The sequence below is a fragment of the Aliikangiella aequoris genome, assembly GCF_053709105.1.
The window spans coordinates 1,698,358-1,756,028 of the sequence record NZ_CM132298.1 but is presented as its reverse complement, the minus strand read 5'-3'; the positions used below and the strand labels follow the sequence as shown (position 1 = coordinate 1,756,028).

Annotated in this window: 45 protein-coding genes, 2 tRNA genes and 1 other RNA gene (2 of these 48 only partly in view); 17 read left to right on the top strand and 31 right to left on the bottom strand. The window is 39.2% G+C overall.

Annotated elements, in window-relative coordinates; genetic code table 11:
* On the top strand, nucleotides 1–898 hold the 3' portion of the coding sequence (locus ACUR5C_RS07655) for a diguanylate cyclase (RefSeq protein WP_454467764.1). Its footprint begins 803 nt before the window's first position; the window shows 898 of its 1,701 coding nt (coding positions 804–1,701); the start codon falls outside the window, past its left edge; the stop codon is at nucleotides 896–898.
* Between the two features lie 90 nt (nucleotides 899–988).
* Here ACUR5C_RS07655 and ACUR5C_RS07650 read toward each other — a convergent pair whose 3' ends face one another.
* Nucleotides 989–3,034: an oxidoreductase gene (locus ACUR5C_RS07650; protein WP_454467763.1), complete on the bottom strand. Its 2,046-nt coding sequence runs from the start codon at nucleotides 3,032–3,034 to the stop codon at nucleotides 989–991.
* A 266-nt stretch (nucleotides 3,035–3,300) separates the two neighbouring features.
* Between ACUR5C_RS07650 and sppA the strand changes: the two genes are divergently transcribed.
* Together sppA and ansA are read left to right on the top strand one after the other, a co-directional pair.
* A complete protein-coding gene (gene sppA, locus ACUR5C_RS07645; protein ID WP_454467762.1) occupies nucleotides 3,301–5,148 on the top strand; it encodes a signal peptide peptidase SppA in 1,848 nt (615 codons plus the stop codon).
* A gap of 114 nt (nucleotides 5,149–5,262) precedes the next feature.
* Nucleotides 5,263–6,297 (top strand): asparaginase, encoded by a 1,035-nt coding sequence (gene ansA, locus ACUR5C_RS07640; RefSeq protein WP_454467761.1) that lies wholly within the window; start codon nucleotides 5,263–5,265, stop codon nucleotides 6,295–6,297.
* Between the two features lie 91 nt (nucleotides 6,298–6,388).
* Here the strand turns inward: ansA and recR are convergent, their stop codons facing one another.
* From recR to ACUR5C_RS07615, 5 genes are all read right to left on the bottom strand, one after another.
* Nucleotides 6,389–7,000 carry a recombination mediator RecR gene (gene recR / locus ACUR5C_RS07635; protein WP_454467760.1) on the bottom strand — a complete coding sequence of 204 codons (612 nt, stop codon included), beginning with the start codon at nucleotides 6,998–7,000 and terminating at the stop codon, nucleotides 6,389–6,391.
* A 28-nt stretch (nucleotides 7,001–7,028) separates the two neighbouring features.
* A complete protein-coding gene (locus tag ACUR5C_RS07630) occupies nucleotides 7,029–7,349 on the bottom strand; it encodes a YbaB/EbfC family nucleoid-associated protein (RefSeq protein WP_454467759.1) in 321 nt (106 codons plus the stop codon).
* A 14-nt stretch (nucleotides 7,350–7,363) separates the two neighbouring features.
* Complete coding sequence (gene dnaX, locus ACUR5C_RS07625; RefSeq protein WP_454467758.1) at nucleotides 7,364–9,562, bottom strand: DNA polymerase III subunit gamma/tau; 2,199 nt, start codon at nucleotides 9,560–9,562, stop codon at nucleotides 7,364–7,366.
* A 258-nt stretch (nucleotides 9,563–9,820) separates the two neighbouring features.
* Nucleotides 9,821–9,917, bottom strand: an RNA gene (gene ffs / locus ACUR5C_RS07620) — signal recognition particle sRNA small type.
* A gap of 117 nt (nucleotides 9,918–10,034) precedes the next feature.
* Nucleotides 10,035–10,124 (bottom strand) — tRNA-Ser (locus ACUR5C_RS07615).
* Nucleotides 10,125–10,325: 201 nt separating this feature from the next.
* On the opposite strand from ACUR5C_RS07615, the gene ACUR5C_RS07610 reads away from it, so the two are divergent.
* Nucleotides 10,326–11,459: a PilT/PilU family type 4a pilus ATPase gene (locus ACUR5C_RS07610; RefSeq protein WP_454467757.1), complete on the top strand. Its 1,134-nt coding sequence runs from the start codon at nucleotides 10,326–10,328 to the stop codon at nucleotides 11,457–11,459.
* A 70-nt stretch (nucleotides 11,460–11,529) separates the two neighbouring features.
* Here ACUR5C_RS07610 and nadA read toward each other — a convergent pair whose 3' ends face one another.
* Nucleotides 11,530–12,546, bottom strand: a complete 1,017-nt coding sequence (gene nadA, locus ACUR5C_RS07605; protein WP_454467756.1) for a quinolinate synthase NadA — start codon at nucleotides 12,544–12,546, stop codon at nucleotides 11,530–11,532.
* A 198-nt stretch (nucleotides 12,547–12,744) separates the two neighbouring features.
* The gene (rmf, locus tag ACUR5C_RS07600) at nucleotides 12,745–12,918 is read right to left on the bottom strand and encodes a ribosome modulation factor (protein WP_454467755.1); all 174 of its coding nucleotides are present in this window, start codon (nucleotides 12,916–12,918) and stop codon (nucleotides 12,745–12,747) included.
* A gap of 590 nt (nucleotides 12,919–13,508) precedes the next feature.
* Here rmf and ACUR5C_RS07595 point away from each other — a divergent pair.
* The 3 genes from ACUR5C_RS07595 (at nucleotide 13,509) to lpxL (ending at nucleotide 17,416) form a co-directional block, all read left to right on the top strand.
* Nucleotides 13,509–15,065 carry a SulP family inorganic anion transporter gene (locus ACUR5C_RS07595; protein ID WP_454467754.1) on the top strand — a complete coding sequence of 519 codons (1,557 nt, stop codon included), beginning with the start codon at nucleotides 13,509–13,511 and terminating at the stop codon, nucleotides 15,063–15,065.
* 205 nt (nucleotides 15,066–15,270) lie between these two features.
* Nucleotides 15,271–16,494, top strand: coding sequence for a serine hydrolase domain-containing protein (locus ACUR5C_RS07590; protein ID WP_454467753.1), 1,224 nt, complete (start codon nucleotides 15,271–15,273; stop codon nucleotides 16,492–16,494).
* A gap of 7 nt (nucleotides 16,495–16,501) precedes the next feature.
* Nucleotides 16,502–17,416 (top strand): LpxL/LpxP family Kdo(2)-lipid IV(A) lauroyl/palmitoleoyl acyltransferase, encoded by a 915-nt coding sequence (gene lpxL, locus ACUR5C_RS07585; RefSeq protein WP_454467752.1) that lies wholly within the window; start codon nucleotides 16,502–16,504, stop codon nucleotides 17,414–17,416.
* Nucleotides 17,417–17,460: 44 nt separating this feature from the next.
* On the opposite strand, the gene ACUR5C_RS07580 is transcribed toward lpxL, so the two are convergent.
* From ACUR5C_RS07580 to gltX, 5 genes are all read right to left on the bottom strand, one after another.
* The gene (locus ACUR5C_RS07580; protein WP_454467751.1) at nucleotides 17,461–17,811 is read right to left on the bottom strand and encodes an MmcQ/YjbR family DNA-binding protein; all 351 of its coding nucleotides are present in this window, start codon (nucleotides 17,809–17,811) and stop codon (nucleotides 17,461–17,463) included.
* A 2-nt stretch (nucleotides 17,812–17,813) separates the two neighbouring features.
* Nucleotides 17,814–18,941, bottom strand: a complete 1,128-nt coding sequence (locus tag ACUR5C_RS07575; RefSeq protein WP_454467750.1) for a hypothetical protein — start codon at nucleotides 18,939–18,941, stop codon at nucleotides 17,814–17,816.
* Nucleotides 18,942–19,043: 102 nt separating this feature from the next.
* Nucleotides 19,044–20,063, bottom strand: a complete 1,020-nt coding sequence (astE, locus tag ACUR5C_RS07570; RefSeq protein WP_454467749.1) for a succinylglutamate desuccinylase — start codon at nucleotides 20,061–20,063, stop codon at nucleotides 19,044–19,046.
* A 211-nt stretch (nucleotides 20,064–20,274) separates the two neighbouring features.
* Nucleotides 20,275–21,102 carry a M23 family metallopeptidase gene (locus ACUR5C_RS07565; RefSeq protein ID WP_454467748.1) on the bottom strand — a complete coding sequence of 276 codons (828 nt, stop codon included), beginning with the start codon at nucleotides 21,100–21,102 and terminating at the stop codon, nucleotides 20,275–20,277.
* A 40-nt stretch (nucleotides 21,103–21,142) separates the two neighbouring features.
* Nucleotides 21,143–22,561: a glutamate--tRNA ligase gene (gene gltX / locus ACUR5C_RS07560; protein ID WP_454467747.1), complete on the bottom strand. Its 1,419-nt coding sequence runs from the start codon at nucleotides 22,559–22,561 to the stop codon at nucleotides 21,143–21,145.
* Between the two features lie 131 nt (nucleotides 22,562–22,692).
* On the opposite strand from gltX, the gene ACUR5C_RS07555 reads away from it, so the two are divergent.
* The 6 genes from ACUR5C_RS07555 to ACUR5C_RS07530 all read left to right on the top strand — a co-directional run bounded on the left by ACUR5C_RS07555 (nucleotide 22,693) and on the right by ACUR5C_RS07530 (nucleotide 29,043).
* Nucleotides 22,693–22,768, top strand: a tRNA-Val gene (locus ACUR5C_RS07555).
* Nucleotides 22,769–23,179: 411 nt separating this feature from the next.
* Nucleotides 23,180–24,565 (top strand): FAD-binding oxidoreductase, encoded by a 1,386-nt coding sequence (locus ACUR5C_RS07550; RefSeq protein WP_454467746.1) that lies wholly within the window; start codon nucleotides 23,180–23,182, stop codon nucleotides 24,563–24,565.
* Nucleotides 24,562–25,329, top strand: coding sequence for a hypothetical protein (locus ACUR5C_RS07545; RefSeq protein WP_454467745.1), 768 nt, complete (start codon nucleotides 24,562–24,564; stop codon nucleotides 25,327–25,329). Before ACUR5C_RS07550 ends, ACUR5C_RS07545 begins: the two co-directional genes overlap by 4 nt.
* Nucleotides 25,330–25,498: 169 nt before the next feature.
* On the top strand, nucleotides 25,499–26,869 hold the full coding sequence (locus tag ACUR5C_RS07540) for an ATP-binding protein (RefSeq protein ID WP_454467744.1): 1,371 nt from the start codon (nucleotides 25,499–25,501) through the stop codon (nucleotides 26,867–26,869).
* A 1-nt stretch (nucleotide 26,870) separates the two neighbouring features.
* Nucleotides 26,871–28,232, top strand: coding sequence for a sigma-54-dependent transcriptional regulator (locus ACUR5C_RS07535; protein ID WP_454467743.1), 1,362 nt, complete (start codon nucleotides 26,871–26,873; stop codon nucleotides 28,230–28,232).
* Nucleotides 28,233–28,398: 166 nt separating this feature from the next.
* Nucleotides 28,399–29,043, top strand: a complete 645-nt coding sequence (locus ACUR5C_RS07530; RefSeq protein ID WP_454467742.1) for a hypothetical protein — start codon at nucleotides 28,399–28,401, stop codon at nucleotides 29,041–29,043.
* A 110-nt stretch (nucleotides 29,044–29,153) separates the two neighbouring features.
* Here the strand turns inward: ACUR5C_RS07530 and ggt are convergent, their stop codons facing one another.
* The 8 genes from ggt to acnB all read right to left on the bottom strand — a co-directional run bounded on the left by ggt (nucleotide 29,154) and on the right by acnB (nucleotide 41,798).
* Complete coding sequence (gene ggt, locus ACUR5C_RS07525; RefSeq protein WP_454467741.1) at nucleotides 29,154–30,932, bottom strand: gamma-glutamyltransferase; 1,779 nt, start codon at nucleotides 30,930–30,932, stop codon at nucleotides 29,154–29,156.
* Between the two features lie 48 nt (nucleotides 30,933–30,980).
* Nucleotides 30,981–34,223: a ligand-binding sensor domain-containing protein gene (locus ACUR5C_RS07520; protein ID WP_454467740.1), complete on the bottom strand. Its 3,243-nt coding sequence runs from the start codon at nucleotides 34,221–34,223 to the stop codon at nucleotides 30,981–30,983.
* Between the two features lie 24 nt (nucleotides 34,224–34,247).
* Nucleotides 34,248–34,829, bottom strand: coding sequence for a 1-acyl-sn-glycerol-3-phosphate acyltransferase (locus ACUR5C_RS07515; protein ID WP_454467739.1), 582 nt, complete (start codon nucleotides 34,827–34,829; stop codon nucleotides 34,248–34,250).
* Nucleotides 34,830–36,380 carry an amidophosphoribosyltransferase gene (gene purF / locus ACUR5C_RS07510; RefSeq protein ID WP_454467738.1) on the bottom strand — a complete coding sequence of 517 codons (1,551 nt, stop codon included), beginning with the start codon at nucleotides 36,378–36,380 and terminating at the stop codon, nucleotides 34,830–34,832. It abuts the gene before it with no gap.
* A gap of 25 nt (nucleotides 36,381–36,405) precedes the next feature.
* A complete protein-coding gene (locus ACUR5C_RS07505) occupies nucleotides 36,406–36,918 on the bottom strand; it encodes a CvpA family protein (RefSeq protein ID WP_454467737.1) in 513 nt (170 codons plus the stop codon).
* Between the two features lie 106 nt (nucleotides 36,919–37,024).
* Nucleotides 37,025–37,720, bottom strand: a complete 696-nt coding sequence (locus tag ACUR5C_RS07500; RefSeq protein ID WP_454467736.1) for an SPOR domain-containing protein — start codon at nucleotides 37,718–37,720, stop codon at nucleotides 37,025–37,027.
* Nucleotides 37,710–39,029, bottom strand: coding sequence for a bifunctional folylpolyglutamate synthase/dihydrofolate synthase (locus ACUR5C_RS07495; protein ID WP_454467735.1), 1,320 nt, complete (start codon nucleotides 39,027–39,029; stop codon nucleotides 37,710–37,712). The genes ACUR5C_RS07500 and ACUR5C_RS07495 overlap by 11 nt, the downstream gene beginning before the upstream one ends.
* A gap of 183 nt (nucleotides 39,030–39,212) precedes the next feature.
* The gene (acnB, locus tag ACUR5C_RS07490; protein WP_454467734.1) at nucleotides 39,213–41,798 is read right to left on the bottom strand and encodes a bifunctional aconitate hydratase 2/2-methylisocitrate dehydratase; all 2,586 of its coding nucleotides are present in this window, start codon (nucleotides 41,796–41,798) and stop codon (nucleotides 39,213–39,215) included.
* 305 nt (nucleotides 41,799–42,103) lie between these two features.
* Between acnB and ACUR5C_RS07485 the strand changes: the two genes are divergently transcribed.
* Nucleotides 42,104–43,702 (top strand): diguanylate cyclase, encoded by a 1,599-nt coding sequence (locus ACUR5C_RS07485; protein WP_454467733.1) that lies wholly within the window; start codon nucleotides 42,104–42,106, stop codon nucleotides 43,700–43,702.
* A gap of 39 nt (nucleotides 43,703–43,741) precedes the next feature.
* Here ACUR5C_RS07485 and ACUR5C_RS07480 read toward each other — a convergent pair whose 3' ends face one another.
* From ACUR5C_RS07480 to ACUR5C_RS07460, 5 genes are read right to left on the bottom strand one after another with little or no spacing between them, the layout of a single operon-like run.
* Nucleotides 43,742–45,457 carry a diguanylate cyclase domain-containing protein gene (locus ACUR5C_RS07480; protein WP_454467732.1) on the bottom strand — a complete coding sequence of 572 codons (1,716 nt, stop codon included), beginning with the start codon at nucleotides 45,455–45,457 and terminating at the stop codon, nucleotides 43,742–43,744.
* A gap of 18 nt (nucleotides 45,458–45,475) precedes the next feature.
* Entirely contained in the window at nucleotides 45,476–46,024 is a 549-nt protein-coding gene (locus tag ACUR5C_RS07475) for a chemotaxis protein CheB (RefSeq protein ID WP_454467731.1), read from the bottom strand.
* 55 nt (nucleotides 46,025–46,079) lie between these two features.
* Entirely contained in the window at nucleotides 46,080–46,907 is an 828-nt protein-coding gene (locus tag ACUR5C_RS07470; protein WP_454467730.1) for a CheR family methyltransferase, read from the bottom strand.
* A gap of 2 nt (nucleotides 46,908–46,909) precedes the next feature.
* Nucleotides 46,910–50,419 carry a hybrid sensor histidine kinase/response regulator gene (locus ACUR5C_RS07465; RefSeq protein ID WP_454467729.1) on the bottom strand — a complete coding sequence of 1,170 codons (3,510 nt, stop codon included), beginning with the start codon at nucleotides 50,417–50,419 and terminating at the stop codon, nucleotides 46,910–46,912.
* The gene (locus ACUR5C_RS07460) at nucleotides 50,412–51,446 is read right to left on the bottom strand and encodes a hypothetical protein (RefSeq protein ID WP_454467728.1); all 1,035 of its coding nucleotides are present in this window, start codon (nucleotides 51,444–51,446) and stop codon (nucleotides 50,412–50,414) included. The genes ACUR5C_RS07465 and ACUR5C_RS07460 overlap by 8 nt, the downstream gene beginning before the upstream one ends.
* Nucleotides 51,447–51,609: 163 nt before the next feature.
* Here ACUR5C_RS07460 and ACUR5C_RS07455 point away from each other — a divergent pair, with 163 nt between their 5' ends.
* Nucleotides 51,610–52,095, top strand: a complete 486-nt coding sequence (locus tag ACUR5C_RS07455) for a BLUF domain-containing protein (protein WP_454467727.1) — start codon at nucleotides 51,610–51,612, stop codon at nucleotides 52,093–52,095.
* A 140-nt stretch (nucleotides 52,096–52,235) separates the two neighbouring features.
* Here ACUR5C_RS07455 and bfr (ACUR5C_RS07450) read toward each other — a convergent pair whose 3' ends face one another.
* Nucleotides 52,236–52,703, bottom strand: coding sequence for a bacterioferritin (bfr, locus tag ACUR5C_RS07450; RefSeq protein WP_454467726.1), 468 nt, complete (start codon nucleotides 52,701–52,703; stop codon nucleotides 52,236–52,238).
* A gap of 59 nt (nucleotides 52,704–52,762) precedes the next feature.
* Nucleotides 52,763–53,227 carry a bacterioferritin gene (gene bfr / locus ACUR5C_RS07445; RefSeq protein WP_454467725.1) on the bottom strand — a complete coding sequence of 155 codons (465 nt, stop codon included), beginning with the start codon at nucleotides 53,225–53,227 and terminating at the stop codon, nucleotides 52,763–52,765.
* A 157-nt stretch (nucleotides 53,228–53,384) separates the two neighbouring features.
* On the opposite strand from bfr (ACUR5C_RS07445), the gene ACUR5C_RS07440 reads away from it, so the two are divergent.
* Together ACUR5C_RS07440 and ACUR5C_RS07435 are read left to right on the top strand one after the other, a co-directional pair.
* Entirely contained in the window at nucleotides 53,385–53,600 is a 216-nt protein-coding gene (locus ACUR5C_RS07440; RefSeq protein ID WP_454467724.1) for a (2Fe-2S)-binding protein, read from the top strand.
* A gap of 197 nt (nucleotides 53,601–53,797) precedes the next feature.
* Nucleotides 53,798–54,124, top strand: a complete 327-nt coding sequence (locus tag ACUR5C_RS07435; RefSeq protein WP_454467723.1) for an ArsR/SmtB family transcription factor — start codon at nucleotides 53,798–53,800, stop codon at nucleotides 54,122–54,124.
* Nucleotides 54,125–54,145: 21 nt separating this feature from the next.
* On the opposite strand, the gene ACUR5C_RS07430 is transcribed toward ACUR5C_RS07435, so the two are convergent.
* The 3 genes in view from ACUR5C_RS07430 to ACUR5C_RS07420 are tightly spaced (at most 24 nt apart) and all read right to left on the bottom strand, a layout consistent with a single transcriptional unit that may run on beyond the window.
* A complete protein-coding gene (locus tag ACUR5C_RS07430) occupies nucleotides 54,146–55,447 on the bottom strand; it encodes a hypothetical protein (protein WP_454467722.1) in 1,302 nt (433 codons plus the stop codon).
* Nucleotides 55,448–55,471: 24 nt separating this feature from the next.
* Nucleotides 55,472–56,299, bottom strand: coding sequence for an outer membrane lipoprotein-sorting protein (locus ACUR5C_RS07425; RefSeq protein WP_454467721.1), 828 nt, complete (start codon nucleotides 56,297–56,299; stop codon nucleotides 55,472–55,474).
* Nucleotides 56,300–57,671 carry the 3' portion of an efflux RND transporter permease subunit gene (locus ACUR5C_RS07420; protein ID WP_454467720.1) on the bottom strand. It continues 1,181 nt past the right edge of the window, so only the last 1,372 of its 2,553 coding nucleotides appear in the window; its start codon lies beyond the right edge, outside the window; the stop codon is at nucleotides 56,300–56,302.

Here is a 57,671-nt window from a genome sequence, read left to right as displayed (position 1 = left end):
CGAATTTTTGCAGGTCAAACGTTACTTACCATCACTTCATGCTGTTAAACACTGGCTTTACCTATGCTTGCTAGGATTAGCTTTGTTAATATTTCTGCCTGGTAGTCGCTCATTCGCGATTATGGCACAGTTAACCATACTGACAAGTATGGCCTTTTGGATGTTACTCATTGGTTATTTCGCAAATAAAAATGGTAACCCATTAGCCAAATTTTTTATCCCTGCGGTTTTAATGGGTGCTAGCGGAGCCTTAGTGTCAAGTCTGGCTACATGGGGTCTTATCCCCTACTCTCAATGGGCATTTAGGGGAATTGAAATTGGTATGCTACTAGAAATGCTACTGCTTTCTATTTCGTTAGGGTTTAATTTTAGATTGATTCAAGAAGCTAAAAATAACGCAGAAAACAATGCCCGGCTTGATCCATTAACCAACTTATTTAATCGACGTGCACTGACAGAATTAGTGCAACCTATCTGGAGCTTAGGCGCTCGCAACCAAAGCACTGTCTCGATAATGCTAATCGACTTAGATTGGTTTAAACAAGTTAACGATAAGTTTGGACATGCTATTGGCGATCAAGTGCTAAAACAAGTGGCAAATGCACTTAGAAATCGATTGCGTCATTCTGATACGATTCTTAGATGGGGTGGTGAAGAGTTTCTTATTTTCTTGCCAGACACTGAAGCTGCCGAAGCTAAGTCTCTAGCTGAAACGCTGCGCAGCTATTTTAATGACACCACCATAAATGATATCACTCAGATAACCATTAGCGTTGGTGTCGCAACGGGTGATGCAAGCAAGCAAAATTTGGACGAGCTAATAAGCCTGGCTGACAAAAGCTTATATAAAGCCAAGCAAAATGGACGTAACCAAGTAGTATTAATCGACGCTGAGTAAATATTAGTTAAACAACATAAATTACATACTACAAGGTAATCGACAACCCGTTCAGTTTGATAGTCTAGTTTTCGGTAAGGCGCAATCGTTTCATATTTCAGCTGCCAGCTCTGCGCCCTGGCGAATAGCCCTTTTTGCATCGAGTTCTGCGGCAACATCAGCGCCACCAATTAAATGACTTTTTAATCCTAGCTCAATAGCCTTATCGTAAAGTTCTCTTAATGGGTTTTGCCCCGCGCAAACCACAATATGATCGACTTCTAACAGTTGGCTTTGTCCATCAAATTTTATATGCAGCCCTTTCTCACTAATCTTCTCGTACTCTACACCGGTTAGGGTCTTCACTTTTTTGTTTCTTAAACTACCGCGGTGAATCCAGCCAGTCGTTTTACCTAAACCAGCCCCCGCTTTGGTCGTTTTACGTTGTAATAAAAACACTTTTCGTGGAGACGCTTCTATTTCGGCTTTATTTAATAAACCACCGGGATTGTTATAATCAAGATCAACCTTCCATTCATTAGCCCAAGCTTTAGGACGCAATGTTAAAGATTCACCTTCGTGAGTTAAGTATTCGGCCACATCAAACCCAATCCCACCGGCTCCAATAATTGCAACACGCTCACCTACAGGCTTTTTATGTTTTAACACATCGAGATAAGATAAAACTTTTTCACTTTGAGCCCCTTCTAAGTTCAGTTTTCTAGGGAGTACGCCGGTGGCAATCACAACTTCATCGAAACCTTGCGCTAATAACTCGGCAGCTTCAACATTGGTGTTTAACTGTAAATTAACCCCGGTATCTTTAATCATTTCGTTGAAGTAGCGAATAGTTTCATAAAACTCTTCTTTACCAGGTATTTGATTAGCAACGTTAAGCTGTCCACCAATCTTGTCTGCTTTATCAAACAAAGTAACTTGATGACCTCGTTCTGCAGCGGTAGTAGAAAAAGAAAGTCCTGCGGGCCCCGCACCCACTACCGCGATTTTTTTAGGGGTTGCAGTTGGTTTAAAGTTTAACTCTGTTTCGTAACAGGCTCTTGGGTTAACTAAACAGGTCACCCGCTTATGCTCAAAAATATGATCTAAACAAGCTTGGTTACAAGCAATACAAGTATTAATTTTTTCTGACTGGCCAAGTTTTGCTTTCTGCATAAAATCAGGATCAGCTAAAAACGGTCTCGCCATAGAAACTAAGTCGGCTTTACCCTGAGCAATCACTTCATTTGCAACTTCTGGCGTATTAATTCGGTTCGTAGTAATGAGTGGTATATTAATATGCGGCTTTATTTTTTCTGTTACCCAAGCAAAGTTTGCTCTTGGTACACTGGTAGATATTGTAGGCACGCGCGCTTCGTGCCAACCAATCCCGGTATTAATCACTGAAGCACCCGCTTTTTCAACGGCTTTACCTAGTTCAACTACTTCTTCCCAACTGCTTCCGTCTTCAACTAAATCAAGCATAGAAAGTCGATAAATAATAATAAAGTTTTTACCGGTTGCTTCCCGAACTTGACGCACAATTTCTAGAGGTAAGCGTATTCTGTTTTCAAAGCTTCCACCCCAGCGGTCGGTTCTTTTATTGGTTTTGGTAACGATAAACTGGTTAATTAAATAACCTTCCGAACCCATAATTTCGACACCATCATAACCGGCTTGCTGTGCTTTAACTGCACAATTAACAAAGTCTTTAATCGTTTTTTGAATACCACGCTCACTCAGCTGTTTCGGCTTAAAGGGCGTTATTGGTGCTTTTATAGCTGAAGGTGCAACGGCAAACGGATGATAGGCATAACGCCCCGTGTGCAAAATTTGCATGGCAATTTTACCGCCAACAGAGTGCACAGCTTGAGTGATTTTCTTATGTTTTCCAACTTGCCAAAAAAAACTCAGTTGACTGCCTAATGGCGAAACCCGACCAGCTAAATTAGGTGCTATACCGCCGGTAACGATTAACCCAACACCACCTTGAGCGCGCTCTTTATAGTATTGGGCCAGCTTGTCAAAACCACCACGCATTTCTTCTAAGCCAGTGTGCATTGATCCCATAATGGCTCGATTAGGCAACACATGATCATGTATTTTTATGGATTCGAATAAAGCTGGAAATGGTTGGTTATTATTTTGCTCAGCGCTCATGCAAGTTATCCTAAAGTCAGGAGAATTAGATTAAGGTTGCTAGTTATAACAGATTAGACCAGTTGATGGAATCCCTAAATCATAACTTATGAAATGAATATTAACACTTTAATTTAAGCTTAAAATCTAATTAATTCAATAAGATAGTTAAACAAATTAAAATAGATTATCAAAATTGGTGATTTGCACTACCACTTTATTTAAATGCTCGTTTAGAATATTAGCTAAGTACTTAAAATTATTGAAATTACTAAAAAAGGATGATTATGATAAAGCTGTTTAAAAACCTTTGGTATGGCCTAGACCTGACAAGAAAAATCATTTTGAACTTGGTGTTCTTTATCCTATTGTTCATGTTTATTTCGGCAATGCTCAGTTCAGGAGATAAACCTAGTGTAGACGACGGAGTTGCTTTAATCCTGCAACCTCGTGGACAAATTGTTGAACAACTAACATTTGTTGACCCTGTAGAAGAAGCCATGCAACAAGCCACAGGTAATAGTCCACCTCCTGAAACTTTATTATACGACCTAATTGAAGCCATCGATAACGCAAAAGATGACAACCGCATTACCGCATTAATCATTTCTACCAAGTACCTACAAAGCGCTGGCGTGACCAAACTTCAGGACTTAGCTGCGGCCATTAAAGACTTTAAAACAAGCGGCAAGCCTGTGATTGCTTTTGATGATAACTTTTCTCAAAATCAATATTACTTAGCAAGCCTAGCAGATAAAGTCTATATGAACCCTCAAGGCGGAGTTTTTCTTACCGGGTTTGCTCGAGTAGGAACCTATTTTAAAGGCTTGCTCGACAACTTAGAAGTGAGTATGCACGTCTTTAAAGTTGGCACGTTTAAATCTGCGGTTGAACCATTCATTCGCAACGACATGTCAGAAGCAGCAAAAGAAGCCAATGTTGCATGGATGGGTGACCTATGGGACTTCTATATAGACGATATCGCTCAAGCTCGAGCAATTACTAAGCAAGATATCAGCGAATACATTGAAAGCTACAGAGAGCTACTAGCTGAGTATCAAGGCGATGCGGCTAAAATTGCGTTAGATAAAGGCTTAGTTGACGAGTTAACGACTCGAATTGAATTTCGCAAAAAAATGATCGAACTTGTTGGTGAAAACGACAAGAACACTTTTAAACATATTTCTCATCAAAAATATTTAAAATCAATACGCGCTCCTTTCCCTTATGTAAACCCACGAACCGAAAAAGTTGCCGTAGTAACTGCGAAAGGTAATATTTTAGATGGTGAACAAAAAGAAGGTGAAATTGGCGGTGATACAGTTTCTCGCATTATTCGCAAAGCGCGTAACGATGATAAAGTAAAAGCAATTGTACTAAGAGTCGATTCTGGCGGTGGTAGCGCTTTTGCTTCTGAAATAATACGCGAAGAGCTTGTCAAAGCGCAGCAAGACGGGATTAAAGTTGTTGTATCAATGGGTGATGTAGCCGCTTCTGGCGGTTACTGGATATCTGCAACGGCTGATGAAATTTGGGCGATGCCAACAACGATTACCGGCTCTATCGGAATCTTTGGAATGCTACCAACATTTGAAAAACCATTAAATAAAGTGGGCATTTTTCGCGACGGTGTTGGCACTACTAAGTACGCTAATGCACTCGACGTAGGCCAACCACTCAATGAAGACATTGCCGCAATGATTCAAACCTCTATCGAATCAGGTTACGATAAATTTTTAAAGCTAGTAGCTAAAGGTCGTAATATGACAGTTGAAGAAGTTGATAAAATTGCCCAAGGACGAGTATGGTCGGGTAAAAAGGCTCATGAACTAGGACTTGTTGATCAACTCGGTTCATTAAATGATGCGATTAAGTCAGCAGCTAAGTTGGCAGGCCTAAGTGAATATGATACTTGGCATGTAAAGCGTGATCTCAGTGAGAAAGAACAATTAATGAAACAGCTCTTTGGTAACGCCTTATTTGAAACTGAGCTACAACAAAAAGTCGCTGCGCCAACTAAACCGAGTGTTAAACAACAAGTTTTATCTCAGTTTAACCAGAGCTTAAAAGAGCTAGAAATGTGGAATGACCCTAAGCACATGTACTTAAATTGCTTTTGTAGTGTATCTAATTAAATTAATTAGAATTTAATTGGTTAAAGCGGTGACAAGTTCACCGCTTTTTTTTGTCTTCAAAAGCCTGATCGATTATCCTAGGCTTTCTTTCAATTCGCATAGCGTCTTAATTAAATGAACACGACCAAAAAGCCAAGAGTTTATATTGCCTATACCGGCGGCACTATCGGAATGAAGCCCAGTGATAAAGGCTTTATTCCTGAGTCAGGCTTTTTCAGCCAGCAAATATACTCGCTACCCGAAATGAAATCTCCCGATATGCCGGAAATTGAAATTAATGAGTATGAAAACCTCATTGACTCATCCAATATCACACCAGAAGATTGGTACCGTATTTCGCAAGATATTGAATCTCGGTTTGACGAGTTTGACGGTTTTGTAGTTTTACATGGCACAGACACTATGGCTTACACGGCATCGGCACTCTCGTTTATGCTAGAAGACCTATCTAAGCCAGTGATTGTTACCGGTTCTCAAATCCCCTACTCGCAAATTAGAACCGATGCGCGAGATAACTTGATTACTTCACTTTTATTAGCAGGCAATTACCATATTCCAGAGGTAGGTTTGTATTTTCATAACCGGCTTTATCGAGGTAATCGTGCAAGAAAATTAGACGCCAGTGGTTTTCATGCGTTTGAATCGCCTAACTTTCCAGCGATTGCAGAAGTAGGAACTAAAATTCATGTCAACCGTGAGTTGCTTTTAAAAGAGCCAGCGAAACGTTTAAAAATACAAAAAATTACTCCACCTAAAGTAATAATATTATCTTTATTTCCTGGCTTTGCTTCTGAGCTACTCGAAAAAGTACTTTCTTCTGATATTCAAGGCTTAGTATTAATGACTTACGGTATGGGTAATGCTCCGTGTAACGACGCTAAGCTAGTTAAGCTACTTTCTCAAGCCTCACAACAAGGTGTTGTGATAGTTAATTGTACTCAATGTTATAAAGGGAGCGTTGATATGAGTGGCTATGCAACCGGGCAAGGACTATTAGAAGCCGGCGTGATCAGTGGCTTTGATATGACGCCAGAAGCCACTTTAACTAAGCTAAGTTATTTATTAAGCTGTGATTTAAGCGTGGCAGATATTAAACAGAAAATGCAGTCAAATTTGCGCGGCGAATTAACCCGAACAACAAATGACTAAGGCTTTTATCAAGTTTTCAAATAATAGCTTTTAGACTATGTTTCTAGAAAATGGTTTTTAGAAAACCGTTTATAGAAAACTATTTTTGGGTTTAACGATCAATATAGCTTCTGTTGGCTAATGAAAGCGCCAATGTTGAAGAGTCTAAAAACTCAAGTTCGCCGCCCAAAGGTACGCCTTGCGCTAACTTACTGACAACAATGTTACGTTCTGGGATTTTTTTCACCAACCCAGAAATATAATGCGCTGTTGTTTCTCCTTCAATTGTTGCAGAAGTGGCTATAATCACTTCTTTGCAATCGCTAGATTCAATTAAACGCGCTAGTTGAGTTAAGCCAATTTCTTCCGGGCCTATTCCATCTAACGGAGATAAATGCCCCATTAAAACAAAGTATTTTCCTTTATAGCTTGCTGTTGACTCAATCGCGAGAATGTCTGTGGGCGACTCAACAACGCACAATACTTGCTCATCCCTTTGCTCATTACTACAAATAGAACATAGGTTTTGTTCGGTATAATCACGGCACTGTTGACAATTACCAATAGACTGCATGGCATTACGCAATACGTCAGCTAACTCTATGGCTTCACTGCGCTGTTTTTCTAATAAATAATAAGCCATTCGCTGAGCTGACTTTTTACCAACACCTGGCAAACATTGCAGCCCATTAATTAGCTGCGACAACAAATTTTTTTGAGACATTATTTTGGTATTCCTAATAAAATGCCACTTAGAATGGCATTTTAAATCCGGGCGGCAATGGCATACCCTCAGTGACGCCTGCCATTTTGTCTTTCGACTCTGTTTCTACTCGCCTTACAGCGTCATTAACAGCTGCGGCTATTAAGTCTTCTAAAATTTCTTTATCTTCTTGCATTAAGTCGTCTGCAATTTGGACACTGCGCACGTCATGCCGACCGGTCATAACAACTTTAACTAACCCTGCACCTGCCTGCCCTTCTACTTCAAGATTAGCCACTTCGGCTTGAGCTTTTTGCATTTTTTCTTGCATTTCTTGGGCTTGTTTCATTAAGCCGCCTAAACCTTTCATAAATAACCTCTTAATTAATTAGGTAGTTTGATAGAGTCTCGGGGTAAGGTAGCCCCTAGTTTTTCAATTAAATACTGTACTTGAGGATTGGCAAGTAGCTTTTCACGCGCTTCATCTACAGCGACTTCATGTAGTCGCGCAGCTCTTTCTCTTGGAGTTTCATCGGTTTCTTCTACCGCAATGAGTTCGATTGCCAGCGAGGGCAAATTAAAATAATCACGCAGTTGCGCAATTATACTTTCTTGGGCACTACTAATGAGTAAACTGCCAATATGATCTAAGTAGGTCACCGTTAGTTTATTTTCAATGAACTCGGCATTGGCGTTGCGTAATACTTGTAATCCATGTCCTTCTAGCTCAAGAGAGTCGACTACTTGATGCCAATTCGTATTGTTAACTTGGTTAAGCGCTACTCTTTCTTGCTGCTCGTTAGTGGGTAAACTTTGCTCGGCTTGTCGCTCAGAAGCTTGGGCTTGATCAAAATGAGTGGGCTCAGTTTTTGGTTGATTAGAATCTTCTTCGATATCAGGCTCAGACTGCATCTTTTGAATATTTTGGCGAATCTGCTCCACCGGAGACACACTAACAGAGGCCGTTTTTTGAGCCGCTGCGATAGTGTTTTGTACTGCCTGACTTTCTTGCACTGCCTGACTTTCTTGCAAATCTTGGTTTGAATTTGTCACTGAAGGTTTTTGAGTAACTGGCAACTCAGCAATGTTAGCCGACTGTCCATTATCGGCCTTTTCAATTTCTCCATTTTCAGCGGGCTTATTCTCACCACTGCTCTCATTAGTTTGTTGCTGAGTTGCTTGAATAGTATCTGCTGAACTAGACGCTAGCGGAGTATTTGTTGGCGGCAAATTAGCTGCCTTTTGGTCTAAATTTGTAGTAATTGCACTAGGCTGTGATACCGCTACATCACTTTTTAGTTTCACTTCGGGCAAAGCACTTGGTGAACTGTCCGCACTCATTTTAGAGGTAGCGCTAGATTGACTGCTCTGATCTAGACTCGATGCTGCAGCTGCCGCTTGCGCAACCTCAGCAGAGCTTGCAGTATTTTGTTGCTGGCTTAATTCAGATGCTTTTTTTTTTATTGAGTCAACCGCTGGATTAGAAGTCGCTTCACTAGCTGATGCTTGAGTTATTTTTTTAGGTTTAAATGCGAGCAGTCTTAACATCGCCATTTCAAAGCCTTGGCGTGGGTGAGCCGCAAACGCCAAATCTCTGCGAGCTGTCAAAGTTAGCTGATAATAAAGTTGTATATCTGCAACACTAACTGACTCAGCTAATTGTTTTATGCGCTCATCGTCGGAAAATTGAGTGGCCTGACAAACCGCTACTTGATGTAACAAATCTAACCAGTCGGCTAAGAGATCATCGTAATCTGGCGAAAAGCTCGCAATGGTATCTATGGCGTCAATTAACTGTTGTGCGTTTCCTTGTTGCAAAGCGGTTAACAATTGAAAGCTGTACTCTTTGTCTATGCTGCCTAACATATCTAATACGGTTTGCTGATCAAGGGTATCACCACAATAAGCAATGGCTTGATCAAGTAAACTTAAGGCATCACGCATGCTTCCATCAGCCCCTTTGGCAATAGGATCTAAAGCACTTGGTTCAAATTGAATTTGCTCTGCATTTAAAATCATACTCAAATGATTAATGATTTCAGGCGGCTCCATGCGTTTTAAATGAAACTGTAAACAGCGCGACAATACCGTAACCGGTAACTTTTGCGGATCAGTAGTAGCCAATAAAAAAATCACATGGGGTGGAGGTTCTTCAAGAGTTTTAAGCAAAGCATTAAAACTATGCCCACTTAACATATGAACTTCGTCAATGAGATAAACTTTGTAGCGGCCGCGTGTGGGCCTGTATTGCACGTTATCTAAAAGCTCTCTAGTATCTTCTACTTTGGTTTTAGATGCCGCGTCAATTTCTAACAAGTCGACAAAATTACCTTGAGCAATTTCTACGCAACTAGAGCATTCGCCACAAGGCTGCGCGGTTATACCTTTATCGCAATTTAAACTTTTTGATAAAATGCGCGCAATAGTCGTTTTACCAACACCCCGGGTACCAGTAAATAAATAAGCATGATGGAGTCTTTGGTTTTCAAGTGCGTTCGATAAGGCTTGAGCCGTTTGTTGTTGACCAACTAACTCATTAAAATTGCTGGGTCGCCATTTTCGTGCTAAAACTTGATAACTCATACAGCTCTGCAGTTTATGATTAAATAGACCAGCCATTATATGCGAACTCGATTATCGTTCACAGAAATATTTTATTATCCATACCTTCGCGCCAAATACAGCACTCAACTCGGCTTGAATTGACTATTATTTGTTCAGCAGCCAAACCTAGGTTTTGCTAAACGAGATTAAGAGTGAGAATAGATTTTCGCTTAAAGCGACGGATAAACAATTAGGGATAGATTCTATGAGTTGCTCAGTGAGAGAGCTTGGAGGCGATCCTACCAGCCACATCTCGGCACATGAGTTAATTGCTACCGTTGCTCCCTTCCGGGCCTGGCGGAGTTCACAATCTATCATTGCGAGAGGACCAATAGGACCACCATTATGGGGCGCTATTGTAACTATCTGAAAATAAATTTCCAGTTATTTAAAGCAAATGATCAAATTCATCCTTAAATTCGATTTTTTCGCTAAAACCTATACTAAGTTTTGGCGGAGAGAGAGGGATTCGAACCCTCGATAGGTATTAGCCTATACACGCTTTCCAGGCGTGCTCCTTCAGCCACTCGGACACCTCTCCTGCTGCTTTGGCTTTAAATGACTTAACCAAGTTAAGACGCAAAGCACAAGTGGCGCGTAGATTAAACAATATCCTTTTAAATGGCAATGCTTTATAAAAGATATTTTTCAGTCTATTATAAGATTGGTTTTAAAATAAACTCGGCTTATTTAGTATTACTACCATCTCTTGGTTATATGTTAACCAATATAGGATTATCTAATGGATATTAAGTTATTACTTCGCTTAATGGCAGAAAAAAACGCCTCAGACTTATTTTTTAGTACAGGTGCACCACCCCACATGAAAATTGAAGGCGTTTCTACTCCCATGGGGCAAGGCTCTTTACCGCCAGGCGCAATCAAAGACATAGCCTATGCGCTAATGGACGAAAAACAAATTGAAGAGTTTGAAGAAGAATGGGAGCAAAACTTCGCGATCTCGGTTGACGATATTGGCCGTTTCCGGGTAAATGTATTTTTGCAACGAGGCGAAGTTGGCATGGTTATGCGTCATATTAAGTCTGACATTCCCAACTTTGAAGAGCTAAAGCTGCCTAAAGCTGTTGGAGACTTAGTCATGGAGCGTTCGGGGCTAGTTTTAGTTTGCGGCCCAACAGGTAGTGGTAAATCGACTTCATTAGCGGCCATGATTGATTATCGAAACCGCAGAGATACAAGCCATATTTTAACCATTGAAGATCCCATTGAGTTTTTACACCCGCATAAAATGTCAATTATTGATCAACGCGAAATTGGCGTTGATACCAAAAGCTTTCACAACGGCCTTAAAAACGCCATGCGAGAAGCGCCAGATGTCATATTGATAGGTGAAATACGCGATGAAGAGTCAATGCAATACGCCTTAAGCTACGCGCAAACAGGTCATTTATGCTTAGCCACTATTCATGGTAACAATGCTAAACAAGTACTCGAACGCATTAGAAACTTAATTCCATCTGAACAACGAACCTCTGTAATGAAAGAACTGTCTAGCGTACTAAAGGGAATTGTGTCGCAGCGATTGGTCATGAGCCAACAAGGAAAACGCGTCGCAGCACTCGAGATTTTACTCCAAGCACCAGATATAGCAGAAATTATTCAAAAAGGTAACTTAGAAGAGCTTAAAAAGGCCATTGAAAAGCACCATATGGATGGCATGGTCTCTTTTGATCAATCATTATTTAAACTCTACCAACAAGGAATTATTTCTCGTGAAGGCGCACTCCGCTTCGCTGAGTCTAGAACCGATCTTAACTTACAAATGCGACTAGCAGAAAGTGGCGGCAAAACAGCCAATATGGAACCTAGTGATAAAAAGAAAAGTTCGGGACCTAACTTTTCAACGAAACTTTAAGCTTTACTTAAAAAGTAGTAACAAAAGAGCAGCGTCACAGCGCTGCTTTTTTGATTGTGCAGGAAAAACCTTATTTCTTAAAATTAACCATTCTGGTCAATGGTTTTAACGCCCTTTCTATCAACGCTTCTGACACAAATATTTCATTGTCCTTGTTTTCAAACACTTCGGCTAAATTCGTTAACTCGTTCATTTTCATCCAAGGGCATTGGGCGCAACTTTTACAAGTGGCGCCCTCTCCTGCTGTTGGTGCAATAATTAACTCTTTGTCTGGCGCGGCCTTTTGCATCTTATGAAAAATGCCTTTATCAGTGGCCACTATTAGCTGCTGCTGAGGCAATGTTTTTGCGGCTTGGATAATTTGAGAAGTAGAGCCAACAAAGTCTGCTAGCTCAATAACAGAGTCTGGTGATTCAGGATGAACCAACACAGCTGCTTCCGGATACAGCTTCATGGTTTTTTCGAGTGCTTGAGTTTTAAACTCATCGTGAACAATACAGTGACCTTGCCACAACAGCATATCGGCACCGGTTGTTTTTTGTATATATGCACCCAAATGTCGATCGGGTCCCCAAAGTATTTTCTCGCCCTTAGCGTCTAAATGTTTAATCACGTCAACTGCGATACTACTCGTAATAACCCAATCGGCCAGTGCTTTTACTTCTGCTGAGGTATTAGCATAAACGACAACAGTGCGATCAGGGTGTTGATCGATAAAAGCTTTGAACTGATCAGCCGGACAGCCTATATCAAGTGAACAAGTTGCTTCTAGAGTCGGCATAATAACCCGTTTATTGGGGCTTAACATTTTCGAAGTTTCACCCATAAACTTGACACCGGCCACCACTAAGGTGGAAGCAGAATGATTTGCTCCAAACTTAGCCATTTCTAGCGAGTCTCCAACAAAGCCCCCACTCTCTTCTGCCAGCTGCTGTATGGCTGGATCGGTATAGTAATGAGCAATTAAAACCGCGTCATTTTGTTTAAAACGCTCGATACACAGCTCGTTATAGTAAGCCGTTTCTTGCTCACTGAGTACTTTGGGCGGTTTGGGGAACGGAAACTCTATGACTGGTGTTGCTAACATAAATAAACTTCAGAAAATCAAATGTTGGAGCATTATATCTTTCTATTGCGGCGATTTCTAAAGATTTATCAATTTGGGCAGTTGTTCCTATAAAAAAGCCCTCATTACGAGGGCTTGTGGGAGATCTTGCTTTAAATGTCCATGGAGATTGAAGTTAAACTTAAATTTAAAAACCTATATATAGACATTAGTGAAATATTATGTGAAATAGCCTCTGCTCATTTCCGCTCTCGCTTCGCGCCAGCCACCGAGCCATTGTTCTTTGAAATCTGCCCCTTTAAATGGACACTCTTCGCTCGATTTACCACTAACACCTGCAGTAAAGCCTTTATGGTGAGCTCTTTCGAATCTATCTCTCTTCTGTCTTTTCATATATGCGGTTACCTCATATTTTGAGTTATTAAAACTGCTGTAGGGATTCGCTAGAACGCAATTAAACCCATTTTGATTGAGTAAACCTTAAACAACGCCATAGGAAAGCCCTATGGACTGAACATTTTGACTAATCTATGTAAACCTGACTAATCTATACAAATATTCGGTAAAGTTGCTAAAGCTTGTTTAATTACGCTCTCAATAGACAATAGAAGTTTCAACAAAGTTCCGCAAATAAAATTTCGCTATTAAAACCAAGGTATCCATTGCAATTTATAGTTAAAGTTAATGTTATTTCTACATTACTTCTGTATATCATTGGTTTTTATCATATTTTACATATTAAAAATAATCCAAGTATGGTGCTCAATGTTATCGTCTGTGCTAAATAAATACCGCAATTCAGGCAAGCTTTGCGCTTTTTCGCTCCTTAGCAACAGTCACTCAGTCAACTCTTAGCAATGTAACCAGCAATATTGCGAACACCACTCTGGTTATCGACTATACTCAAACACATTTACATTTGACAGAAAGGTTGCTTAGTGTAGTATTCGCGACCTTGTTGCAAGTCTCGGAAATACTCAATTGTGTTTAATTTAATATCTAATTCTCGTTACAGCATTAAAAATGACGTTCTATCTGGACTGACTGTAGCCCTTGCGCTAGTACCAGAAGCAGTAGCCTTTGCCTTTGTTGCCAATGTTGACCCTATGGTCGGTCTATATGCAGCCTTTATGGTCGGCTTAATAACTGCGGTATTTGGCGGTAGGCCGGGGATGATTTCTGGAGCAACTGGCGCAATGGCGGTTGTCATGGTTGATTTAGTCGCTAGAAATGGCGTTGAGTACCTTTTCGCCGCGGTAGTCCTCACCGGAATTATTCAAATATTGGCTGGCGTTTTTAAGCTAGGCATGTTCATTCGAATGGTTCCCTACCCGGTTATGCTCGGGTTTGTTAACGGTTTGGCAATCGTGATATTTTTAGCGCAGTTAGGTCAATTTGAAGTGCGCACTGAAGAAGGCCTTAAAGTCTGGATGAGCGGTGCAACCCTTTACTGGATGATTGGAATGGTCGCGCTCACCATGGCTATCATTCACTACCTCCCCAAAATAACCAAAGCAATTCCTTCGTCACTGGCTGCCATTCTAATCGTTACCGGTATTGTTATTTTCCTAGATGCACCTATTCCAAATGTTATTGAGTATGTAAAAGGCGAATCCGGTGATCCTAACGCAACTTTAGCTGCTGGACTGCCACAGTTTTCTATACCCAAAGTTCCTTTAACTTGGGAAACCTTTTATATTATTTTACCCTACTCGCTCATATTAGCAGCAATTGGCCTTATTGAGTCTCTGCTGACCTTATCACTGATAGATGAAATGACAGAAACTCGCGGTAAGAGTAATAAAGAGTGTATTGGTCAGGGTTCTGCAAATTTAGCTTGCGGCTTTTTTGGTGCAATGGGTGGCTGCGCCATGATTGGTCAAAGTATGATTAATATAAATGCTGGTGGCCGAGGACGCCTCTCCGGAATTACCGCAGCCATTGCCTTGTTATTATTTATTTTGGTGGGTTCCAACTGGATAGAGCAAATTCCATTGGCTGCATTAGTTGGGGTTATGTTTATGGTGGTGCTAGGCACATTTGAATGGGCTAGCATTAATATGATCAACAAGGTACCTAAGTCTGACGCTATTGTGATTATATTGGTTTCCGGCGTAACCGTTGTTTATGACTTAGCCATCGCAGTGATAGTTGGGGTAATCGTGTCTGCACTAGTATTTGCTTGGCAACAGGCTAAACGTATTTCGGCTAAAACTCATATTGATGAAAATGGTTCTAAAATTTATGAATTACACGGTCCTCTATTTTTTGGATCTATTCAAAATTTCCACGATATTTTTACTCCAAGAGAAGATCCTGCAGACGTTATCGTCGATTTTCTTGATGCGCGTGCCTACGATCATTCGGCAATAGAAGCGATAGATTCATTAGCTGAGCGCTATCAAAGAAACAACAAAACACTGCATTATCGTCACTTAAGCCCAGAGTGCATTATTTTACTTAAAAAAGCCGGTAATTTAGTCGAGGTTAATCTAATTGAAGATCCTGACTATCACGTGGTTGATAGTTCTATCGCCTAAGTCACCTAGCAAGCCATATAAAGCTCAATTAGCTGAAAATTTACTCTCCTAATTGAGCTTAATCCCCTCATAGCATTGAATTAATCAGCGAAAATATTGATAAACAAAAGTCAGCCGTGACACCCAGCAATCTCGTCCTTATAATAGAGCCTTCGTTGGTGCTTGAATCACTGCCTTAGCTGAATGCGTGTTAATTGAGTAGCTTATGCAAAAAATAATAAAAACAGTTCTAGTCCTAATTGTAGGAATAAGTGCCTTACTGCTGTTCTTCTTTCAACGAGAAGTGACTCGCCTCTATCATGTTATTTTTCTTTTTGAACCCAATAATATTGTTTACAACTTTCAAAATATGGCGGAAATTTTACCTCATCGAACAGTTACCAACGGCCCCGCTAACTTTCAGTTTAAAACTAATTTAAAACCATTACCTAGCTCGGTTGATATATCACTTAACGCTGCCTCATCCAAGCGACCGTTACAGCAAACTATCAATGTAAAGCAGTTATTAACCGATACCGCTACAACTGGTTTTATTGTGATTAAAGATCAACAAATACTTCATGAGTCTTACTATTTAGGAATGACGCCCGAGACCTTACATATATCTTGGTCAATTAATAAGTCATTTATATCTGCCCTAATCGGTCGAGCGATAGCTGATGGTTTAATCGACAGTATCAATGATCCTATTACTCAATATGTCCCCGAGCTAATAAACTCCGGCTACCATGGGGTACCAATTAAACATATACTACAAATGTCGTCAGGAGTGGCGTTTAATGAAGATTACGCTGACTTTTATTCTGATATTAACCGTATGGGTCGCGTTATTGCACTCGGAAGCTCTATTAATGAATTTGCTGCGGGACTAAAAAAAGCACAGCCCTCAGGAACTCAACTGCGCTATGTAAGTATGGACACTCAAGTCTTAGGCATGTTGCTTCAAAAAGTCACCAACAAAACCCTGTCTGATTATTTACAACAAACACTGTGGCAAAAAATTGGTGCAACGTCCGAGATCAAATGGTTAATCGATGATAATCAAATGGAGCTGGCCTTTGGCACGCTTAACTTAACCTTGCGCGATTATGCTCGCTTTGGACAGCTGTATTTAAATAGAGGCTACTGGGAAGGCGAGTCTATAATACCCGCAGATTGGGTCGATTTATCCACTAGCGCGCAAGCGGATTATTTAAAACCCAGTGGTCCTAATGAAATTGAAAGGTATGGCTATGGTTATCAGTGGTGGTTACCACCTGGTGATAAAAATGACTTTTTGGCCAGAGGTGTTTACGGACAATATATTTACCTAAACCGCACCCACAATGTTGTTATTGTAAAGACTTCCGCAGATCCTAATTGGAAAGCAAATTCACCAAAGAACTTAGAAGTTATCAAGTTGTTTCAAGCACTGGCAGAGAGTTATTAATATCACTATGCAAAAACCAATTAATCGACTGCATCCTAAACACTGGCCAAGTGTATTCGCATTTAGTTTAGTCGCCTTAGTAGGAAAACTGCCATTAAAAGCGCAAACACGACTAGCAAAGCTTGTTGCTTGGTTAATGTTAAATTTGGCACAACGTAGACGTAAAATAGCTGAAACTAATATTGCACTATGTTTTCCACAGCTGAATAAAGAAGAACAGTACCAGTTATTAAAAGACAATTTTTATTGCACGGCGTTAGGCTTAATTGAAACCGCCAGCTGCTGGTTTACACCGCTAGAGTCCCGAATAAATAATAGCCAACTAATTGGTGCAGAACACCTAGATAACGCATTAGCCAAAGGCAAAGGCGTACTTTTATTAAGTTTTCACCTTACAAGCTTAGAAATTGGCGGTTGCCTTTTGGCAAAACATTACCCACTAATGGCAATGTATAAGCCGAGTAAGGGGCAAATTAGCGAAGAGGTTATGCGTAATGGCCGCTTAAAACATGTGGCCGGATTGTTAAAACAAACCGATATTCGCTCTACCGTAAAATCGTTAAAGAAAAACCAAATCGTCTGGTACGCGACCGATCAAAACTACGGTAATAAGTCAGCAGTATTTGTGCCTTTTTTCAATACGCTAGCTTCAACTATCACGGCAACCACCAAATTTTGCAAAATGACTGGAGCAACTGTAGTACCTTTCACTCAAAAGCGCTCTGCCGACGGCCAACATTTTACCTTGGAAATTCACCCGGCCTTTGAAAATTTTCCAGGACAAAACGAAACCGAAGACGCAGCCAGAATCAATTTGTTTTTAGAAAAATACTTAGTTGAAAATCCTGCCGACTATATGTGGCTACACCAGCGCTTTAGAACCCGCCCGCCCGGTGAAGAAAAGATATATCCGAAAAAGTAGAAGGCGAAAACCAAGGGCGCAAAAAACTGATTATTGAAGTTTGGTTAGCAAATTGTTTGTTGAATTTTTTTAGGTAAGCTTTTAACAATTAGCTGATAAGAGTTATCTATTTGCCTTTTTAGTTCTCCGTCAGGTACATCGCCTTGGGTAATCACAGTATTCCAGTGAACTTTATTCATATGATAACCAGGAATAACTGACTCAAATACGTCTCTTAATGCTAAAGCTTCGGCAGGATCACACTTAAGGTTCACTCTAATGGGATCGTCGGCTTGCGAAACAATGGCAAACATTTTATTAGCGACTTTAAAAACTAATATACCCTCACCAAATGGATACCCTTCGGTTACTGCTAACTTACTGCGGCAATAACTAAGCAGCTCAGATTCAGTCATAATTAATTTAGTTTCCAGACAAAACCAACAGAAGCTTGCTGACGCTGAAACTCGTAAAAATCGTTTGGGCTTGTGAACTGCTTAAATTCAACTTTGGCATACAAGCCTAAGCTGGTTTTAAACAATGAAGCGATTAACCAACGATACTCTAGAGCAATGCGGCCGCCTTGCTGCTCTACATCGTTTTGATCTAAATACTCAAAAGGCTGCTGCAGGCTTTCATCAAAAACAAAAGACTCATAATTAAGCATGGCATTTAGATAGTGATAGTCTGCCAGCTGAATATCTGTAGAGACAGAAATTCCAGAGCGCTGCGCATCGTAATACTGAGTTCCAGATGAGCTTCTGTTCACATAAAAAAACTGAAAGTCCCATTCTGTGCCTTGTTCGGTATGAAAGATATAACCTAAATGAGTTTGATATCGATTAAATGACAATTGCGAACCATCAATTAACTCACCTTGCTCATCCCTGTCTTCTCGTGCTTTGTAATCTCGTAAGTGGTGGGTAAATCCAATATAATATTCTGCGCTTGCTTGCGGCTTAAACCCTAACTTAGTTCCTACAGAGCTCTCTTTATGGTCAAGGTTATCGAGTCCATCTAATGCATATTGCTGGAAACTTACATCTTTATTTTGATAATTAACTTCGATGTATGCACGCTCACTAAATGGATGGCTTAAGCTAAATTGGTAAAATCGCGAGTCACTATCAAAGCGATCGGCAATAGAATTATTGTCGTAAGTCGCAACCAGTCCGGTTTCTTTGGCAATATAAGTTTCGTCGTTACGCTCAACGCCAGCACCAAGCGCATAATTAAAAGGCAGTTCTAATAAATTGAAATTTGATTGCACTGCAATCGCAAGTTCACCAGCGAAGCGATCGGCTCTATCGTCATTAAAATAAAGCGTTTTTTCGACGTTTATGTCCCACAGTAGCCAATCGTTATAACTGCTTTTAGAGTAAATACCAGCCTGAGCAAACTCTTGCTGTACCGTGCCTGAAGTATCAGATAAATCGTGAGGGTTAGTATCTAAGCCAACATGAAGCAAAGCTTCCAGTTTAGCAGCATTGGCGCTATGGTAGATAAACAGCAGCACTACCCCAACAAACAAGTGATTCATTTTCATTGTGATATCAATAATTTGAGCAATTTAAACCAGTTTAAATCAAATTAGGAGTGAGTGCTTGACCTTTTTCACATTCCTATGTTTAAAAGTAGCTGGTTTAAATTAGTTATCGACCTTAGTGACCATAACAGCGACTCTCTGACCTACCGGTACATTAATATTAGGAAAAACAACCGCTTCTTGGTTAAAGGCTACTCGGTAATTAAAATCAACGTCTTCGGCAATTAAAAAACCTTGTGGAAACGGCGTAAAGTTTTCTACTGATTCGCTGACATAAAATTTAAATTCTTCAGAATGCTTAATAATTTCTGCCACCACTTTATACTCAATGACATTTTCTGAACCATAGTCGGTTAACGCTTTATCTTGTAACAACAACTCTAAACATTGAGTTGCTTTAGCAAAGTCAGCAACATTATTTTCGCCAAAGGGTTTAACTTTTCCAAGCTCTAAAGTATACGCCTCTGCACCAAACTGGCTGACAGAAAACGCAGAAAAAGTGGTCGATGGTTTGTTGTGTTGTAATACCGCTTCAATTCCAGCAGCTGACAATAAAGCTTTATGAGCCTTAGTTATTGGGTGATTGTCAAAAGGTCTTATGGCAAATGTTTGGTGAAACGACGGTTTAATCGCAGTATGTAAATCTAAGTGGCGTTTGTTTGCCTCAGGAAAATCATTAAAAAACTGGATAACGTAAGTCTCTAAATCTTTAGCGCGTTCAAGCTCATATTTATTTTGCTCGGTTTTAGGGTAATCCTTATAAGCACCGTTAAATAGGCGATTCATATTAATTTCTACAAATCGCTGTGAAATCTTCATAGACTCTGGATTACCTAAAATGAAAAGCACATTCACTTTGGGCTCTAAATATCCGAGCACAATTTTACTCAGCAATTCAGACAATATTTCAATAGGCGCGGTTTCGTTACCATGAATTGCACAGCTCAACACTAACGCCTGTGTGCTCGGTTTAACCGGCTTAACTCGAATAACTCCACTATCATGTTGTTTTAAAGCAACTTGATTAGGCAAAGTGACCCAGTCTTCAAAAGTAGCATTATGTGGTTGCTGCGAAAGCTTGATAAAACCGTCTTTAACTTCTAAAAAACTTAGCACTGTCATTACGTCCTTAATTAAATGAGTGACTGGCGCTTAGTTTATTTTGCCAAGCTCACTCTACTATTTAGTTAAAACAATCTTATTTAGTTAAAACAATCTTATTTAGTCAAAACTATCTTATTTAGTTAAAACTACCTTATTGAAATTATAGGCTGCTTTCTGGTTAATAAGCAGCTTCACAGAAAACTTATTTAGGCTGTTAAACAAGTTCCTGTTACTGACTGATACCCTCGAGCAGTAACTGCGGATCTAAGCGAACATTAAACCAGTTTAATCGCCAATCTAGATGCGGCCCTGTTGCCCTACCCGTTTTCCCGATAGTTGCAACTTTTTGACCTTGCTCAACCCAATCGCCTTGCTTCACATTAATGCTGTGTAAATGAATATAAGTAGAAGTCACGCCAAAGCCGTGGTCTATTAATAGCGTGCCACCAGAATAAAACATGTTTGAATGGACAAGCACGACTTTACCAGAGGCAGGCGCAACAACCGGCTCGCCGACTGAATTGGCAATGTCTAAACCAAAATGTGGTCGCTTAGGTTCACCATTTAATACTCTTTGGCTGCCATAAACACCGGAGATACGGCCTTTAGCGGGCCAAATAAAACGACTTTTAAAACTGGTTAAGTCGCTATTAGTTTGCCGAGCTTTATAAACTAGCGCCGCTTCTTGTCTTATTCTGGCGAGTACTTCAGGCTTTTTAGGTGAAACTTTGCTTGGTGGCAACCCGTCGACCCTTTCAATTTTCCAGTCACGCGCTCCAATAGCAATGCTTTTAGTAAAGCGTCCTTTAGCCGTTTGATATTCCAAGGCCACTTGAGGTTTTGCTTCTCTACCCACGCCAAAAACAAAATAACCTGCTGAGTCTTGTTTAAGTTTTTTATCTGCAAAAAAAACTTCACCGGGCACAGTTAACTGTCCAACAATTAGACTTCCCTGAACTGGATTTTTGGTTAAAATTTTGATCTCTGACGCTAAGACATTAGCACAACATAATAATAACCAAAGCCCGCTTAGCGACTTTAAGAAATTGTTTAACAAAAACATTACCCTATTCAATCGAGTTTTCCTTGTAACCAAATTACGCGCTCTGTTCGCGTTTTTCAATTGCAGCAAGCGCCTGATCAATGCGCGCTAAACTACGCTCTTTACCTACCCACTGTAATGTAATATCGAGACTCGGTGACATACCTGCACCGGTAACGGCAACTCGCAGTGGCATCCCAATTTTACCCATTCCAATTTCTAACTCAGCTGCAGTTTCTTCTATAGCAGCTTGTAGTCCAGTAGCTTCCCAGATTTGTATGCAACTTAGCTTTTCTTTAATAGCTAAAAGAGGTTCTTTAGCCACTGGCCGTAAATGTTTTTTAGCAGCCTTTTCTTCAAAGTCCTCAAAATCGGTGTAATAAGGCTTAACTATTTCTACTAAGTCTTTTAAGGTTTGCACTCTTTCAGCAAACTCTGGAATCAGTAAACTAATTTCTGGCCCATTAGCTAAATCAAGGCCTGACTGCTCGATATGCCAACTAAGATGTGGCAGCAACTCAGACATGGGTAGTGACTTAATATATTGTTGATTTAACCAATTAAGCTTTTGCGTATTAAATGCTGAGGGCGCTTTGTTGATGTCGTTAATATCAAATAAATCTAGCATTTCTTGCATACTAAAAATTTCCTGATCACCGTGTGACCAGCCTAAGCGAACTAAGTAATTGAGTACTGCTTGGGGAACATAGCCGTCGTCTCTAAATTGCATCACACTTACCGCCCCGTGACGCTTAGACAGTTTTTTCCCATCGTCACCCAAGATCATAGGTACATGACCATATTCTGGCGGTGTCGCATTTAACGCTTTAAAAATATTAATCTGTCGCGGTGTATTGTTTAAGTGGTCGTCACCGCGGATTACCTGAGTAATGCCCATATCCCAATCATCAACAACAACAGTAAAGTTGTAAGTTGGAGAGCCGTCGGTTCGGGCGATAATTAAATCATCTAGTTCATTATTTTGAAATGACACTTCACCTTTTACAACGTCTTTAAAACTAACCGCTCCTGTTTGAGGATTTTTAAATCGGATAACGTGATCTTTGGAAAGATCAACTTCATCTGCGGTTAAATGACGACAAGTCCCATCATAACGAGGCTTTTGCTTATTAGCCATTTGCTGCTCGCGTAACGAGTCTAATCGCTCTCGGCTACAAAAACAGGGATAAGCTTGATCGGTAGCTATGAGTTGTTGAATAACTTCCTTATAGCGCTCAAATCGATGAGTTTGATAAATGGGGCCTTCGTCCCAATTTAACCCTAACCAATTCATTCCTTCTAAAATGGCTTCAACTGCTTCGGGGGTTGAGCGCTCAAGATCCGTATCTTCGACTCTTAATACAAACTCCCCTTGGTTTGCTCTAGCGTGCAGCCAAGAATAAAGTGCAGTACGCGCACCACCAACATGTAAATAGCCCGTAGGCGAAGGAGCAAATCGAGTTTTAACAGACATCTAATATTCACTTTTTGGTTAGAAAATTCACTTAGTTTTATTTTATCAAAATGTCCGCTGAAAAAAATATTTAATTTAATAGTTGACGGATAAAAATTTTATCTCTATCATGCGCCCCGTGTTGACGACATGGGCGCTTAGCTCAGTTGGGAGAGCATCGCCCTTACAAGGCGAGGGTCAGTGGTTCGAGCCCACTAGCGCCCACCATGTCGGCTCTACACATCTAATTTGAGTACTTTCCTACTGCTAGATTAGTCACACGCTTACTGCACTGTTTTCTCTATTATTCTTTATTTCTAATTTGATATTTCTCACCCATTAAATTTTCCAGTTAAGTCAATTTTTCACGACCTATCGTCTTTGCTAAATAGATTGTATCTTAGTTCAATTAAATAGCGCTTATAACAACCTTATACCTCATTTAGCTAGTTATCGATGACTTAGCTCACATAGCTCAAACTATTGCAACCAGCCCAGCTCTATATACTTGCACTAACTATTGCCTGCTGCACAAGGTAATTCGCTATTAAACACATAAATTGCTTCTAACCAACAATTCATCGAAGTACAATAGCGGCTTTATCAGCCCACACATCAGTTATATACGGTTATTGTTTAATGTCAGATTTTATCCAAGCGCTAAAAGACATCGTAGGTTCCGAGTTTGTATCCATTTCAGCTGACGACTTAGCGACTTATGGCCAAGATTGGAGCCGCCTCTATACGCCTAATTCACTGGCGCTAGTTAAGCCTGCTAATACCAACGAAGTGGCGCAAGTCGTTAAAGTTTGCCAAGAACATAATATTGCCATTGTTCCTTCTGGCGGGCGTACAGGCTTAAGTGGCGGCGCAGTTGCCACCAATCAAGAGCTTATATTATCACTCGACCGGCTCAACCAAATTAGTGACTTTAACCCCTTAGATCGAACGGTTCATTGTGGCGCCGGTGTAATTACCCAGCAGTTACAAATGTTTGCAGAAGAAAACAATTTATATTACCCCGTTGACTTCGCATCTGCTGGCTCTAGCCAAATTGGCGGAAACATCGCGACCAACGCCGGTGGCATTAAAGTATTAAAATATGGACTAACCCGAGACTGGGTTGCGGCAATTACCGCAGTAACAGCAGATGGCGAAGTTTTACACTTGAATCATGCACTGGTTAAAAATGCAACAGGGTACGACTTACGCCATTTATTAATTGGCAGCGAAGGCACTTTAGCAATTATCACCGAAGCAACTATGCGCCTAACCAACCCACCACAAAACCCAACGGTTATGCTGCTAGCGGTAGACGAGCTTAGCAACGTGTCTAACTTACTAAGTCATTTTCAAGCCCATCTTGATTTAATGGCATTTGAATTTTTCTCCCAAGCCGCATTAGAAAAAGTGCTAGCGCATAGAGACTTAAAAACACCATTTGACACACCAGCGAGCTTTTATGTTTTATTGGAGTTCGAATCTCCTTCTGAACAGGTTATGGAAAAATCTTTCGAAGCGTTTGAATCAGCGGCAGAAAATGGTTGGTTAGTCGATGGTGTTATTAGCCAAAGTAGTCAGCAAGCAGAAGAACTTTGGCAATATCGTGAAGGAATTTCTGAGTCAATCGCTCACTACCCGCCCTATAAAAACGATATCGCTGTCAAGCCCTCTTTAGTTGGCGAGTTTTTAACTCAAGTCGACGAATTTGTAAATCGTCATTACCCCAGCTTTGAAAATATTTGGTTTGGACACATTGGCGATGGAAACCTGCACCTGAATATTTTAAAACCTGCTGCAATGGACTTAGACACATTTAAAGCAGAATGTGCTCAAGCCAACCCGCAAATTTTCGATATTTTAAAATCTTTTAATGGTAGTATTTCAGCAGAGCACGGCGTAGGCTTATTAAAGAAAGACTACTTGCACTATAGCCGTAGCCAAGCAGAGCTAAGATTAATGTCACAAATTAAAACGACTTTTGACCCAGACAATCGACTTAACCCGGGCAAACTATTTAAATGATCGCATTAATCGCCAGTTTTTTCTCGCTTTTTGTTGGCCCTTTAGTTTACCAAACATTTGGCCCAATGAAGCGTACAGATAAAATTGTCAGTGGCTTTATCATTGTTATGGTTGGTTTTACTGTTGTATTTGAAGTGCTTCCAGAAACATACAGCGAAATCGGTTTAATCGCATTACTACTCTGTTTTGTTGGTTTTTACGGGCCTACATTTATTGAGAAAACGTTTCGAAAAGCCGCTGATACAACCCATAAGCTCACTATTTTATTGGGCATATTAGGGTTAATCGTGCATGCCGGACTTGACGGTATCGCAATGCAAACCGCAGAACACAAACCCAATGGGCTTAGTTTAGCTATTGTTTTGCATAGGCTCCCTGTTGGCCTAACCATTTGGTGGATTTTAAAGCCGCTGTTGGGTGAGCGTTATGCCCTACTCACTTTGTTATTAATGGGTTTAGCAACCCTTGCTGGATACGCTGGCAGTCAATCAATTATTCTTTTAAAAGAAAGTAGCATACTCGCTTTCATGCAGTCGCTTATCGCTGGTTCATTACTTCATGTTGTAATTCATAAGCCCCATTCAGACGGCTGTATGCATACTAGCGAAGCTCACGAACATCATCACCAACCCCATCTTTCGGCACCACCAACGAAAAGACACAGCCGCTCAATCGCAGGCCTTAAAAAGCTAATTCTCCGCTGGGAAACCATTGGTTATATTTTAGGTATCGCGACTTTTATTGTTATTCATTCACAACACTAACTGATCGGTTAGTCGCCACACCCCCTTGGGTTGCTCTAGCTCATAATTATGGTTACAGTTAGTCTAATTGCGGCTTATATTAGTGTTGTTATTTATTAACTAAACGAGTGGCATGAAACCTGCTTTCTAATCTCAGTAATAAGGTCAACATTTAAGTAGGACTGTGCGAATGACATATAAAAACCTGAGTTTATTGTTTATAACGACGCTTTTAACGCTAGTGCTAGCGTCACAGTGGTTTGCAATTAACCAATCAACTCAATTAATCGCTGATGAAATTGGCAAGTCAGCATTTGAAGTTAGCCGAGCAACTGCAGAAAAGCTAATATTTTCACAACCTAAAGTGATTATTGAGAAAGTTAAATTAAGTCCGCATAGCCCTGCTATCGCAGTGACGACTGACACATCTGACAAACTTTTGCTCAAAGAGCCAATGTCGACTAGAAAGACCATTCGAAAGACTCAACATATTTCCTCTAATCTACTCCAACAGTTTGACCAAGAAGTAACCATAGAGCTAATTAATCGAGCCGAAGATAAATACTTAATCTTACAGAGTGCCAACAACACATTCCAAGTTCCCATACCACGCACAGGGATTGAAGAATCCTTAGAAAATTTATCAAACCAAATGTTTTATGTCACTTTTGGACTACTTATTTTAGGCGTATGCATTGCGATAATTTTTGTTAATACTATGCTCAAACCGTTACTCGATTTACAACAAGCCGCAAAGCAAATTGCGACTGGAAATTTTGGCCATAAAATTAAGTCCGCTACCATTTGGCAACCGAAAGAAATTAAACAAACTCATGATAGCTTTAACCAAATGTCTAGCCAAATTCAGTCTCTTCAACAAAACAACCAACGACTACAAGAACAAGCACAACTAAGTGAATTAGCCGAAATAGCTCGAGGAATTGCTCACACTATTAGAAACCCGTTAAACACGCTTAGCTTTGCTATTGAACAACTCGCTGAAGCCAGCGACAAGCGAACGCAAACTATCAAAACTACGCAAATAGCTAAGCAACAGATTAGTCGTATTGATCGTTGGGTTAAATCTTTAATGACCGTGATGAATAACGATGCGACGTTAATAAAGACCGTTGATTTAGATCATTTATTGGTAAATTTAATCGCTGAAATAAAGCCGGGATATAACAAAGATATTATTTATCGCAGCGAGAATAAAGCGGTAAATTTAATGCTGGTAGAGTCTGAGATTAAGGGCATTTTACAATGCCTAATTGTGAATGCGCTCGAAAACAAAGCCTCAACCCAAGTTACTATTAATTTAGGCAACAAAGCCTCTAATGAAAACTTGGTTAAACTTGAAATAAAAGACAATGGCACAGGACTAAGTGAGTCAATTAAACAAAATTTATTTAAACCGCACAACACGAATAAAACCTATGGTGCTGGTATGGGGCTATATCTCGCCCATAGAGTAATCACCTTAAAGTATGCTGGCAGCATTAGCCTAACCAATACCGAAGATGGTTGTGTTTGTTTAGTCACGCTTAAAAATAGAGAATAGTATGCCGATAAATCCAGTTAACATATTATTAGTTGAAGACGAAGCCGAACAGCGCGAGCTTATTAAGCAGGCATTAAGCAGGCACGGCTTTTTAGTTGACGACTGTGGTAGAGCAGAAGTAGCAATACAAAAACTAAAGCAAACTGCTTATAGTGTGGTAATTTCCGACTGGAAATTGCCAGAACAGTCAGGCGAATCAATTTTAGAGTTTATAAAAGCCAATACACCGCAAACAGCGTTTATTTTAATTACCGCGCATAGCGATCCATCCCATGCAATAAAGCTCATTAGGGCCGGCGCTGACGACTATTTAGCTAAACCATTTGACTTATCTAGCTTGGTTTTTAGTATTAACAAACAGCTTTATATCAGCGAAGTTGAGCAACAAAATGCGGTGCTTAAAAGCCAGAATAATCAACGAGATCGACTTGTTGATATGATTGGCGATTCCGAAGCAATGAACAAAATTTACCAACGAATAGAAAAAACTGCAGCAACCCACGCAACAATTTTAATCAGTGGTGAAAGTGGCACTGGCAAAGAGCTTGCGGCCAGAGCAATACATAAACTATCAGAACGTTTTGAACAATCGTTTATAGCGGTAAATTGTGCTGCAATTCCAGAAAGTCTGGCTGAGGCTGAGTTGTTCGGTGCCGAAAAAGGCGCATATACTGGCGCCAATAAAGTTCGAATCGGTTCGATTGAAGCCGCTGATGGTGGCACGCTATTTTTAGATGAAATTGGCGAGCTGCCGCTATTAATGCAAAGTAAGATTTTGCGCTTTTTACAAGAAGGCTGCATCACTCGAATCGGATCGAATAAAGAGATTCAATTAAATGTTAGAGTAATTGCTGCAACCAATAGAAACTTAACAGAAGAAATAAAAGCACAACGATTTCGCGAAGACCTTTACTACCGATTAAGTGTAATTCCAATTCATATGCCCCGGTTGAGTGAACGCAGCGAAGACTTACCTAGCTTGATCCAGTTTTTTATTGAAGATGCCTGTAGAAAATATCAAAGGCCAACCGTGACTATTGCAAAAGCCGCGTTGAAAGCGCTTCTAAGCTACAGCTGGCCTGGTAATGTAAGGCAACTTAAAAACACCCTTGAACGCCTAGTTATTTTAGCGAACCAAAATCAGATCGAGTTAGCTGACTTTGAAGAATTAAATTTAACTCAACAACCAATTTCCACAGACTTTACTTTGCCTAAGGAAGGTTTAGACTGGGAAGCACACGAACGCTCGTGTTTGCAGCAAGCACTCGAAATGTGCCACCAAAATAAAACCAAAGCGGCTAACTTATTGGGCATGAGCTATAAAGCATTTTTATACCGCCTAGAAAAATATCGTATTTCCTGATATCAGGTCTAATTTCCCTATATAAGGATATTACTTAGAAAATGCTATTTCAAATAGCAGCTATACTTGTTCAAATATTGGCACGCTTATTGTTATGTTTAAGCTAACTAACAATTAAGTTAGTCAGGTCATAATAAATATTGAAACAGTTTAAGGAGTCACTCACATGAATAAAACAACTTTATCAATCGTCAGCTTAGCGTTTTTTTGTAGCCTAAGTTTTCTAAGCCAAACTGCAAATGCTGCAAATGCTGCAAATGCTGCAAATGAAGCGACCGAAGTACAAATAAAAGTTGAAAAAGAATCGACTGGTCAATCCAAGGTTAATCTAGTGTTAGACGGCTCGCAACATACCTTTACGCTTCCACAGCTACAAGAAGAAGAAACTCAGGTCATTACCACACAAGAAGGAGCCAATTTAAACGCAACTAGAAATAACGATAAAATTAAAATTGAAGTAGAAGGTAAAACAGTTGATATACCTGTCTTTAAAGGCGATATGGCAGCCAAACTTCACCGGGCCAAGCATTTAAGTCGCCACGATATTAATCAAGTAACGGTTTCTGGAGTTGAATTAAACGATGAGCAAAAAGAAATAATAAAACAAGCCTTTATTTCTGCTGGGGTCACTAAAAAAGTTGAGTTTGCAAACTCAAACTTAATTGTCATAAAAGAAATGAGCGACGATGTAAGCCTCAATTCAAAGCACTGTGAAGCGGAAGATGAATGCGAATTCGAAGTTATTCTTGATGATAATATTGGCGATAAAAACGGAAAAACTGTGCGCAAAATAATAATTGATAAAAAATAGCCTAGTTTACCGGGTAAGCAAAAATATTTTGCTTACCCGCTAATAGTTTCCGCTTTGAAGTGGTTATTGGAAGTTATGTTTTTTCCAAAACAACCAATGAAGCATTCAGTTTATTTTTCTTTTTCAGTTACACTTAAAATTTCATTGGTACCCTTAGCTAAACTCCCCGGACGTCTAGGATCAGAAAAGCCCATAAAAAGGCCGTTAGCATATTCCACTGACTGTATACTGCCCCAAGGATTTCTTGAAACAACTGAGTGACCTAATTGCTGTAATAGCTTGATACTATCTACAGGAAAGCCAGGCTCTAAATAAAGATTATCAGGAAGCCACTGGTGATGAATTCGTGGTGTTATCGTTGCGTCAGCTATGTTCATTCCGTGCACAAGTCGATTTAACAGAAAGTTAAAAACGATAGTAATAATTTTACTTCCCCCTGGACTTCCCGTCGCAAGCCAAGGCTGGTTATCTTTCAAAACAATGACCGGTGTCATCGAACTTAAGGGGCGTTTTCCAGGCTGAATAGAGTTAGCGCTCCCACCAATTAGACCATAACCATTAGGAGAGCCTGGTTTGGCTGAAAAATCGTCCATTTGGTTGTTTAGAAGCATTCCGATACTAGGAATAGTTTTACCCGAACCAAAACTAAAGTTTAAAGTGTAGGTGTTAGAGACCATGTTTCCTTGACTATCCATTATTGAAAAATGGGTAGTTTGCGGGCTTTCTTTATCTAACCATTGACCGGGTTTAATTTCGCTCGATTTAACTGCTCTTTTAAGATTAATTGCTTGCGCAATTCGCTTGGCATAGCGCTTATTGATTAGTTCATCAACGGGGACTCTTACGAAGTCAGGGTCACCTAAATACTTACTGCGATCGGCATAAACATGTTTAAGCGCTTCGGTTTTTATGTGGGTTTCGTAAGCACTATTTGCACCGGCTTCTTTAATTGGAAAGTGTTCCATTATATTAAGCAATTGAAGTAAGTGAACACCACCAGAGCTTGGCGGTGGCATGCTGTAAATAGTATAGCCATTAAACTTAGTCGACAAAGGTTGACGCCACTTCGCTTGATAGCTTTGTAGATCGTTAAGTGTTATCAAACCTTCATTTTCTTTAAAATAATCTGCGATTGATTTGGCGATACTGCCTTGGTAAAAATCATCACCGTAACTCTGTTGTATTTTTCTAAGCGTTGCAGCCAAAGCGGTTTGCTTAATCACATCACCAACTTGCCACATTGAACCATCAGGTTTAATAAATTGCGATTTACTGCCAGGGTCACGGCTAAACCGCTCGCGCTTAGAATTTAGCGAGTGTGCTAGCGCAAAGGTGACGGGCATGCCTTCTGCAAGCTCAATTGCAGGTTGAATTAGTTTAGCAAACGGCAATCGACCAAATTTCTTATGCGCTTTTACCAAACCTGCGACAGTTCCTGGAACGCCACTAGACAAATGAGAAAAGCGTGCTCGATGATTTGCTACCTCACCATTAGAGCCAATAAACATGTTTTTATTCGCTAATAAGGGCGCTTTTTCTCGATAATCGAGTGCATTGACTTGTTTTGCTTGTTGATCGTATATCATCATAAAGCCACCACCACCGATGTTTCCTGCTCTAGGTAAGGTAACAGCTAGGGCAAATCCAACTGCCACAGCAGCATCGACCGCATTGCCTCCTTGTTCTAAAATATTAACTCCAACTTGAGTGGCTCGTGCCTCTTGCGACGCAACCATTCCTGCTTGCGCAACTTGTGGAAAAACAATTGAATTAAACTCTAGCAGAGCGCTATCATTTCGCGACTTTGCTTGGGCAGCAGCGCCTATTAAAAAACAAAAAATAAAACTAGTAAAAACACTAATCGTTAACACTTTAATCGATCGATTCATTCTCAGTCTTACCTTCTTTAGTTACTTTGTATTTTAATCTATTAACGCCTAAACATTATTCAATGTAATAAAGTTAGACTCTATTAAATCTTCAATAGAGCAGCCTTGAGACTTTTCAATAACTTCAACTATAGACTGGCTAAAGTCAACTCTATGCAGCAATCCCGTGGTTTCTCTAACTTTATAGTCGTGCACTCTAGTAAGTACATCTAAGACTTTTACGTAGTCTAAATTTTTGGGCAGGTTATCTGCAAACATTTCTACATAAGTAAGTCCAAAACGAGATTGTAAAGTGACGCCATTCGCCACATGAAACAGAATTTTCGCCATTTGATTCACAAAGTAAACCAAACTTTGTGAGGTTACGTTGCCGTTTTGAGTGTTGCCCAACAGTATAAATTGGTTTGGCGCTTGAATACTTATAAACATTTCACTGGAAGTATATTGTTTTACTTGCTTCGCGATTTGGCTAATGACTTCTAACATGCAAACATGATTATGTTGTTTGGCTAATTGTTTAAAATCGATTACTTCAATAACGGCAAACAGGTTAAAGCTATCTGGTTTAGTGGAAAACTTGCGAGTTTCAAAGTCGATAAGCTCTCTAAAATATCGATAGTTATAAAGGCCGGTTAGTTCATCTCTAAACTCTTGTGTTGCTAAAATGAGTTTAGCTTGAGTCGCTTGTTTATTTAACTTACTAACCTGCTCAACTTTAGACTCCAGCTCTAGACGTAAATCGTCATTGAGTTTTTTCGACTCTTTATTTCTGACTTCTTCAATTTTAACTAAGTTCTCTATCTTGGTAAGTTTTAGACCATAATATCTTCGCATATAAAAAACCGTTAACATGACGGTTAACAAAGCCAAAAAGATAACTAAATATAAAGCTTCAGTACTTTTTATAAAGTTAGATTTTACAATAATCTTTAAACGTAAATTCTGAGAAGACCAGGGTTCATCATCAATTTTTGACTGTATATCTAAGAAATACAGTCCTTGTGGTAAGCCCGCTAAAATAAAACTTCGTTCTCGTCCAATCGATTTCCAATCTTTATCTAAGCCGAGTATTCTGTATCGGTATTGTTGAGATGATAACTTTTTATAGTATAAGTCCGACACACTGATCTCTATAGTTGACTCACCTTTACGCTTGGTAATTTGTGGTTGACTCTGTTGACTAAGGTTATACAAATCAACATATCGATTACCCACTTTAATTTTAGTAAAGGTTAAATTTCGACGTGGCTCTCGCTTGTTATAATTATAACTATTCACCACGGTTACACCATTTATACTACCAAAATAAAGTACACCATTATTATCAGAAAAATAGCCAGCACTATTAAACTCATCACTTGTTAACCCATCGTTCTCGCGGTAACTTCTCAACGAACCTTTGTTTTCGGAATATTTAACCAAGCCTAAATTAGTTGATATCCAAAGCTGATTTTTTGCATCTTCCAAGATGCCATAAATATTATTATTGGGTAGCCCCTGCTCTTTGGTTATTCGTTCAAAATAAATATCATTGGGGCCATTTCGAAACACTTTGTTTAATCCATTGGCAGTACCAATCCATAACACGCCTCGACTATCTTCAAAAATGCTTTGAACATCGTCACTCGAGAGTGACTGCTGATTATTTGGTTGATATTGATAATGCTGCCATTGCTGCGCTTCAGGGTAGTAAACTAACAATCCGCTAGGGCCACCAATCCAGTAATTACCATCTAATGTTTGGTAGATACGGCTAACCCGAGCGTTTCGATCTTTAAAGCTGTAAGGAATTTCGGTTAATAAATCTTTTATAAATATGGTAATGTTATCTGCTGTTCTAACTTGCCGCTCGACCTTGAATAATCCTTTTAACGTGGCTAACCAAATCTCTCCATCATGATCTTCGTATATCTGAAAAATGAAATCATTCAGCGGGTAAGCCTCATTATTTTTTACTAGGTTAAAGGTTAACGCTTTGTCTGTATTTAAATCGAATAATGACATACCTCTGGTTGAACCGACCCAGAGTTTATTTTGATGGTCAATTAGCAGCGAATAAGCATAATCGAGATGTTTTTTATCGTTAAAGTAATTTGCAAATGGCTGAGATAGCTCGCCTGTCATTAAATCTAAACTTAAAACATTGCTTCCAAAACTGGCTAACCATAATCGCTCAAAACGGTCTTTTGCTATTGAGTGTATTTTATTAGACAAGTTTAGTTTGTCTGTATCTGAACGAGTTACAAGCCGTTCGAACGCAGTTTTAGATGGATCAAGAATATTTAAACCGTTGGCGTATGTGCCAGCCCAAACTAATCCATTGTTATCGATAAAAACCGACAAAATGTCACTAGATGACAATCCTTCCAAATCGCTAGGATCATATTGAAAGCGCATTGACTCATGTTCTTTAACTCGATAATAAACCAAGCCATTATCAGTTGCTACCCACAAGTTATTATCACTATCAAGAGTAATATCTTGAATATAGGCGGTACTTAAAAGCCTTTGCTTTTTAGACAGACTAAACTCATTAAAGTCGCCCGTTTTAAGGTTGATTTCTGCCAAGCCACCGCTGCTACCTATCCATAGCTGATCTTCAAACACCGCAGTGGACAAAATAATTCGTTCAGATAACCACTGTTTAAAATCGCCATGGCAAAGCGGTTGTAATTCTCTTTGCTTACTTAACAAGTAAATACAGGACTCGGTCGCTACGATCGCTTGCTCGCCATAAGCTTTTATTTCTACCACTTCGACATCTAACGACTTATTCGCAGCGCTCTTAAACAAAACAACTTGATCTTGTTCGGCTTGATATTCAAAAAGGCCGTTATCGCCTCCAATCAATACCTGTTGTTGGCTGTTAACTAAGATGCTATTAACAAAAGATTTAAGATCGGGGTTATTTGCATGGAAGCTTTTAAATTCTTGCGTTTTAAAATCAAAAAAACTAGCGCCTTCTTGAGTACCTAGCCACAAGCCTTTACCAGCTTGTTCGGTTATAGCAACGATATAATTATTATGCAGAGAGTTAGGATTACTGTGTACATGCTGAAACACTTCAAACTCATAACCGTCGAATCGGTTGAGCCCATCTTCTGTTGCCACCCAAATAAACCCAACGCTATCTTGATAAACCTGGTAAACAACGCTTTGCGACAATCCTTGTTTTAAAGAAAGTGATTGAGCACGAAATGCTTTCTGATAACGATGATCAAGATTATTAGCACTTCCAGCGCATGCAAATAAAGCAAGAAAACTGCTGAGCATTATTGTCAATAGTTTCAAATCTAATCCCTTGAAAGCGCTAAGCTAATGTTTATTTTTTTTCTGCGCAGCCTTTTTAAACGATATATTACTAAATTGCTTTGGATTAATGCCCACTTTATTTTGATAGAACTCTCTAATGATAGCCAAGTCTTTTTCTTTATCACCGCAAGGATGAATCAGTGGCCCAAACCCTAAGCTATTATCTTTCTTATCTAAAAAGCACATTTGAATTGGCACTTTAGCATTCATAGCAATATGGTAGAATCCTGATTTCCAATGATCAGTTAAGCTTCTCGTACCCTCTGGCGATAAAGCAAAAATCATTTTCTCATTTTCATTAAAGGCTTGCACGATACTATCGACAACCTTATTGCTGCCGCTACGATTAACCGGAATACCACCTATTCTTGTTAAGAACCACCGAAAAGGCCAAATAAAAATAGTATGCTTGCCAATAAAACTAATTTTAAGTTTATGTTTAAACTTAAACAGTAAAAAAATAAAGAAGTCCCAATTAGACGTATGTGGGGCGACTATCACTAAATATTTGTTAATGCTTGGCGGGCTGCCAACTTCTGTCCAGCCACGCCAAGCAAGAATTTTACCAGAGATCCAAGCTAGCACCTAAGCGCCACCTACATTATGAATTTCCATAAAAGTATCGTCGTTATCATCGGGCAGATTATCGTCTTCCATTTTTTCAACGCTACTTCCGCTTTTAGCCATGTCATTACGTTTGTCATCTAAAGCTTGAAGGTAGTTTGCGTCAATATCGCCGGTTATATACTGGCCGTCAAACACAGAGGTATCAAAACGCTTAATTTTTGGGTTACCCTCGCGACAAGTATCAATTAAATCATCTAAATCTTGATAAATTAATTTATCTGCACCAATCAACTTTTCAACTTCTTTTTCAGTACGATCATGAGCGATCAACTCTTTCGCAGACGGCATATCAATACCATAAACATTAGGGTATCTGACCGCTGGTGCCGCCGAAGCAAAATAAACCTTTTTAGCGCCCGCTTCTCTTGCCATATCAACAATTTGCTGACTTGTAGTACCGCGTACAATAGAATCGTCTACTAATAAAACGTTTTGATCTTTAAACTCTAAATCAATTGCATTTAACTTTTGTTTGACCGATTTTTTACGCATTTGTTGGCCAGGCATAATAAATGTTCTGCCAATGTATCGGTTCTTAACAAAACCGTGGCGTAATTTTACGCCTAACTTTAAAGCCAGCTCCATTGCACTCGTGGTGGAAGTATCGGGAATTGGTATTACCACATCAATGTCGTTGTCTGGCCATTCGCGTTTAATTTTATCAGCTAGTTTTTCTCCCATTCTTAAGCGGGCGCGATAAACCGAAACCGAGTCCATAATTGAGTCTGGTCTGGCTAAATAAACATGTTCAAAAATACAAGGCGCAGCTTCATGAGCTTCAGCACACTGTTGACTATGAAGCTCTCCGTCTGAATCAATGTAAATCACTTCTCCCGGCTTAACATCTCGCACGAGTTCAAAGTCAAGTGCATCTAAAGCGACGCTTTCTGAAGCAAACATATACTCAGTTTTACCATTGACTTCGCGTTTACCAAATACTACTGGGCGAATCCCGTAAGGATCTCTAAAACAAACCATGCCGTGGTCATTAATTAATGCTAGCGCAGCATAAGCGCCTTTACAGCGTTTATATAGGTTACTGACTGCGGCAAAAATTCCTTTGTGAGTTAGTGGCTCGTGGGTAGACTTTTGTAATTCGTGGGCGAAGACATTTAACAATATTTCTGAATCTGAACTGGTATTAATATGACGTCGATCGGTTTGATATAGTTCGTGTTTAAGTTCTTCTTGGTTAGTTAAATTACCGTTGTGCGCCAGAACAATACCATAAGGCGAGTTTACATATAAGGGTTGCGCCTCTGCAGAACTAGCACAACCTGCGGTTGGATAGCGCACATGCGCGACGCCAATATTTCCCTGTAATCGTTGCATATGTCGGGTATGAAATACATCTTTAACCAAACCATTTGCCTTACGCAAATACATCTTACCGTCTTTGAGAGTTACTATTCCTGCCGCATCTTGACCTCTATGCTGTAAAACAGTAAGCGCGTCATACAATCCTTGATTGACCGGTGAACTTGCAAATATACCGACAATACCACACATAATTTTTAGAACCTTTTAATAAATATCAGGAGTTTTTACCAACCGCTAAAGTACTTTCAACTGCTGGAATGGAGTCTTTTAAATGGTCGTAAAACCAATCGCCTATGTAAGCCACGTGGGGAATAAGCTGAGATTGTCGCCACCAAGGATCTTTTTCTACTGGGGTGAAGGTTTGTAATCCAATAACAATGACTGCGGCTATTAAAACCCCGCGCAAAGCCCCGAAAGTCATTCCCATGATGCGATCCATCCCACTTAAGCCGGCACTTTCAACCAACCTACTTATAATATAGTTCAATAATCCGCAAGCTGTTAAGGTGATAATAAAAAGTCCACCCCAAGCAACGCCGAGCCTAAGACTAGGTGTTTCAATATGATTGGTTAATAAAGAAGAGAATTCAACGTAAAAGCCTTTTGCAACAAAAAAAGCTAACACCCAGCCCGCCAGCGACAATGCTTCGCGAACAAAGCCCCTTATCAGACTAATCCCAGAAGAAATGGCAATTATGATAAGAATAGCCCAATCAATCCACTGCATAGTGAAAACCGCTCTGTTGGTAAGATGGTGCGAATTCTATCAAATTTATTATCTCTTAAACAGTATTACCCGCATTCTAATTTTGCATTTTTAAGGGATTGACTTATCAATGCTTTAACGGGTCGTATTTTAATACTAAACCTTGCGTGCCAGCTAGCTTAGCTACCTGCTCTTTAGCGCGCAGCGCGTCTTCGTTGGTCATGTAGGGTCCAGAATAAACCCGATAAATAGTAGGCTTTTGGCTAACCGTGAATTGCCTAGCGTAAGCTATTAATCCACTCTCGCGGAGTTTATCAACTAACCTATTTGCATTCGCTTGTTGACTAAAACTAGCCACTTGTAGCAACCACGTATCGGGTTGATGCTGCTGGCTAAGCTCTGCAGGTCGCTGAATCAGCGGCGCGGGCTTTTTCTTAGCTGGCAAAGTAGGCTCTTTCTCTGCAACGGCTTCTGTGGCAATAGTCTGGTCTTGCTGCTCTATTGCTTTTGGTTGCTTTGGGGTTATTTCATCTTGTAACGCTTGTGCTACCGCTTGGTATTCTTGCTGCTGCTGTTGCTCATGTTGCGCGCGGACTTTGCGCTGATTAACGACTTTTTGATCAAGCTCTGAATGGACTTGCTGACTTTTACTTCGCTGAGCAGGCGTTAGTGAAAATGTCTTTAAAGTTTCTGGCTTTTCAGGAATTTGCGATTCAAACGGCGCTTGTTGAGTTTTTTCTTTTAAAATAGCTGGAAGGAATATCACAGCCAAAGCGATTAAGACAATGGCGCCTACGATGCGTTGCTTTAAACTATTTTCCAAAACCGGACTCTCCTTGCTTTAAAACTGAGTCGCTTAAACTAACCTGCTGATATTCAAGCATATATTGAACAGTTATGAAAGAGCCGAATACTAAAATCAAGCTATCATGTTGCCCAAAACCTTTAACTTTTACTGCTAAGTCTTCAAAAGCTAATTCAATACTGTTATAGGCTCCAATAGCCGCAGAAGTTGACTGTTCTGGAAACGCTTGAGCATAAATTGTCGCAAGCGCCTGCCCGCTACTACCTCTTGGCGGCGGTAGATCAATAAAAGCCCAATTATCAACTAAATGATTTAACTCTGTAAGTACTTCTTTAATTGCTTTGTCGGTCATCATACCGCAAACCGCACTCACCTGCCGAATACTAAACTGGTTTTTATAGCGCTCTAGTTGAGCACCTAAATTTCTGGCCGCTTGCGGATTGTGGCCTACATCTACAATAATGGGTGGCTTATCATGGACTTTTTGAAACCGCCCCGCTAGCCTTATATGACTTAAAATACTGCTTAATTCTAACGGCTTTGTAATGTTGCAACGGTGGCCTTGTTGTATCATCAAACAATTAAATGCGGCTTTCGCCAACATTAAATTTTGCTCTAGTAATTGATAAGGATTAGTTGCAAAGCTGGCTATTAATTGTTTTTCAGTCGCATTGGCTGGCTCTACTAAGTTAAGCTTTGGATGCTTGGGAAGTACCTTTTTAACTAACTTTAACGTCTTACTATCACCAATAAATGCCGCTTTGTTTGGCCTGATAACACCGGCTTTCTCTGCTGCTATTTGATTAATATCGTTGCCAAGCCAATCTGCATGATCATAATCAACAGTGGTTATTATGGCGATATCTGACTCGATAATATTAACCGCATCTAAGCGGCCACCTAAGCCCACTTCCAATATAACCAAGTCTAAACTCAGGCTTTTAAAAACCCAAAGCGCAGCAAGCGTAGTAAATTCAAAAAAAGTTAAAAGAATCTCGCCTCTAGCAGACTCAATTTGCTCAAATGCTTTAATTAACTGCTCATCAACGACTTCTTGGCCATTAATTTTAATTCGTTCATTAAAACGTAGAATATGCGGTGATGTGTAAGCTCCAACATTCAGGTTTTGACTAAGCGCAGCCGCTTCTAGTCCTGCAACCGTAGAACCTTTTCCATTAGTTCCAGCTACGGTAATAACGCCAGCGGTTTGCTCCAGTAGGTTGAGCCGTTGAGCAACTTGAGTTATTCGGTCTAGTCCTAACGCTATTTCGTTAGGATGAAAGCTTTGGATATGGGTAAGCCATTGCGCTAAATTCTTGGTTTGCATTAGTACTCTTTATAATAAGTGAGCTAACTGTTGAGACCTTTATTTTAAGCTATAAGTGCTTATTAGCTAAGTAATTAATCTATTTTTTCGGGTTTCTTAAAGCGCTCATATCGCGACTTTATTATCCAACAAAAAAAAGCACTCCGAAGAGTGCTTTTAAATCGCTGGTATTAAACCACTGAGTTAGCCAACAGTCACTTTATTCAGAACCGGAATAGTGACATTTTTAGCTGACTTTTTAAACTCTTCTATTTCGTGGAAATTTAAGTAACGATAAACGTCAGCAGCCATAGTGTCTAAGTCTTTAGCGTATACCATATACTCTTCAACCGTAGGTAGTTTACCTAATATTGAAGCAACGGCAGCAAGTTCCGCAGAAGCTAAATAAACATTCGCACCATCACCTAAGCGGTTAGGAAAGTTTCGAGTTGAAGTTGAAACAACGGTTGAATTAGCTGCAACTCGCGCTTGGTTACCCATACACAATGAACAGCCAGGCATTTCAGTTCGTGCCCCAGCTGTAGCAAAAATATTATAGTAGCCTTCTTGCATTAGCTGGTGCTCATCCATTTTAGTGGGTGGCGCAATCCACAAACGCGTTGGAATAGAGCTTGTTTTTTGCAATAACTTACCTGCCGCACGATAATGACCAATATTGGTCATACAGCTGCCTATAAACACTTCGTCAATGTGAGTGCCCTGCACTTCAGACAGAGGTTTAACGTCGTCTGGGTCGTTAGGGCAAGCTAGAATAGGCTCTTTGATTTCATTTAAATCAATTTCTATCACCGCTGCGTATTCGGCATCGGCATCGCCTTCTAGTAATTCAGGGTTATCTAACCATTTTTGCATATTCTCTATACGACGACTAATTGTGCGAGCGTCACCATAACCTTCGCTAATCATCCATTTGAGCATGGTAATGTTAGAGTTTAAGTATTCTGCAATTGGCTCTTCGCCAAGCTTAATTGTACAGCCAGCCGCACTTCTTTCTGCTGATGCATCTGATAATTCAAATGCCTGCTCTACTTTTAAGTCAGGTAAGCCTTCAATTTCTAATATGCGGCCAGAGAAAATATTCTTTTTACCTTTCTTTTCTACCGTTAGTAAACCTTCTTGAATGGCTGCGTAAGGAATCGCATTAACTAGGTCTCTTAAAGTAACGCCAGGTTGGCGCTCGCCTTTAAACCTAACTAAAACCGACTCTGGCATGTCTAATGGCATAACTCCAGTAGCCGCGGCAAATGCCACTAAACCGGAACCTGCAGGAAAGGAAATACCCAAAGGAAAACGAGTATGCGAATCACCACCGGTACCTACGGTATCAGGCAGTAGCATACGGTTTAACCAACTATGAATAATGCCATCACCTGGTCTTAGTGAAACACCGCCACGGCTCATAATAAAGTCTGGCAGGGTATGCTGAGTATCTATATCGATAGGTTTAGGATAGGCGGCAGTATGGCAAAATGACTGCATGGTTAAATCGGCAGAAAATCCTAAACAGGCTAAATCTTTCAACTCGTCACGAGTCATTGGGCCTGTTGTATCTTGAGAACCGACTGTGGTCATGGTTGGCTCACAGTATTGGCCAGGACGAATGCCGGCCACGCCACAAGCTTTACCCACCATTTTTTGGCCCAAGCTAAAACCTTTACCTGAATCGCTGATTTCTGCAGGTTTTCTAAAGAAGTCTGCTGGCGGTAACGCTAAAAACTCGCGCGCTTTTGCGGTCAAACCGCGTCCAATAATCATGGCGATACGACCACCCGCTTGAACTTCGTCTAATAGCACATCGGTTTTTAATTTAAATTCTGCAATTACTTCGCCATTTTTCTCAATTTTACCCGCATAAGGGTAAATATCGATTACATCGCCCATTTCTAATTGAGAAACGTCAACTTCAACCGGTAACGCACCTGCGTCTTCCATTGTGTTGAAAAAGATAGGGGCTATTTTACCACCTAAACAAAAACCACCACCGCGCTTATTTGGAATATGTGGAATATCGTCTCCCATTAACCATAATACCGAGTTGGTGGCCGACTTACGTGAAGAACCAGTACCAACAACATCACCAACATAAGCGACGGGATGGCCCTTCTTTTTAAGTTCTTCAATAATTTCTAGTGGGTTGCCATCAATCCCATCACGCGGATTTTTAAGCATAGCCAAGGCATGCAAAGGAATATCTGGTCGAGACCAAGCATCTTGAGCTGGCGACAAATCATCTGTATTGGTTTCGCCTGGGACTTTAAAAACGGTTAAAGTAATTTTATCTTGCAAAGGTTGACGCGTCTTAAACCACTCAGCGTCAGCCCAACTTTGAATAACTTCTTGCGCAACTTTATTGCCCGCTTTGGCTTTATCGGCAACATCGTGAAACGCATCGAACATTAATAGTGTATGTTTAAGCTCGTTTGCAGCAAGCTGTGCCAGCTCACTATCGTCTAGCAGTTTAACTAAGGTAGCAATGTTGTAGCCACCTAACATGGTACCTAATAATTTCACCGCATGCGCTTTATCAAGAATAGGCGACTCGGCCTCACCTTTTGCTATGGCACTTAAGAACCCGGCTTTAACATAAGCCGCTTCGTCTACACCGGCAGGGACTCTATTAGCCAGCAAATCGAGTAAAAATTCTTCTTCACCTGCTGGGGGAGATTTGAGTAATTCAACTAACTCGGCCATTTGCGCCGCAGATAGGGGTTTGGGGACGATGCCTTGCTCGGCTCTTTCCTGGACGTGATCACGGTATGCTTGTAACACTCTTTAAGTCCTCATTGCTGGTAATTTTGATTAGTTAGTGGCTTAAACACTGATTAAAGCGCTTAACCCTTAATATTTATCATATTTAGACTAGTTCAGACGGTGCGAATTATACCTATTTATATGCCAATAATAAATTAGCAATTCATGATAACTAACATAGTTAAATAGTATAGAACAAAAAACAACCAACCAAATAGCGCAAAGTTAACTATAATGAAGGAAAGGTATTTCCTCCATGACTATTCTACTGACCCAAAATAGCGGTTTAGTAATTAACCGGCTCTCCAGAGAAGTCGCATTCATTGAAATCTTTATACGCAATTATCGGCCTAATTCTATTGTGCTTGCTGCTCAGCCCTGCTCTGGCTGTAAGCAACCCAAGTGAACCTAAAAAACGAGTCTTAGTGATACATTCTTATCACCAAGGGTTTCATTGGACTGACCGAATAATGGCAGGCATTCAATCGGTTTTTGATTCTAAGAATGTTGAACTTTATACCACTTACATGGATACAAAGCGCCACTCTTCCCCTGCCTACTTCTACCAGCTAAAAACCCTTTACCAAACTAAATACGCAAAAGTAAAGTTTGATGCGATTATTTCAACCGATGACCATGCGCTAGATTTTTTAATTACATTTAAAGACGAAATTTTTCCAGGCATTCCTATTATATTTTCAGGTTTAAATGCTTATTCAGAAAACCGCTTACAAGGTAAATCGAATATAACCGGCATTTATGAATCTTATGATGTAGTCGGCACTATTCAGTTAATGTTAAAACTTCACCCCGAAACAAGGTTAATTACCACTATTTCAGATGAAACCCGTTCGGGTAAAATTTTTGCCACACTCATTGAAAAAGCGAAACCAAAGTTTCGGCAACAAGTTAGCTTTAATCACATTAGCAACTTAAACCCACAGGAACTAAAAACAAGACTTGCAAACTTGCCAGATAACTCATTGGTCTTATGGGCAATTTACCTTCGACTACCAAGTGGCGCTACATTTTCAAGTCAAGAAAGCGTTGACTTTATCAGCACGCATAGCCATGTACCAGTCTATTGCATTTGGGATGTGGTAGGACAAGGTGTGGTCGGCGGAAAAATTACCAGTCCAAATTATCAAGGAATAGTAGCAGCCACAACCGCTTGGTCAATTATAAACGGAGAATCAATCAATAATATCCCCGTTTTAGGTGGTCCGCTCAATAATATTTTTGACTATAATCAGCTGCAGCGATTTAATATTTCATTGGATAGTTTGCCATTAGACAGCATTGTTTTAAACCAGCCAAATAGTTTTTACCAACAATATCAAAAGTACATTTTTACCTACACTCTTGTAATCATGCTGCTAACAATAGCGATCATTTTTTTAGTGGTTATTATTTTTCTTAGAAGAAAGCGCGATGAATTTAAAGGGTTAGCGATGCACGACCAACTCACTGGACTATATAATCGCTATTACCTACAAGAATCAACCAGTCTGTTGATTTATCAGGCCATAAGGCATGACTTTAAGCTCAGTCTATTAGTATTAGATCTCGACCATTTTAAAAAAATCAATGATACTCACGGCCACTTGACCGGCGATATCATACTTAAAGAAATCGCGAAATGCATCAACGAAGGAATTAGAGGCGAAGATATTGTCGCTAGAATTGGTGGAGAAGAGTTTGTCATTCTGTTTAATCGATGTGACAAACAAATAGCCGCCCAAAAAGCCGAGCAGTTACGACAAAAAGTCGCTAGGTTAAAACCAAGAGATTTAAATGTTACAGTCAGTATTGGAATAACGGAATTAAAGCCACAGGATAGTCTGTTAGATCTACTTTCCAGAGCAGACTTAGCTCTCTACAGTGCTAAGAACCAAGGAAGAAATTGCGTCGTTATAAATTAAGACCACTGAGAACAATCAGAGAACATAATCGTATTGAAATTACCCCAAGGCTCTTCCTGTAGCCTGAGAAAGCACAGAAGTTGTTAAACTCTCAGCTAACTCATGATTATTTTTTTTTATCTGCTTTACAAAATAGTGACACCCTAAGGATTGCAGAATAACTTTTTCTTCTGAATCTAAACTGCTGTCAACAATTACAGCGCAGCCTAACGCATTAGAAATAGCAACTAAACATTGCACTACCGTTCTCGAATAATGATTTTTATCGATATTATTGGCAAGATCGTTTGTTAAAATAATATAATCGATATTAGCACTTGAAATAATCCCCGTTGGAATGGAAGAGTGCCCTATGTCACCTAAACAAAGCTGAATCCCCTCGCTATTTAAAGCTTCAAGTTCCTTCTTATATAGGATTTTATTATCAATATCTCGCCATTGCTCAAGCACTATGACTAACTCTACGCCAATTTTTTTTAGTTCTCTAGCGAGAGAAATAATTTGTTGTTTATGAATAGGTTTAATCACTTCATTACAAAGGTAACGATAAAACAACTTTTGATGAGAGTTAGCAAGTTTTTCCTGTAATTGTCTGACCGATTTGATTACAGCCGCACTAAATAATCGGTCTAATACTTCCAAATTGCCAGACTTAGTCGCAAGGTCAAATAACGCTTGATAAGAAGCAAACTTTTCGCTGCTCGAAAGATAAGGGACAACACTGTGGCCTAATATTCGGTTTTCGCTCTTTGAATCATAAATTGGCAGGAGCTTACAGTTAATCATCGATTCGACTTCATCAGCGTTAAATTTTTCACTTGATTCCGAATCAAATACATAAAACTGGCTTTTACCATTAGACTTTGCCTGATACAACGCTTGGTCGGCAGCTCTGACTAAAGCAGTGTTATTGTCTGCATTTTGTGGCCGCAACGCAATCCCAATGCTAGTTTTAATCAATAATGTGTTTGATTCATAAGTGAACTCTTTTTCACAGGCAGTTAAAATTTTTCGAGCTACCCAAACGGCCTCTTCTTCTGAGTTTAAGTTAGTTAAAAGAATACTAAACTCATCGCCCCCCATTCTTGCTGCGATGTCTGACTCTCTTATACAAGATTCAATTCTTCGAGCAAATTCCACAAGCAAGCAATCGCCTGCGTCATGACCGTACTTATCATTAACTTCTTTAAAACCGTCTAAGTCGAGCGCGAGTAAAGCGATTGAGTTATTTTGTCGCTTAGATAACGCCATGCTGTAATTCAACGCTTCAGTAAAAGCTAAGCGGTTTTTTAGCTTGGTTAAACTATCCGTAGTGGCCATCGCTCTAAGTCGTTCTTTTTGTACCGAAAGCGAAATAAGCACTTTAAGTTTTGCCAGTAAAATGTGTTTTTTGACCGGCTTTTCCATAAAGTCTATTGCACCAATTTCATAGCAAGCCTGTTCTAATTCTTTAACCGTTCGACCATGCGCAGTTATAAATAATATTGGTGGGGGCTCTTTAAATTGCTGGTGAATGATTTGCGCCATTTCCAAGCCGTTCATCACGGGCATAGAGTAGTCTAAAAGTACGACATCAACTTTTCGCTGTAATAAAACTCTTAAGCCTTCATCTGCAGACGAAGCAGTAATAATATTGACATTAAGAACTTCAAGCATTTTTTCCATTGCAAACAGGTTGGCATCAAGATCGTCGACAACTAAGACAGATAAGCCGGAAAGCTCGCTTTCGGTAGTGATACTTTTATTTTTAGGCATACTTATTACTCCAACAGCTTAAATCATTGCCTTTAAAGAGCTATATTTATTAATAATTAGCGCACTAGGCGTGAGCCTTAATGCTGAATCGGCTAAACTACGAAATTGACATTCATTGGGTTCCATAACACAACACTTTGCACCGGCAGAACTTAACGCCTCTAATCCCATTGCGCCATCACTATTGGCGCCAGATAATAATATTGCCAGTGTGCTTCTTGCTTCTATACCCACACATGAATAAAAGAGTAGATCGATTGATGGTTTTCCATAGCTAAACCTATCATCATCATACACTCTTGCGATACTTCCTCTTTCTTCTAATAACAAATGATACTGTCCACTGCTTACGTATATTCCATTTGGTTTTATCTTCACCGGATTTTCCACATTGATCAGCGAAATTTGAGGTATATTTTTTATATAAGACTCAATGTAAAAATCGCTCGAACGATGAAAAGCGCCAACAATTGGTGGTAAAGCACCCTCACTTTGTAATAATAAATCCGACAACTGCGGCAAACTTCCTGCAGAACCGCCAATTAAAATCCGCTTTATTCTATTCATATCACTAATTTTAGTTGTTATCTCAAAAAACGCCAGTTTTTCGCTCTATCACAAATTAAGGCATATATCGATAAATATTGATTCCTACGCCATATTTTTGTAGATTAACTTCTTGCGCAAAATTTAATAAATTTTCAGCCTCACCTAGCACTAAATAGCCTCCAGGTTCCAAACTCGGTACAATGAGTTCTTTAATTACTTTATGCTGTATCTCTTTATCTAAATAAATCAACACATTACGGCAAAGTATTAAATGCATGTGACCCATCGATGCATTTTGTAGAATGTTATGTCTGGTGAAATGACAGCTTGTTTTAATTTTCTCTGTAAAACTAAAACAGTCCTTTGAAGCTTGAATATAAGGTAATAAGGATTTATCTTGGAGTGATTCTATCTCTTTAAAATTAGATTGAAGTTCTTTCAACTGCTCTATTGGGAATACACCATTTTGTGCAAAAGCTATTGCACTTCTATTTATATCTGTTCCTAATAGAACGGTTTTTTCTAGTAAACCATGTAACTCAAACAACAATGCTACTGAATAAATTTCTGCGCCGCGTGAACACCCGATACTCCAAACCTTTAAAAGATTAAACATTTTTAACTCAGACAATATAGTTTTGTTAATAATTTCAAAATATTGAGCGTCTCTAAAAAAGCTTGTATGAGTTACTGTTAAATATTCGACTAGGTTAGAGACAAGCTCAGCATCTTGCTCAATAAGCTCTGCAAATAAAGCACTTATATCTTTAATACTATTTGTCTGGATAAAACTTTCCAAGCGTCTATGTAAAGCAGCAACTGAATAATGCTTAAAATTATGCTCAGTCGTTCTAGTAAGTAAATGGACGATTAACTCGGTTATTAGAAAGTCTTTACGCATTGCTATTTCTTAGCCTTCTGTACTTCACTAATAGCATCATAGAGCTCTTTAATTTCTACCGGCTTATCAAAAAACTCCACACAGCCTAACGCCCTACACTTTTCTCTGTCTTCATCCGTTCCTTTTGCGGAGAGCACAATCACACCTAAATCAACAAATGAGGGCTGACTTTGCACATATTGAATCAAATCGTATCCATCTTCCTTTGGCATTGTAATATCAGTGACAATCAAGTCTATGGGGTAGCTATCAAGCTTTTCCTTTGCTAAATTGACAGAATCAGCAAGAACGGTTTCATATCCATATCCTTTTAAGGCTAAGCTCAAACTAAAAAGGTTTCTCATATCATCATCTACAAGAAGCACGCAAAAATCTTGACTCTCTTCTTCTTGGCTAACAGTAGACGTTGCCGCTAAACTGCCAAGAATATCGTCGTCGAAATCATTTGGTTTATCTTTGTGATTAGAACCAGTACTAGTATTTAGGTTCTTTGCAGTACTTTTATCGCTATTACTCTTTTTTTGTAGGGAGTCTTCATCTCTTTTAGTGCTACTACTAAGCTGTTTAAATAGTTCCAATAGTCTTTTAAGCGCTTTGTCATTCCATTTTAAAACAGAATATGCGGCACCTTCTATCCACTTAAGTTGATTTGGCAAACTACTTTCAACAATTAAAATAACTATCGCATTTTGTTGTAGCTTGGCAAACTCTCTTTGCAATTGTTCAGCGTCTCTACCTTCAAAAAGAGACTCATCTTTAAAGTAAAAGATGATTAATTGTAAGTCGCTAATGGAGTGAGAGTGCAACTCATTATAACTAACAATATTTGCCGGATTTTTAAACTCGTATAGAGCCAAAAGCTCTGAGGGACATTGGTCAACATTTGCACAAAGCACATAATTGTTGACTTTAAAGGCTTCTGTTTGCTCTTGGTGGCTAGCATCAGTAATTCGGTTACGCTTGCCTTGAAATTCTATCGGTAATTTAAGTGTAAAACAGGTCCCCTGCGGCTCATTATCACTTAAACTAATTTCGCCGTGTAACAATTCACAAAGTTGGCTCGCTATGCTCAAGCCTAATCCGGTACCTCCATATGCTCGTTTTGAGCCATCATCGACTTGCTTAAAAGACTCAAAAATTAAAGCTTTTTGATCATCCGGAATACCAATCCCACTATCGGTAACACTAAAATAAATAAAACTATCATCCGAAGAAACTTTTAAACTAACTTCACCTGATTTACAAAACTTAAAAGCATTCGATAAAAAATTCTTGAGTATCTGAGCCAATCGCTGTGCATCAGACTCAATTTTATCGACCGTTTTATTGTCAACTTTCGCGCTCCACCCAATGCCGGAACTTTCTGAAATTGGTTTAAATTGCTCAAAAAGAATATCGACTATGGGCTTGACACTAAAATACTCAATATGGGTTTTCACTTCATTAGTTTCTATTTTAGCTAAATCTACTAGATCATTAATTAAATCAAGTAATTCCTGGCCACTTTGAAAAATCACCTTCATCGATTCATGAACTTTACTATCGGTTTTATCATGTTGGTACATAATAGTTTGGGCTAACATTAATATGCTATTGAGTGGGCTTTTCAATTCGTGGTTTACTTTAGCCAAAAATGTGGTTTTTTGCCTATTCGCCTCTTCCAGTTTCTCTGCAGTACTGGCTAATTCACTATTAATTTTTTGCAGCTCTTCTTTTTGCAGCAGAGTTTGGTTTTGTTGGAATCTAATTTCTTCGTTAGTTGCCTTTAATTCTTCAGCCTGCATTTCAAGCTCAGTCTCTGACTGCTGCAAAGATTGAGCCTGAGCTTCTAACTCAGCAGTTGACTGATCGAGCTTATCTTTTTGAAGCTGTGTTTTAATTAAAAGTAACCGAGCCTCTTCTTCGGATAACAGTGTTTTAATTAAGATTCCAAGACGCTCGCCTAATGCATTGACCTCATCAGTTCTATCGAAAGCGCCAACAAAGAGTAACTCAAGCACACCGAAGCATTGAGCGCCAGAAATGATAGGTGCGATAACTGAAGTGCATAATTCATGCTCGATAGTTGCGCTGGTGACAGTTAGTTTCTTGTCTGAAACATCAACCATTTTTTGTTCAATATTCCGAAACACTTCTAGTGGCAGCCCATTAATTTCTTTACTGTATGCACTTTTTAGGCTTTCGGGTAAATTAAAACTAGCTTTTAATACAGGTTCTTTTTTTAAAATATTAACACTAATTGCAAACAATGCAGCTGAACTGGCTGAATAGGCATTTACTATCTCGACTATGGCCTTTTCTGAAAAAACATCTAATGTTTCATTTTCAATTGCAAGCTCATTGAGTTTGTCAAATAACAATTGTTGATGCAGTTGCCGCTCTACATTTCGCTTGTTTTCTAATACCTGACTAGCGATTTTACTAATGGCATTAGAGAGTTTATCTACTTCAACTAAATGAGTATTCGACCCTTTTAAATGACTTAGATTACCACTTGCGACTGAGTCAGTATTACTCACTAGCTGCTCAATGGGCTCAGTTATATTAGTCGAAAGTTTTTTTCTAACCTTAATTAAGTAACGAACGAAAAAAGCACTTAAAGCGAGTACAGCCAAAGTTAAAGCCAAAAATAGTGTTAACCAGCGCTTTTCTTTTTCAATGTGGCTTTCCTTGTATACTTTTAAGCTCAATTCCATTTCTTTTGTTAAAGAACTACTTAATAGATAGTTTTTATTCACTAAAGTATCTAAAGCATAAAAATCAGCCCTATTTAGCATATACTTATAATTTGATGAATTATGCCTAAGTCGCGCAAGCTCTTTTTCAAGCGACAACATAAGTTTATCAGTACTGGGATTATTACTTCGTGCAGTTAGCTGGATTAATGCAGCAACACTTTTATTAAGACTTTTATCAAAATCTTGCCATAAAAGTTGAGAGCCATTTTGCTCAACTAAACTAAGAATTTTTGTGGCATTAGTAATATACCCGCGCAAATCGGCCGCTTCGGCTAATATAGCAACGTCATTTTGATGGCGAAGTTCATTGACTAATTCAGTAGAAAGGTCGAAGAGCTTTGTGGCACTTGGTACTAACATGGCATCAAATAAATGGCTTGCTCGGTTTGCTAAATTGTGCTTGCTAAACTCAGAAGCTTGCCATTGATTAAGTTCGATTGAACTTAATGTTTTTTCTAGTTTTCTCTTTTGGTCTGCCGAAAAAATACTGGATATATTATCCCAACGCTGCCATAATAAATTCCAGCGTTCGCCAAGAAATTCCTCGTCGAGCAATTCAACGGACTGTACTTGATTTTCAAAATAGTAAGCTGTTTCTAGCGTCATTAATTCAAAATCAACTAAAGCATTCTCTACTTCACTAATTTCTCTTCTATTCTCGTTTATAAATGAATTAGTCAACAAAACAAAAGCTAATATAAATAAAAAAAGCCCTCCAACAATCCCTATTGTCCACCAAAAGTTTCGGCTTAGTTCGGCTTCTAACTTAATCATTGACAACTCCCTCGCTGACTGAGACACGACCCAATCTTTCCACTAAGTACTTCATTCTCATGAGACTATTAGTAGATAACCGCATGTCTTCTGCAGATTCAACAATTTCTAACATTGGCGGCGCTGGAATTTTTAAATTATAATATTTTGAAATTTGCAATTGATTATTTAAAATACTCATTGCGATATAGTCAACCAAGGTTAATGTTGAGTTATTAGATGAAGAAAGCTCTATGACTAGGCCATCAGATACAGATTGATCAAATTGAGTAACGGCATGCGAAAGGCTGATGAGCAAACTTGTAAAGTCTTTATTTGGCAATTGCCTTGTTTTAACATTCCAATTAACAAGCCGTGTTTCACCATGAAACCTTAGCATTTCTTCGAGCAAAAAGTTGGTTTGTAACATTCTAAAATTGATAATTTGAACGATGGTTTTTTGCTCAATGACTTGGGAAAACCTGGCGGCAATTCTTAGTAGTAACTGAAAAACATCAACCGGCCTTACCTCTTCTCTAATAGTTCCAGTATTTTGATTGCTACTTTGTAGTAGACCTTTAGATTGACTTTCTATATCTTTTGGAATGCCATATAGACAATCTAAAAAAGCGTGGGTTGCATCGACCCATTGAAATATATGGTAGGGCTTAACCTCAGAAGGTATTCTTAAAGTCGCGGGTCTTCGGACTTGCTTATTATTTTGTTGATGCCAAAATTGGGTTAACGAGAATATATCGTAAACTAGCACCATATTATTCCTAGGTAACAAGTTTTTTGCTGTTATATCGAGCTGTGCTCCCTCTCCCGATACACCCAGTTGAACAAGCCGTTCCTCTAACGCCAACGTCAATTGAAAAACGTCTGCAGGCACCACATTATCTATGGTTTTACCTAGTATTCTGTGGCTAGATAGCGGTGTAGCGCCAATATCACTCATTGTGCAGTTTTGCTCGGCTTTTACGCTTAATGACAAAAACAAGCACAGGGCTAATAGCGCTTTAATAAAGGGTAAAGAAAGTTTTTGCATCGTTTTATACCTTAATCCTTTACTTTTAATTATATGAGTTATATAAAAGAGCATAATTGAGTATAGAACATATATAGCAGCTTTAAAGTTAAATTAAGAAAATTTATAACTAAATTTCAATAAGTTAAAGTTAAAAAAGTCTTTTCCGCCATAGGAGGACTCTATGCAAAAAGCAGAAAATGTTTGGCAATTAGCTTATATTAGCCGAGCGGTTAATATTCAAAGTGAAGATGACTTAGTTGAGATTCTTAATATTTCACGTAAAAACAATCTAAAAGCGAGTATTTCTGGCTTTTTAATGTATGGCGATGGCTGTTTTTTTCAAGTAATTGAAGGCCCAAGACTTGAAATTGATAATCTTTACCAGACCTTACTTACAGACACTCGGCACCACTCTCTGGTGCTATTGTTAAATCGAGACATTCCTCAACGATTATTTGACACTTGGAGCATGGCGTTTCGCCGTTTCACTTATTTAAGAACTCGAGAAATCATAGGGTTTAGCGAGTTTTTAGAGGATTATTTGGGTGATAATTTACCAAAAGAAATAAACCCAAACAGCGCATCTAAAGAGCAAGAAGTTGTGCTACAAATCATTCAGCAAATGCGAAAAAGCTATCTAAGAAAGCCGGTAGGCGTAAACACTTAAAGGCTCATGTAATTATTTTGTGCAGCGATTGATTAAAGCAACAAAAATGAAGGGCTACAAATAAAGAGCTACGAATAAAGAACTACAAATAAAGAGCTACAAATAAAGAGCTACAAAAAGATAGTAGCCCTTTTACGAATTTAAGCGTTACTTTGCAAGTAATTTTCTATACCAATTTTTTTAATTAAACCTAACTGCTGCTCTAGCCAATACATGTGATCTTCTTCTGTGTCTGCTAGTAATTTTAATAAAATTTCACGCGATTGATAGTCGCTCTCTTGTTCGCAAACTTTTATCGCAACTTTTAGCGCTTTTGCTACATCATATTCATAGGCTAAATCATTCTCTAGCATTTGAGTAACGTGACTGCCGATATTTAACGGGGTTCGTTTAGATAAATTAGGTACAGCTTCTAAAAACAACATACGGTCAATTAAAAATTGAGCATGTTCTTTTTCTTCTTCGGCTTCATGAGAGATTCTCTCGTCTAGCTTGGTTAATCCCCAGTCTGCGTACATTCTTGCGTGAATAAAGTATTGGTCAAATGCACTCATTTCGTGCTCTAACAGCACTTGTAATTGCTCTATGACCTTCTCGCTACCTTTCATATTTAAACCTTCAGTTTGTTAATTTAACTTAAATGAAACTTAATCAATTTCAGTTTTGTTTACATTGCTGCTTGCAAATAATTAGCAAGACCCATTTTATCAATTTGATACTCTTGAGTCTCAAGCCAATCAATTTGCTCTTCACATTCATGCTGAATGGACTCTAAACATTCTCTTGAAATAAAGTCACTTTGTTGCTCACAAAAAGCAATAGCCTGTTTTAATTGTGTACATAGCTCTTGTTCAAACCTTTGATTACCGGCTAGTGCTTGAGGAACATCTTCGCCTATATAAAGCTTGCCAAGATCCTGCAAATTAGCCAGGCCTTCTAAAAATAGAATACGTTTAATCAGCTTATCTGAAGCTTTCATTAGATAAATTGAATAATCATAATCGTGCTTTTTTAGCTGATTTAAGCCCCAATTTTCATACATTCTAGAATGTAAAAAATATTGATTAATACCGGTTAAAAGTAGCTTAAGCACGCTATTTAACTGAAATATGACTTTTTTGTCACCTTGCATTGTGATAACCCTATATTAGCTAACTGGTTGATTATGGATAGATTATACGCGCTTTTAGTAGAATTTCAGGACTTATATTTGAGATAAAAAATATAAATCGCTTGCTTTAAATGCGAATGATTCCTATAATAGTTTGCATATAGATTAGAGGCACATTATGTTTATTTGTATTTGTAACGCTGTCACCGACAAACAGATTCTTGAAGCAAAAGCCGAAGGCTACACCAGCATGCGCCAAATTCATCAAAAGCTTGGTGTAGGTAACTGCTGTGGCCGTTGTGTACCAGAGGCTAAAGCGGTATTAAAAGGCGCTTCTAGTGTGCAAAAGTATATCCCGAATAATTTTGCGCAAGATAACTTAGTTCCCGCTTAATTTTAACGCTTATCCCTCTCATTTAGGTTTTAAAATGACATTAACAATCAGTTAGATTGCCATAACGCTATAATAAGCAAGCTTTTAATTCATAAATAGTCTATCGAAACCTTTAAGATAAATTATTCATTCTTTATAGACTCTTTTACTCTATTCCATTAAATTAGCAGTAACTGACAACCTATCTTTAAGGCCTCATGAATAACACCGCTAATAGTTGCCGAACTCAAAAACCCCAAGATCTTAGAGTGCATGCTGACACAGCAACTAAACAACTTAAAGCGCTCGCCAATGTTAATCGTTTAATGATCTTATGTATTTTGTCTGAAGGTGAAATGTCAGTAAGTGAATTAAACGAATTAATTGACTTATCTCAAAGCGCACTTTCCCAACACTTAGCTAAGTTACGCGAAGATGATTTAGTAATAACACGACGAGAGTCACAAACGATTTATTATCAATTAAAAGACGGTGTTGCCAAAAATATCATTCACACTTTGCACGACTACTACTGCGCAGAATAACCTTAACGCCTATCATGCGATTTAAAATGTGTAGCTAATTCGGCTGTATACATTTGAATTATGCGAAAACTGCCCAAAAAATGTCTCGTCCTTTTCGCCTTTAAAGTAATTGACTCCAAACGCCAATTTTAAATGATCGCTCATAGCGTATTCTGCTGACGCGCGTAAATAAGCGTCTGACTGCGAGGGAGAGTAAAATAGCATAGCGCTAGAGACTAACTTTTGCTTTAAGCCCAAATGAGTCAGTCTTAAGGTGAATAAGCTTCTACTTTGATTAGGGATTTCTTGCCGCGTTTTACCGGCACTCAATTCACTTTTAACAAACTTTGCATAGTATTCAAGTCGCTCAAGATAAGCTTGAACACCCAAACTAATATTTTTTACTAACTCTTGTTCATATCCAATTAACCAGCGAGACTGGGAGTTAGGAATGCTCGGCTTCAACCCACTTTTATCTTGCCTGCTTTGATAAAATGCCCACTCTAAACTGAGCAATCCCGCGGCAAAGAGGGTACGGCTACTAGCGCCCCAGGAACGCATTTTAGCGTACTTAAAAATTCCTGGCTCGCTGCTACTATTCGGTGATTTAAAATAGCCATCATAAAAATAAACAGCCCACTCTGTTCCCTGGTACGTTTTATGCAAACGCAGACTCATCTCATTGTCATTTGGCTGTGAAAAAGCTAAAGGCGGGTTTGGTTGAGTAATACCAATTCCAGGAATATATAAAGAATAACGCTCACCGCGTGGTAGTACATCGGCCTTAAATTGCGGTAAATAAACTAAGTCAAAATTTAACCAAGATTGAAACCAACTTAATCTCAGCGCGTCGACGGGAGGTTTTAAGTATTGATTGTCACGACCATTAAAGAACGCTTGCCAATCTTTGGGCATAAGGTCATTCACAAATATTAAGTCGCCTAGCCCCCAAGTGATCACCTGTCGACCTAGTTTAACATCAATAGCGTTTCCTACAGGAAGCTGTAAATACCCTTGATAGAGTTCAAAATCTGTTTGCTTAACTAAGTCATCATACACAAGCTCTAGTTCAGCGGTAACACTCAATGCTTTTGCTTGATAGCTAAACTCGTACTGGCCTCTAAGCTCACTGGCAACTATGGGATCTCGGTTAATAGTTTCTTTTTTAATAATCGGCGAATACAACGCGGAAAAACTTAACTGTTGTTGCCATGGACTCGCTTCTTCCCAATTATCTCCAAACGCCTCGTCCCATTCAGAAGCTTGCGTTGTAATAGTGCTGGCTGAAAAAATCGCTAAAAATAGCAATCCTTTGCTCACAATTTTTAAAAAAGTATTTTGCATAAATTAAATCATTAGGCCAATAAACTATCGAGTTAGCCACTCTTGTGGTGGTGTTCTTAAAGAGCGCTCTGTAAATACATTTTGTGGAATACCAATATTGTATTGAGTATTTCTAAACTCTAACAAAGTGTATGAGCCATCGACTAAGTTTTCAGCCTTGGCTCTCACCACTGTTGGAATGCCTTGAATAGTTTTAACTTCAACCGTTTGAATTTTTCTTAACGGTTGGTTATTGGCGTCAAAGTACTCGATACGCTGTGGTAGAAAAGTCTGTTTATCTATTGCCGTTGTGTAATAACTAAACTCAGTAGACTCTGTATCGAGTGGTATATGTTTAATTAGGTAGTGTGTATTAGTCTCGCTGATTAACTCATGTTGATCTTGCTTTACCCCTCTTCCCGATACGTCTTCATATAAATAATGAGAGCCAACAAAACTTGTGCGTTTATCACTGGCGGAAATACGTTTTACTAGGTCAAGTGCAGGCAAATAAAGCCAGCGGTTATCATCAAGTTGTGGCTTTTTCTCTACCAAAAAAACAGTTCCGCTCACATCAGCAGGCCGCGAAAAGACAACTAAATAGAATTGCTCTCCATGTTCAGAGTTTGATAAATTTTTACGCAATATTGTAAATTGCCTAACTTGTTTGCGGCCATGCGCATCCACAATCAACATTCTAGCAATTGCACTCCCATCTTGTCCTGCGTAGTAAGCGGCTTGATTTGCTCTAGTTACAATTTCAAGCGCTGACAAAGCTTCTTTACCTGCTTGTACAGGAGCAGCCTTTAAGTAGTTTGCGTTAATGCCGGCTATTACCAAAATGCCAAATAGCATCCAGCGGAAAATTTTCATTTAGATCTCCTCGACTTTTTGTGGCGCTTTAAACAACCAGGGTTTAAGTAACTGGATACTCGCCGGAATCACGAGCATGGTAGCAAAAGCAGACACAAACATGATAGTTGCTAAAAATGCGCCCACTGTTATATAGGGCACTAAAGGTGCGAGTAATAGCGGAGTAAATCCTAAAGCAATGACAATCGCATTTCTAGAGATGGCACGTGCGGGCTCATTAAAAAGCTTGCCAATAGTCACTTGCCAATTATTTGTTTGCGCCTGTAAAACGCGTATTCTTTGAATAAAATGAATAGCAAAGTCAACTGACAAACCTAATGTTAAGGATGATAAAACAGCGATGGGCATATCGTAATATTTACCGGACCAACCAATAAGCCCATACATAAATAAAATGGTTATCGATAAAGGCAGCATGGCTAATAAGCCGTATAACACAGAGCGAAACAGCAACATCATCATCAGTAGCACAATAACAAATGCGCTGACTAAACTGTCTAACATGCCGCTAACCATTTTGTCTTGCCAAATTAAATTTAAATAAGCTTTACCGGCCCAATTATGACTAATACCGCTTGGTAAAGGGTTAGCTTGAATATAATTTTCAACTAACTCGACAACTTGTGCCATATCTAAGTTATCACCGCTCTTTAACTGTAACCAAACTAAAGTTTTTTGGTAATCAGGGGTTACAAAATGCCAAAGGTCGTGGGGACGATGCGAAGATTGAAACTGGAGTAAAGTCTGTGCGACGCCATTGCTAGTCTCAGGTACAACATAATCTTTCTGCTCTCCACTACGTAGCTCTCGGTTAACCGTCTTCACTAAATCAACCAATGAGTTTGACTTTCCTACCAATCCACTCGCCACTAAATGCTGCTGAAGTTCACTAATATAATTTAATCCATTAGGTGCCAAAAAGGTTTTTAGCTGTACCAATTTTTCATCTGCTAAAGCCTGAATAGCCTCAAGCGAACTAGCAATATCAGCCGACTCTTCAAACAATAAATCGTTAACTAATATATTAATATTTTGTGGCGTAATTTGACTTACGTCGTTAATAATTGCATTAACTTTTTGACGGCCATTTGCACTTAAATCAAGCGCCTGTAAACGTGATACCACACTGTGCGCAAACTCGCGCTCTAACTGAGCTACGTTGGTATTTTCAAACACTAAGTGCGCATCATAAGTACCGGCAAAATGGGTGTTAAGTACTTTATCAGCCACTCGAATTTCATGCTCAGACTTAAACCAGCGAACCGGGTTGTCATTAATTTGAATTTGCTTTACACCAAACACTGAAAATACAATAACAACTAGGCTAAACGTTAATAACAATTTACTTTTCGTTATCGATAATTGCCCTAGT

Excerpts from the sequence above, each read along its gene's own strand:
- ACUR5C_RS07475 (WP_454467731.1), bottom strand. The coding sequence starts at position 46,024 with ATGAATAGAATAAAGCGGATTTTAATTGGCGGTTCTGCAGGAAGTTTG.
- purF (WP_454467738.1), bottom strand. The coding sequence starts at position 36,380 with ATGTGTGGTATTGTCGGTATATTTGCAAGTTCACCGGTCAATCAAGGA.
- dnaX (WP_454467758.1), bottom strand. The coding sequence starts at position 9,562 with ATGAGTTATCAAGTTTTAGCACGAAAATGGCGACCCAGCAATTTTAAT.
- ACUR5C_RS07455 (WP_454467727.1), top strand. The coding sequence starts at position 51,610 with ATGCAAAAAGCAGAAAATGTTTGGCAATTAGCTTATATTAGCCGAGCG.
- ACUR5C_RS07425 (WP_454467721.1), bottom strand. The coding sequence starts at position 56,299 with ATGAAAATTTTCCGCTGGATGCTATTTGGCATTTTGGTAATAGCCGGC.
- ACUR5C_RS07505 (WP_454467737.1), bottom strand. The coding sequence starts at position 36,918 with ATGCAGTGGATTGATTGGGCTATTCTTATCATAATTGCCATTTCTTCT.
- ACUR5C_RS07460 (WP_454467728.1), bottom strand. The coding sequence starts at position 51,446 with ATGCAAAAACTTTCTTTACCCTTTATTAAAGCGCTATTAGCCCTGTGC.
- ACUR5C_RS07535 (WP_454467743.1), top strand. The coding sequence starts at position 26,871 with ATGCCGATAAATCCAGTTAACATATTATTAGTTGAAGACGAAGCCGAA.
- lpxL (WP_454467752.1), top strand. The coding sequence starts at position 16,502 with ATGCAAAAACCAATTAATCGACTGCATCCTAAACACTGGCCAAGTGTA.
- ACUR5C_RS07470 (WP_454467730.1), bottom strand. The coding sequence starts at position 46,907 with ATGCGTAAAGACTTTCTAATAACCGAGTTAATCGTCCATTTACTTACT.
- nadA (WP_454467756.1), bottom strand. The coding sequence starts at position 12,546 with ATGTTAGCAACACCAGTCATAGAGTTTCCGTTCCCCAAACCGCCCAAA.
- ACUR5C_RS07630 (WP_454467759.1), bottom strand. The coding sequence starts at position 7,349 with ATGAAAGGTTTAGGCGGCTTAATGAAACAAGCCCAAGAAATGCAAGAA.
- ACUR5C_RS07550 (WP_454467746.1), top strand. The coding sequence starts at position 23,180 with ATGTCAGATTTTATCCAAGCGCTAAAAGACATCGTAGGTTCCGAGTTT.
- ACUR5C_RS07575 (WP_454467750.1), bottom strand. The coding sequence starts at position 18,941 with ATGAAAATGAATCACTTGTTTGTTGGGGTAGTGCTGCTGTTTATCTAC.
- ACUR5C_RS07430 (WP_454467722.1), bottom strand. The coding sequence starts at position 55,447 with ATGCAAAATACTTTTTTAAAAATTGTGAGCAAAGGATTGCTATTTTTA.
- ACUR5C_RS07580 (WP_454467751.1), bottom strand. The coding sequence starts at position 17,811 with ATGACTGAATCTGAGCTGCTTAGTTATTGCCGCAGTAAGTTAGCAGTA.
- ACUR5C_RS07650 (WP_454467763.1), bottom strand. The coding sequence starts at position 3,034 with ATGAGCGCTGAGCAAAATAATAACCAACCATTTCCAGCTTTATTCGAA.
- ACUR5C_RS07545 (WP_454467745.1), top strand. The coding sequence starts at position 24,562 with ATGATCGCATTAATCGCCAGTTTTTTCTCGCTTTTTGTTGGCCCTTTA.
- ACUR5C_RS07480 (WP_454467732.1), bottom strand. The coding sequence starts at position 45,457 with ATGCCTAAAAATAAAAGTATCACTACCGAAAGCGAGCTTTCCGGCTTA.
- ACUR5C_RS07440 (WP_454467724.1), top strand. The coding sequence starts at position 53,385 with ATGTTTATTTGTATTTGTAACGCTGTCACCGACAAACAGATTCTTGAA.
- ACUR5C_RS07495 (WP_454467735.1), bottom strand. The coding sequence starts at position 39,029 with ATGCAAACCAAGAATTTAGCGCAATGGCTTACCCATATCCAAAGCTTT.
- bfr (WP_454467726.1), bottom strand. The coding sequence starts at position 52,703 with ATGAAAGGTAGCGAGAAGGTCATAGAGCAATTACAAGTGCTGTTAGAG.
- ACUR5C_RS07465 (WP_454467729.1), bottom strand. The coding sequence starts at position 50,419 with ATGATTAAGTTAGAAGCCGAACTAAGCCGAAACTTTTGGTGGACAATA.
- gltX (WP_454467747.1), bottom strand. The coding sequence starts at position 22,561 with ATGTCTGTTAAAACTCGATTTGCTCCTTCGCCTACGGGCTATTTACAT.
- ggt (WP_454467741.1), bottom strand. The coding sequence starts at position 30,932 with ATGAATCGATCGATTAAAGTGTTAACGATTAGTGTTTTTACTAGTTTT.
- ansA (WP_454467761.1), top strand. The coding sequence starts at position 5,263 with ATGAACACGACCAAAAAGCCAAGAGTTTATATTGCCTATACCGGCGGC.
- ACUR5C_RS07435 (WP_454467723.1), top strand. The coding sequence starts at position 53,798 with ATGAATAACACCGCTAATAGTTGCCGAACTCAAAAACCCCAAGATCTT.
- rmf (WP_454467755.1), bottom strand. The coding sequence starts at position 12,918 with ATGAAAAGACAGAAGAGAGATAGATTCGAAAGAGCTCACCATAAAGGC.
- ACUR5C_RS07540 (WP_454467744.1), top strand. The coding sequence starts at position 25,499 with ATGACATATAAAAACCTGAGTTTATTGTTTATAACGACGCTTTTAACG.
- bfr (WP_454467725.1), bottom strand. The coding sequence starts at position 53,227 with ATGCAAGGTGACAAAAAAGTCATATTTCAGTTAAATAGCGTGCTTAAG.
- ACUR5C_RS07610 (WP_454467757.1), top strand. The coding sequence starts at position 10,326 with ATGGATATTAAGTTATTACTTCGCTTAATGGCAGAAAAAAACGCCTCA.
- astE (WP_454467749.1), bottom strand. The coding sequence starts at position 20,063 with ATGACAGTGCTAAGTTTTTTAGAAGTTAAAGACGGTTTTATCAAGCTT.
- ACUR5C_RS07530 (WP_454467742.1), top strand. The coding sequence starts at position 28,399 with ATGAATAAAACAACTTTATCAATCGTCAGCTTAGCGTTTTTTTGTAGC.
- ACUR5C_RS07590 (WP_454467753.1), top strand. The coding sequence starts at position 15,271 with ATGCAAAAAATAATAAAAACAGTTCTAGTCCTAATTGTAGGAATAAGT.
- recR (WP_454467760.1), bottom strand. The coding sequence starts at position 7,000 with ATGTCTCAAAAAAATTTGTTGTCGCAGCTAATTAATGGGCTGCAATGT.
- sppA (WP_454467762.1), top strand. The coding sequence starts at position 3,301 with ATGATAAAGCTGTTTAAAAACCTTTGGTATGGCCTAGACCTGACAAGA.